The following is a 56,384-nucleotide window of genomic DNA, read 5'->3' as shown; positions in this document are numbered from 1 at the left end:
GCGCCGAGGCCGAGCTGCATCGCATGCCGGTTCATCACGCTGGATGGCTCGACGAACAGCAGCCAGGCCATCATGCGCTGCACGTACTCGAGCTCGATCTCGAAGGGCGCGTCGAGCTTCATCGAGCCCTGGACCCATTCGGTGCCCAGGTGCAGGTAGCGGATGTCGCCCCAGTCAGAGAAATTGACCTCGGGGAGTTCGATGGGTTTGGTTTTCATGAAGATGGTGGCGCTATGCCATGGTGCACGAACACCTCGCGCCAGGCATCGAGCTTGCGCTGGAAGCTCCAGCTCGCATTGGCCGGGCTGGTGGACGGCAGCTTGTAGACGGGCACGCCGAGTTGCGACGTGTGGCGGGAATGACGGAAGCTCTCGCCGCCGTTATGGACGATGGCCGCGAGCCTGGGCAATTCGAGGCTGGCGATGTCGTTGACGACCGCATCGCGGATCGCAGTGTCGAGGCTGCCTTCGCGGCGGCATGCGGCGTAGACGTCCCAGAGGCCGAGGCCGCGATCGAGCAGCCATGCCCCGCGCGCTGCATAGCCATCGGCGCCGTCCGGCAGCGGATGGGCGGGCCACACGGCTTGCAGGATCTTCCAGAAATGGTTCTGCGGGTGCGCATAGTACTGCTGACGCGCTATTGACCGCGCACCGGGAAAGCTGCCTAAGATGAGGACGGCGGTGTCGCTCGAGACGAGCGGCGCCAGCCCCGTGAGCATGGCGCCGGTTTCGTCGTTGCGTCGTGGTGCCAGCTTGTTCATAACGCCTGCCGGTCAGTCGGCTTTGGCGCCCTCAAGGAAACGGACATGAAGGACATGATGAATTCGGAAGCGATCTGGGTGTTCCTGACGACGCAAGGGGTGGATTTTGGCCTGAAAGTCATCGGTGCCATCGTTGCCTGGGGCATCGGGCGCTGGCTGATCCAGCTGGCCCAACGGCTGCTCGGCAAGGCGCTGGAGCGGGGCAAGCGCATGGATGCCACGCTGAGCAACTACATCGTCTCGATTGTCGGCGTGATGCTGAACATCCTGCTGATCCTCTCGATCCTGGACATGTTCGGCATCAAGACCACGTCCTTCGCCGTGCTTCTTGCAGGCGCGGGCCTGGCCATCGGCACGGCGTGGGGCGGCTTGCTCACGCACTTCGCGGCCGGCGTGTTCCTGCAGGTTTTGCGGCCCTACGGCGTGGGCGACTTCGTGACCATCGGCGGGGTCACCGGCACGGTCAGCGAACTGGGCCTGTTCGGCACCACCGTGATCACGCCCGACAACACCATTTGCGTGATCGGCAACAACAAGGTGCTGTCCGATACCGTGCAGAACTTCAGCCGCCTCAAGTTCCGCCGCGTGGACGTGACGGCCAAGATCGCCAACGGCGTGGACGTGAACCAGGCCATCGAATTGCTGAAGGCGGCGGTCGGCAAGATTCCCAACATCTCTCCGGACCAGGTGCCGGATGTCGAGATCCTGCAGTTCACGCCCGAAGGGCCACTGCTGGCAGTGCGGCCCTACACGCACACCGACCACTACTGGCAGGTCTACTTCGACACGCACCGCGCCATCGTGCAGACCTTCGGCGCGGCGGGCTATCCGACACCGGAAACGCCCATCGTGCGGCGCAGCATCGTGCCGCCGGTGCCGCCCGCGGAGCTCAAAGCCCAGTAACGACAAGACCCGCCGGCGGCGGGTCTTGTCCGTTCGCTGCGCCGAGGCGGAAGCTCAGGGCTTTTGCGCCGGAAGCTCCGAACCGATCTTGTCGCCGACCTTGCGGGTGGCGTCCGCGGCCGAGGTACCGGCGTTGCTCACAGCCTTCCCGGTGGCGCTCGCTGCGTTGCCGGTCGCGTCCACGGCCTTGCTGGTGCCAGACTTCGTCGCATCCCAGCCCTTTTCGGTCGTCTTCTTGGTGGCGTCCCAGCCCGAGGCCGTGGTCTTCTTGGTCTTGTTCCAGGCCTTCTTGCTGCCCGTCTTCGTGGAGTCGTAGGCTTTGACCGTGCCTTCCTTGGTGGCGTCGTATGCCTTCACGGTGCCTTCCTTGGTCGCGTCATAGGCCTTGACCGTGCCCTTCTTCGTCGCGTCGTATGCCTTGACGGTGCCTTCCTTGGTCGCGTCGTAGGCCTTGACCGTGCCTTCCTTGGTCGAGTCGTAGGCCTTCTTGCTGGCGTCTTCGACCTTCTCAGTGGTGCTCGGGGCAGCCGTCTGCGCAACGGCCGGCACGCACACCGATGCCACGGCGATGACCAGTGCAGCAGGCAGCAGGCGGATGGAGGTGGTGTTCATTTCAAAAGCTCCTTCGATGTTGGATCGTGCATTCACGTGACGGTTGCCACACGGCAGCAACGGTCTCCGAGAACCCGAGGATGACACCAAAAACATGCCTTGTAACCCGCCTGTGGCAAATCGGGTACTCGGCCTACCCGGCCGTCAGCGCAAGCCTACGAACTGGGGGCTGTTCACACTACCAACGGAGTCACTGGTCGTTTGATCAGCCTCTGGTCAGCGTTTGCAGACGAGGTAGCGCGTCGAGCGCATTGCGGGTCGTCGCCAGCGCCAGCGCCTCGGGCTCGATGTCACGCAGCGCGGCCATGACGCCGGCGATGCGAGGCAATTCGGCCGGCTCGTTGCGGCCCTGGGCCCGGCCGGAGTCACGCTCGGACTGGGTCCGGTAGAGCCAGTGCGGCGGAATGTCGGGTGCATCCGTCTCCAGCACTATTGACTCCAGGGGCAAGGTGCCCGCCAGCCGCCGCAACCGCAGCGCCCGCTCGAAGGTCACCGCCCCGCCGAAGCCGAGTTTCAGGCCCAGCGCGATGCAGGCGCGTGCCTGCTGTTCGCTGCCGTTGAAGGCATGCGCGATGCCGCGCCAGCGCCCATCGGGGCCGCCCACCTGCCGCAGATGCTTCAGCACCTGGTCGACAGAGCGCCGGACATGGATGACCACCGGCAGTTCATGCTGGCGCGCCAACTGCAACTGGGTGTGAAAGAAGTGCGCCTGCTTTTCAGGGTCGAGGCCGGCGACGAAGAAGTCGAGGCCGATCTCGCCGACGGCCACCAGCCGCGGATCATCATGGCGTGCCTGCAACGCATCGGCCAGCGTCTGCAGGTCGGCCTCGGACGCCTGGCCGGTGCACAGCGGATGGATGCCCAGCGCGTAGGCGTCGCCCTGCCGGTGTGCCAGATCGCGCACTGTGTCGAAATTGAATGGGGCCACGGCCGGGATGACACACATTCCCACCCCCGCACGCGCAGCCCGGGCGCGCACGGCCGGCATCTCCGTGCCGAACTCAGCCGCGTCGAGGTGGCAGTGGGTGTCGATGTAGGCGGGCATCGCGGCACGATACCCGAAGGGATGCACGACGGCACAAAGCGTGCTACCGTGAAACCTTCCACGCGTCATCTTTGCCGGAGGTGTACCGATGCGCAGGCCCGCTCTCTACAGCAGTTCGCCCCGTGCGCCCCAATCTGCAGGCGAGCCCCCCGCTGCCGATGCACCCGGCGCCGACGCGCAGCCGACCGCGACGGCCGTCGCAGCGCCACCCAAGCCCCGCTGGCAACCCGGCGCGCGCAGTTTCGCAGTGCTGGTGTTGTTGAGCGCTGGCCTGGTCAGCGGGTCCTACCTGTACGGCGTGCGCCACACCCCGCAGAAGCTGACGCAGAAGGACATCGATTCGGCGGTACTGCGCACCTTGCAGACCAACACCCTGCCCTCCGCCTCCGCCAAGGCGGCCGAGATCATCCGGCCGTCGGTGGTGCGCGTGGTCGGCTACGGCCCCGAGAAGGCGACGCCAGAGGCCAAGACCGAGAAGCGCGGCCGCAACCTGGCCAAGGGCAAGCCACCGGAAGCGCCGGACCCGCCGGGCGAGGTGGAGCGCGGCGTGGGAACCGGCGTGGTGATCGTCGACAAGGGCCTGATCCTGACCAACCTGCACGTGGTCGCCGGCTCGGAGAAGATCAAGGTCACCTTCTACGACGGGCTCGAGGCCGAGGCCACCGTCGTCAGCGTGCAGCCCGAGAACGACCTCGCGGTGTTGCAGGCCAAGAAGATCCCGGACGACCTGATTCCCGCCACGATGCGTTCCACCGACGACCTGCAGTCCGGCGACCAGGTGGTGGCGGTCGGCTTTCCCTTCGGCATCGGGCCCTCGGTGTCCGCGGGCGTGGTGTCCGGCCTGAAACGCGCATTCCGCTCGCCGGAGGGCAAGCAGGAACTAAGCAACCTGATCCAGTTCGACGCCGCGGCCAACCCCGGCAATTCGGGCGGGCCGCTGGTCAACATGGACGGCGAGGTCCTCGGCATCGTCACCGCCATCCTGAACCCGACCCAGGCGCGCACCTTCATCGGCATCGGCTTCGCGGTGCCCATCGAGAACGCGGCCTCGGCCGTGGGCACTTCACCCTTCTGAAAGGCGAGCAACAGCATGAGCACAGAGAGCAATACCGCCGAGTTGATGGAACAGATCCTCTACCAGGTCAAGCGCGTGGTGGTCGGGCAGGACCGCTTCCTGGAACGCGTGATGGTCGGGATGCTCGCGGGCGGGCACTTGCTGGTGGAGGGCGTGCCGGGCCTGGCCAAGACGCTCACCGTGAAGACGCTGGCCGACACGGTGCAGGGCCAGTTCAAGCGCATCCAGTTCACGCCCGACCTGGTGCCGGCGGACCTGGTGGGCACGCGCATCTACAACCAGAAGACCGGCGACTTCAGCACCTCCCTGGGGCCGGTGTTCACCAATCTGCTGCTGGCCGACGAAATCAACCGCGCGCCGGCCAAGGTGCAGAGCGCGCTGCTCGAGGTGATGCAGGAGCGGCAGGTGACCATCGCCGGCGAGACGCACAAGGTGCCCAGCCCCTTCCTTGTGATGGCGACGCAGAACCCGATCGAGACCGAAGGAACCTATCCGCTGCCCGAGGCGCAGGTCGACCGCTTCATGATGAAGGTGCTGGTCGACTACCCGAGCGATGAAGAGGAATTCGTGATCGTGGAGCGTGTGATCGGCCCGCCGGTAACGGCCCAGCCGGTGGCCACCACCGAGCAGTTGGCGATGCTCCAGGCCGAGGCGCGCCGCGTGTACGTGGATCCTTCACTGATTTCCTATGCGGTGAAGCTCGTGTCGGCCACGCGCAACCCGGAAAAGCACGGCCTGAAGGACATCCGCCGCTTCATCACCTTCGGCGCCAGCCCGCGCGCAAGCATCAACCTCACCGAGGGCGCGCGCGCATTGGCGCTGCTGCGCGGCCGCAGCTACGCCCTGCCCGAGGACATGACCGCGCTGGTGCCCGACGTGCTGCGCCATCGCGTCACGCTGTCTTACGAAGGCTTGTCGGAAGGCATGACGCCGGACAGCCTGGTCGACAAGATCATGCGGGCCGTGCCCGCGCCGCCCAAGCCGCTCGAACATGAAAAGCTGGTGGCGTGAATGAAGCCCAGGCCCGAACGCGCCTGCGGCGCCTCCCCCTCGCCGTGCTCGGCGGGATTTCATGCGTCGCCGGCGGCGGGCAACGCCATGGAACACTGAAATGAAGAGTTGGTGGCGCAAGCAGGAACCCACCACGCAGGCGGCCAACGACGGGCCGCCCGCGATGGGGGTCGAGCGTGCGCTCCGGCGGCTGGAATGGACGGTCATCCGCAGGCTCGACGGCCTGCTGCAAGGCGACTACCGCACGCTGATGCGCGGCACCGGACTCGACCTGGCCGACCTGCGCGAGTACCAGCACCATGACGACGTGCGCCACATCGACTGGAACGTCACGGCACGGCTGCAGGTGCCGCATGTGCGGGTGTTCACGGAAGACCGCGAGATGGCCGCGTGGTTCATCCTGGACCTGAGCCGCTCGGTCGACTTCGGCTCGGGCGAGAAGGCCAAGCGCGAGATTTCCGCCGGCTTCGTCGGCGTGCTCGCGCGCTTGCTGACGCGGCATGGCAACCGCGTCGGCGCGCTGCTCTATGGCAACGACCTGGAAGCCGTGATCCCGCCGCGCAGCGGGCGCCGCCATGTGCTGCACCTGCTGCATTCGATGGAACGGCGCGCGGCCGAACTGCGCAAGGACAAGGGCATGACGCGGCTGGCCGAGATGCTGAAGTCGGCGGCGACGCTGATGCCGCGCCGCTCCACGGTGTTCGTGGTGTCGGACTTCCTCAGCGAGCCCGGCTGGGAGAAACCGCTCGGCCATCTCGCGCAGCGGCACGAGGTGCTGGCGGTGCGCCTGTACGACCCGCTGGAACTCAACCTGCCCGACCTCGGCCTGGTGCCCCTCACCGATGCCGAGACCGGCGAGCAGTTGTGGGTGGACACGCATGACGCGGGTTTTCGCAAGCGCTTTGCGCGCATCGCGGCCGAGCGCGAGGCCACGCTGCGCGCCTCGCTGGCCAAGGCTGGCGTCGATGCGCTGGAGTTGTCGACGGCGGATGACCTGGTCGAATCGATCGTGCGCTTTGCCGATATGCGCAAGCGCCGTGTGCGCAGTGGTGGCGCAGGTAACGTGAAGGTGGTGGCGGCATGACTTTCCTATGGCCACAGTTCCTCTGGTTGCTGGCCGCTGTGCCGGTGCTGGTGCTGCTCTATGTCTGGCTGATGCGGCGCAAGAAGAAGCTCGCGATCCGCTATGCGAGCCTGTCGATCGTGCGCGAGGCGATGGGCGCGGGGCAGAGCATCAAGCGCCACGTGCCGCCTTTCCTTTTCCTGCTGGCGATGGTGGCGCTGCTGGTCGCGGCGGCGCGGCCGCTGGCGGTGGTGATGCTGCCGACCAACCAGCAGACCATCATCCTGGCGATGGACGTCTCGGGCAGCATGCGCGCCACCGACGTGCTGCCCAACCGGCTGGTAGCCGCGCAGGAAGCGGCCAAGGGCTTCATCAAGGACCTGCCGCGCAACGTGAAGGTCGGCATCGTGGCCTTCGCCGGCAGCGCGCAGGTGGCGCAGTTGCCGACCGTCAATCGCGAAGACCTGGTGACCGCCATCGACGCCTTCCAGTTGCAGCGGGCCACGGCCACGGGCAATGCGATCGTGGTCTCGCTGGCCACGCTGTTCCCGGATGCGGGCATCGACGTTTCGCAATTCGGCCCGCAGAGCAAGGCGCGCGGCAATTCCCTCGACCAGGCCGGCAAGGAAGGCGGCCCCAAGCCCTTTACGCCGGTGGCGCCGGGCTCCTACACCTCGGCCGCCATCATCATGCTGACCGACGGCCAGCGCACCACCGGCGTCGACCCGCTCGACGCGGCCAAGGCCGCGGCCGATCGCGGCGTGCGTGTGTACACGGTGGGCGTGGGCACGGTGGACGGCGAGACGATCGGCTTCGAAGGCTGGTCGATGCGCGTGCGGCTGGACGAGGAAACGCTCAAGGCCGTGGCCAACAAGACCTCCGCCGACTACTTCTATGCCGGCACGGCGGCGGACCTGAAGAAGGTCTACGACACGCTGAGCACGCGGCTGACGGTGGAGAAGCGAGAGACGGAAATCTCCGCCCTGTTCGCGATGGCGGCCGCGGCGCTGGCGCTGCTGTCGGCGGGGTTGTCGCTGTTCTGGTTCAACCGGATCCTGTAGTGCTTCAGAGGCCGCTGAATTCGGACTTCCGGACGCAGAGGACGCGAAGGTTCCGCGAAGGACGCGAAGGAAGACAGAACGAGCCAACACGAGCGGCCACCGGGACGGCGGGCAGTGCTGGGCACTGACCCTCTCAAGATTGTTCCTGGTATTCCTTTCGCGTCCTTCGCGTAACCTTCGCGTCCTCTGCGTACGGCTGTCCGCTCCCGCATTTCTTTTCATTGACTCGGAGACCATCGGATGTTTGATCTGGCAGGCAAGGTCGCGCTCGTGACGGGCGGCAACGGGGGCATCGGCCTCGGCATGGCGAAGGGGCTGGCGCAGGCCGGTGCGCGCGTGGTGATCGCGGCGCGCAACACGCAGAAGTCGGCCGCGGCCGTCGAAGCGCTGAAGGCGCTGGGCAGCGATGCGTTGGCGCTCGCTGCGGACGTGAAGGACGAGGCTTCGGTGGCTGCGCTGTTCGCGCAAGTCGCCGAGCGCTGCGGCCGGCTCGACATCCTGGTCAACAACGCGGGCACCAACATCCGCAAGCCCGTCGAGCAGATGGCGCTGGCCGAATGGAACCAGGTGATGGACACCAACCTCACCAGCGCCTTCCTCTGCAGCCGCGCGGCGTATCCGCATTTCAAGGCTGCGGGTGGCGGCAAGATCATCAACATCGGTTCGATGATGTCGATCTTCGGCGCGTCCTTCGCACCGGCCTATGCGGCAAGCAAGGGCGGCATCGTGCAGCTCACCAAGTCCCTGGCCGCCTCCTGGGCGCTCGACGGGATCCAGGTGAATGCGGTGCTGCCGGGATGGATCGAGACCGAGTTGACCGAGGGCGCGCGAGCGCAGGTGGCAGGGCTGCACGAACGCGTGGTGGCGCGCACGCCGGTCGGTCGATGGGGCCAGCCGCAGCACCTCGCGGGCGTCGCGGTGTTCCTGGCGAGTGCGGCCTCGGACTTCGTCACCGGCACCGCGATACCGGTGGATGGCGGGTATTCGATCGCCGGTTGAGCGGGGCGCTATTCGATCGTCGCGCCGGAGGCCTTCACGATGTCGCGCCATTCCAGGTAGTCGGTCTTCAGCAGCTTGTCGAACTGCTCCGTCGTCATGGCCTGCGGCTCCGCGCCCTGGGCGATGATCGCGTCCTTCATGTCGGGCAAGGCCAGCAGCTTGTTGACTTCCGCGTTGACGGTGGCAACGATTTCCTTCGGCGTGCCGGCCGGCATGAAGAGGCCGTACCAGGTGCTGACGTCGAAGCCCTTGTAGCCCAGCTCGGCAACGGTCGGCACATCGGGCAGCGAGCTGCTGCGCCGGGCCGAGGTCACGGCCAGTGCACGCAGCTTGCCGGACTTGATCTGGCTCATGGCCGAGGGAATCGACGACACCATCAGGTCCACGTTGCCGGCCAGCACGTCCATCATGGCCGGGTTCGAGCCCTTGTACGGCACGTGGCGCAGCTTGACCTCGGCGGCGCGGCCGAAGATCTCGCCCGCGAGGTGGATGGTGGTGCCGTTGCCGGGCGAACCGTAGGTGATGCTGTCGGGCGTGGCGCGCGCGGCGGCGACCACGTCCTTGAGTGTCTTGAACTTCGATTCGTTGCGGGTCACGATGACCACGGGCGTGTAGGCCACGTGGGCCACGGCGACGAGATCCTTGGTGGGGTCGTAGCCGAGGTTCTTGTAGAGCCAGGGCGCGACGACCATGTTGTCCTTTTGCCCCATCACCATCTCGTAGCCGGTGTGCGGTGCACGCGCGGCCTCCGTGATGCCGATGGTGCCGCCCGCGCCGGCGCGGTTGTCGGGCACCACGGTCCACTTGCTCACCTCGGTGAGCTTGGTGGCGACCAGGCGCGACAGGATGTCGGTGCCGCCACCCGGCGGGAAAGGGACGATCAGGTGGATGGGCTTGGCCGGAAAGGGCTGGGCCTGCGCGGCGGTGAAGGCGAGCGCGAGGGCGACGGCGCCGAATAGCTTGCGGATCATGGGGTGTCTCTCTTGTCGTGAGTGAGGCTGGGTCGCGGCATGAAGCGGCACCCGTCGCGAAGGGCGAAGCTCGGGGCCGACCTTGAGAAGGGGCGGATTATCGGGCGTCGCGGGCGGGCCGCGCCGCCTTGAATGGCGAGGAGGCTCATCGGGAATGGAGAACGGGGCGAACGCCTGCGCAGGAAAACGCGATGCCGGCCCACGTGCGCGCAATGGCCGGTGCGGAGTGGGCCACCGCCTGCTGGCGGCCGCTGGCTTGAGGGGCGCCGGCTTGAGGGGCGCCGGGACGCCTTCTGCCCCGAGTTTGCGGCCTTGGCATTCAAGGAATAAAATCGTTTCAAGAATCGTTTCATGAATAGCTCGTAGATCATGAAGTTTCACCCTTCAACCTGGTAAATTCATCGCCGAAAGATCGTTTCACCATGCCCGCTGACTTGATCGCCGTTCTGCGTGCGAACGGCCCGCTGGCCGCCAGCGCGCTCGTGGAACGCATGGGGGCGAGCCGACCCACGCTGAGCCGGGCCGTGCGGGCGGCCGAAGGTGCGCTCATCGTGCGCGGACGGGCTCGCCGCACCCGGTACGCTGCCCGGCGGGCACTGCGCGGTTCGCTGGAGCCCCTGCCCCTTTTTCGCATCGACAGGGAAGGAGCGCCGCACCAGATTGCCGAAATGGAACTGGTCTACCCCGACGGCACCGCGCTCGCGTACGAGGGTGAATTCGGATGGCCGCTCGAAGACCAGATGCTGGACGGCTGGTTCGAAGGCTTGCCCTATCCGATGCAGGACATGCGGCCGCAAGGCTTCCTGGGGCGCAACTTCGCGCGCCAGCACGCCGCGGTCCTCCAGGTGCAGGAAGACCCAGCGAGTTGGTCGGATGACGATGCGCTGTACGCGCTGTCGATCCTTGGCGACGACGTCCCGGGCGACCTGCTGGTCGGCGCGCCGGCTTGCCGCCGGTGGCTGGAGCATGTGCAGCGGGTGGCATCCGGAGAAGCGTCTGCAGGATTGGCGGACTCGCAATTGGCCAGCGAGTACCCGAAGCTGGCGTCCCAAGCATTGGCCGCGGGAGTCGCTGGCTCCTCGGCGGGCGGCGAGTTCCCGAAGTTCACGACCTTGCGTCAGCTAGCCGACGGCTCGCAGCAGCATGTGCTGGTCAAGTTCTCTGGTTCGGACGATTCGCCGGGCACGCAGCGCTGGGCGGACCTGCTCGTGTGCGAGCACCTGGCGGGACGAGCGCTCGAGGCGCATGCCGGCATCGCCACGGCGCGCTCCCGCGTCCGCGCGCATGCGGGACGCACCTTCCTCGAGGTCGACCGGTTCGACCGCCACGGCGCGCTGGGCCGCTCTCCGATGGTGTCGTGGGCTGCCTTGAACAACGCTTTCATCGGCAGCGCCGGGCGCCCTTGGGCGGAGGCCGTGCAGCCGCTGGTGCAGAAGGGTTGGCTGGAGGACGAGGACCTTGCCCGTACCCTGCGCGTCTGGCTGTTCGGCCAACTCATCGCCAACACGGACATGCATGACGGCAACCTGTCGTTCCTGCCAGCCCGGCAGGGCGATGTGAACATGCTGCGGTTGGCGCCCATCTACGACATGCTGCCGATGGCCTACGCGCCGGTGCGCGGGGTCGAACTGCCGCCTCGCAACTTCACGCCGCGCTTGCCGCTTCCGGCCGAAGCAGCCGCGTGGCAGGACGCTGCACGCGCTGCGCTTGGCTTCTGGGAGATGGCTGCAGCCGACGAGCGGATCAGCGCCGGATTTCGCCAGGTCTGCGCAGACAACGCAGGGCTGCTCGGCAAGTTGTGTTCGCGCTGAGGGCGCAAGTCCTTGTCCGTATCGCCTGGCGACCGTCGGCACTGCCCATCAGGCAGCCCGCGTCAACATCCGCCCCGCCCGCGCCAGCACCCGCGCCTCATCCCCGCGATACGCACACACGCCGTTCACGAACACCTGCGCGATGCCTTCGCTCACGCCATGCGGCTTGTCGTAGGTGGCGGTGTCGCGGATGGTCTGCGGATCGAACACCACCACGTCGGCCATCCGTCCCACGCGCAGCAAGCCGCGTTCGGCGATGCGCATGTTGCGCGCCGTCAGCCCGGTCATCTTGTGCACCGCCTGCTCCAGCGAGAACAGGCGCCGCTCGCGCCAGTAGCGGGCGAACACGCGGGGAAAGGCGCCCCACAGGCGCGGGTGCGGATGGCGGTCGTGCGGCAGGCCATCGCTGCCGATCATGGTGCGCGGGTGCGCGATCACGCGTTCGACGTCTTCCTCCTTCATCTGGAAGTAGCAGGCGCCGCCGGGCTTCAGGCGCAGGCAGGCCTCCTGCTGCGTCACGCCCCACTCCTTCGCGACGTCGGACAGCATGCGGCCGGTGACTTCCGGGTGCGGATCGGACCAGGTCAGCATGACGTCGATGACGCCGTCGACCAGGTCTTCGCGCAACACGGTCGAGCCGGCGACGTAGGGGTACACGTCCATCGAAATCTCCTGGCGCCGGGCCAGTGCATCGACCAGCGGCAGCGTCTCCAGCGTGCGGTCCCAGTTGGCCGGGCCGGCGCACTTGTGGTGCGAGATCACGAGCGGCACGCCGGCGCTGAAGGCCGTGTCCCCGGCCTCGTGCATGGCCTCCAGGATGGCGGCCATTTCGCTGCGCAGGTGCGTGGCATACACGCCGCCGTGCCGCGCGACGATGCGTGCCAGCGCTGTGACTTCCTCGGCCGGCGCCGGGAAGGCTTCCTCGTAGAACAGGCCGGAAGACATGCCATGCGCGCCCTCGGCCATCGAGGCATCGAGCAGTCGGGCCATGTGTGCGGCCTCGTCGGCATTGGCCGGGCGATCGAGCGCTTGCATCGCCGCGAAGCGCAGCGTGGTGTGGCCGACGAGGGCGGCGACGTTCAAGGCCGGGCGGGCTTCGGTCACTGCGTCGCGATACGACGCCATCGACGCATGGCGGAACGACTCCGCGCCCAGCAGCGTCAGCGGCGGTTTCGCCTGCGGCACCTTGTACGGCGCCAGCGAGATACCGCAGTTGCCGGTCACCACCGTGGTGATGCCCTGCGATATCTTGGGCAGGCACTCGGGGTCGTGCAGCACGATCGCGTCGTCGTGCGTGTGCACGTCGATGAAGCCGGGCGCGATGACCTTGCCGCGGCAGTCGACCACCTCGATGTCTTCGAGCGCCATGCCTTGCGGCAACCGCGTGCGCAGGCCCTCGCCCAGGGCGACGATGCGGTCGCCCGACAGCAGCACGTCGCCCGGCCAGGACGGGCCGCCCGAGCCGTCGATGACCAGTCCCGATTCCAGCAATACCGGCTTGCTCATGGTGCGGCTCCCGTGTCGTTGGCTGCGTTCTTGTTGACGCCGATGCCGCCGCCGTCCCAGCTTTGCAGCGGGTGTGTGGCGGCGTCAATGCCATGGCGCTGGAAGGCCTCGCGCGCGCGTTGCAGGCGTTGCATGGCCGGGTCGCCGAGGCGCTGCGCGACCAGCACCGTGATGATCTCGATCACGGTGAGGTGCGTGAGGTAGGCGTCGATGCCGACATGCATAACCGCATCGTCGGGCACGGTCAGGCCGAGCAGGAAGTCGGCCTTGGCCGCGAGCGCGGTGCCGGGCCGCGTCAGCGCGACGACCCTGGCGCCCTGGGCGCGCGCGATGTCGACCGCGTCGAGCAGCGAGGGCATGCCTCCGACGTGCGACATCGCGATGACCACGCCGCCCGGTCGCTGCGCCGCGCCGGCTACTTGCTGCAGGTGATAGTCGGACCAGGCGTTGGCCGAGAGGCCCAGCCGGAACAGCCGCGCCTGCAGGTCGCTGGCCATGAACCACGAGGTGGCGCCCGCCCCATAGAGGTCGATGTGCGGCGCGGCGGCAATGGCTTGCACTGCGCCGTCGAGCACGTCCATGTCGAGCTGGTTGCGCACGCCCGACACGGTCGCCGCGGCGCTGCGCGAGATCTTGGCCACGACGTCAGTGGCCGCGTCCTCGATGCTCACGCGCCGGTGCAGGGGCGAGCCGCCGACGGCCAGTTCCTGCGCCAACGCAAGCTTGAATTCGCGCAGGCCCGCGAAGCCCAGGTCGCGCACGGTGCGCATGATGGTGGGCACCGAACTGCGCGAGCGTTCCGCCAGCGACTCGAAGCTTTCTTCGAGCACGCGGTCGGGGTCTTCCAGCATCAGGTCGAGGATGGCGCGGCGGGTGGTCGGGGCGCTGCCCCGGATCTCCGCGACGCGCTGAAGAAGGGTCGAGGTCATGCTGTTCAGAAGTGCATCAACACCGCATCAGTGACGCGGTAATCGTTCTCGACTACCGGCATCCAGTGCCACTTGTCGAAGGTCGTGCAGGGGTGCGAGATGCCGAAGGCGATGCGCTCGCCGACCACCGGGGCCAGCGCCGCGTCCGCATCGCTCCAGCGCAGGTAGCCGTGCTGGTCGTTCAGCGCGGTGATCTCCCAGCTCGCGGGAACGCCAGAGGGCACCATCGCCCCGCGCGCCGCCCGTGCGATGGGCGTGGGCATCGACAGGTCGAAGGAGATGTCGCGCTTGCCCATGGCCACGATGGCCAGGTTGGGCTCGTTGCAGGACTGCACCGTGGCCCAGATCTCCATCGCCGGCCGCAGGCTCTCGCCAGGCGCGCAACCCAGGCGCGCATCGAGCGGCCTCTGGAAGCGCTGGTACGTCCCATGATCGTGTGTGAGGTAGCAGCCCGAGCGCAGCAGCCCACGCACCGGCATGCCGAGCGAGGGCTTCAGGCGCAGCGCCACCAGGTCGTAGATGGCCGAGCCGCCGGCCGACACCAGCACCTCATCGGTCTCGAACAGGCCGCGCGTGACGCAATGGCGCGCGACAGCGTCGACGCGGTCCATCAGGATGTTGGTGTAGTCGGCATCGGGGCCGCTCTCCCCGGTCGCGCCCTGCCCTTCGTAGGTCTCGATGCCGACCAGCTTCGCGGCCTTGCCGGCGCGCACGCGTTCGGCCAGGGCGATCGCCTGTTCATGCGTGCGAACGCCGGTGCGGCCGTTGTCGACGCCGATCTCGATCATCACTTGGAAGGGCAGGCTGTCGGGATGCCGCGCCGACCAGGCTTCGATCAGGTCGAGCTGCGCCAGCGAATCGACGAGGAACACCACGCGCAGGTCGACGTGCTCGTGCAGCAGTTGCTGGATGCCCGCCAGGTCCTGGTCGCTCACGACCTGGTTCGCGATCAAGCCGCGACGCGCACCGGCAGACACTGCCACGGCCAGTTGCGTGACGGTCGCCACGGTCATGCCCCAGGCGCCCGCGTCGAGCTGGCGGGCGAAGAGCTGCGGCGACATCGTGGTCTTGCCGTGCGGCGCGAGGTCGATGCCCCAGCGGCGCACCTGCCCCTGCATCCATGCGAGGTTGTGCTCGATCGCCTCGCGCTTGAGCACCGCGAGCGGCAGTGGCAGGTCGCCGGCGAGCACGTTCCATCCCGCCTTGGCCACCTCACTGCGACGCATCGGCGCCTGCGTACGGGGAAAGCCCTTGAAGCCGTTGTCCAGCAACGGGTCGGTCAGCGTGTCCAGGAGTTTCGTCATGACTTTTGCGGGGTAAGCAGATCCTTGCGGATGCAGGCGGAAAAATGGCCGGGCGACAGTTCCTCGAGCGGCGGCACGGTCTTCGAGCAAGCGTCGATCGCATGCGGGCAACGGGTGCGGAACACGCAACCCGAAGGCGGCGCGATCGGGCTGGGGATGTCGCCCTTCAATGCGATGGCCTCGGTGGCTTGCAGCGGGTCCGGCTTCGGGCTGGCTGCCAGCAGCGCCTGAGTGTACGGATGCAGCGGGCGCTCGAACAACTCGGCCGTGGTCGCCACCTCCATCACCTTGCCCAGGTACAGCACCACGACGCGGTCGCAGAGGTACTCGACGACATCGAGGTCGTGCGAGATGAAGAGCATCGTCAGCGACAGGCGCTCGCGCAGGTCGGCCAGCAGGTTGATGACCTGCGCCTGGATAGACACGTCGAGCGCCGACAGCGGCTCATCCGCGACGATGAATTCGGGCTCCACCGCGAGTGCACGCGCCACGCCGATGCGCTGACGTTGCCCGCCCGAGAACTCGTGCGGGAAGCGGCTCGCGTGCTCCGCGCGCAGGCCCACGGTTTCGAGCAGTTCGGCGATGCGCTTCTCGCGCTCGCCCGGGCCCTTGCACAGGCCGTGGGTGGAGAGCGCCTCGTGCAGGATGGCGCTGATGCGCATCTTCGGATTCAGGCTCGCGTACGGATCCTGGAAGATGATCTGCAGCTTGCTGCGCAGCTTGCGCATGTGCTCGCCGGAGGCCTTGCCGAGGTCTTCGCCGCGGTACATCACGGCGCCGTCGGTGCGTTCGAGCAGGCGCAGCACGGTGCGGCCGATGGTGCTCTTGCCCGAGCCCGATTCGCCGACCAGGCCCAGCGTCTCGCCCTTGCGGATGGAGAAGGACACATCGTCCACCGCGCGCACCGGACGCGCGCCGGAGCCGAAGTACTTCTTGAGGTTGCGCACCTCGATGAGGGGGGTGTCGGTGGTGGTCATCGTGAGGTTCTTGTATTGGCTCCTTCTCCCGCTTGCGGGAGAAGGCGGGGGATGAGGGCGGGGGTTTGGCGCAGCGCCCTCACCCCGGCCCTCTCCCGCGCGCGGGAGAGGGAGAGGGACGGGGAGAGGGAGTAGTCGGTCATGCGGCTTGCTCCAGGGCGAGGTTTTCTGCGACCCGGATGCAGCGCGCCTGGCGGCCGGGAAGGTTGGTGAGCAAGGGCGGCATCGCGACGCTGCACCCGGCGATGGCCCGGTCGCAACGCGGCTCGAACGCGCAGCCCGGCGGCGGCGCCAGCGGACTCGACACCTGCCCGCGAATCGCGAACAGGCGCTTCGGCTTGGGCTGGCCGGGCGTATGCGATGCCTTGCCCGGCAGGCAGGCCAGCAGGCCCTGCGTGTAGGGATGCTCCGGCTGCGCGAACATCGGCCGCACGGGAGCGCTCTCGACCACGCGCCCCGCATACATCACCACCACGTCGTCGGCATGGTGCGCGACCACGCCGAGGTTGTGCGTGATGAACAGGATGCTCATGCCAGTCTCCGCCTGCAGGCGGCGCATCAGCATCAGGATCTGCGCCTGGATGGTCACGTCGAGCGCGGTGGTCGGCTCGTCGGCGATCAGCAAGGTCGGGTCGCAGGCCATGGCCAGCGCGATCATCACCCGCTGCCGCATGCCGCCCGAGAGCTGGTGCGGATACTCGTGGATGCGTTGTGCGGCGGCCGGGATCTCGACCAGTTCCAGCATGCGCAGCGCCTGCGCCATCGCGGCCTTTTTGTCGACGCCCTTGTGCAGGCGCACGCTCTCGGCGATCTGCTCGCCGATGCGGAAGACAGGGTTGAGGCTGGTCATCGGCTCCTGGAAGATCATCGACAGCTCGTTGCCGCGCAGGCGCCGCATGTCCTGCGTGCCGAGCGACAGCAGGTCGACCGTGCTGCCGTTGCGCGTGACGAAGGCGGTCTTGCCGCTGACCTGGGCATTGGCGGTCTTCGGCAGCAGGCCCATCAGCGTGAGGCTGGTGACCGACTTGCCGGAGCCCGATTCGCCCACCAGCGCGGTGGTCTTGCCCGGCATGATCGAGAAGCTCACGTCGGCGACCGAGCGCACCAGGCCGTCTTCGGTGGGGAAGGCGGTGCTGAGGTTGTTGACGGTGAGTCGAGGTGCGGTTGTCATTTCAGTGGCTCCAATGCGCGTTGGTTGCGAGGTGCGTGTTGGTTCCGAGGGGCGTGGGAGGCGCGATGGTCCGGGGTGCGTGCCGAGGCCACTGGGTATCCCCTTCCGCGAATGTCCCCCGGCTTCGCCTCCTCCTTTATTTCGCTGCAGGGGACACCCAGCGCCCTCTGCACGGGTGACGCCGCGCCGTGCCACCGCCCGAATTCGCGCCTGAACAACGACCGCGCGTCTGGATCACGTCGATGGTGTGCTCCACGCAGCGAAATAAAGGAGGAGCCGGCGGCCGCAGGCTGACGGCGGGGGACATTCGCGGAGTGGAGTACGCCGTCGGCGTGATCTCGCCACGAACGCCTCACCAACCTCAGTCCGGACACGCCGCTTGAACAGGCAAACAAGTGCTTCATCACGCTGCCTTCTTGAGTTTGGGATCGAGCAGGTCGCGCACGCCGTCGCCCAGCAGTTGCAGCGACAACGCCGTGAAGATGATCGCCAGCCCCGGGAACAACACGACCCAGAAGGCCTTGTCCGCATACTGCTGGCTGCCCGCGACCATCGTGCCCCAGGTCGGAATCTCGGGCGGCACGCCGACGCCGAGGAAGGACAGCCCCGCCTCGGCCAGGATGGCGTACGCGAAGATGAAAGACACCTGCACCAGGATCGGCGACATCAGGTTCGGCAGGATGTGGCGCCACAGGATGCGCGAGGTGCGCACGCCCAGCGCGCGCACCGCCTCGACGAACAGCAGCTCGCGCACCACCAGCGTCGATGCGCGCACCACCCGTGCCACGCGCGGCGTGTAGACCAGCACCAGCGCCAGCACCACGTTGCCCAGCGAGGCGCCGAGGATGGCCACCAGCGCGATCGCCAGCAGGATGTCGGGGAAGGACATCATCGCGTCGACCACGCGCATCAGCGGCGCATCGAGCTTGCGGAAGAAGCCCGCGACCAGGCCGAGGATCGTGCCGAAGACCACCGCGCCGAGCGCGGTGAGCGCCGCGATGCTCAGCGAGTAGCGCGCGCCGTGGACGATGCGCGCATACATGTCGCGGCCGAGTTCGTCGGTGCCGAGCAGGTGCTCGGCGCTCGGCGCCTTCAGCCGTTCGAGCACAGCGGTGTCGTTCGGGTCGGCCGATGCAAAGATCGGCGCGCCGATGGCGAGCACCGCGATGATGAGCAGCACCACGGCCGACACCATCACGATGCGACGGTGCATCAACTGGCGCACCATGCGGGGAAGCTTGATGGACATGGTCAGACTTTCACGCGCGGATCGACCACGGCATACAGCAGGTCGATCGAGAAGTTGATGAGCACGTAGATGGCCGCGATGACAAGCAGCGCGCCCTGGATGACGGGATAGTCGCGGCGCAGCACCGCATTCACCACCAGGCTGCCGACGCCCGGCAGGCCGAACACCGTCTCCGTGACGACGGCGCCGCCGATCATCAGCGCCACCGTGAGACCCAGCACCGTGACGATCGGCACCAGCGCATTGCGCAACGCATGCTTGAGCACGACGGTGCTTTCCGACAGGCCCTTGGAACGCGCCGTTCGCACATAGTCTTCACCCAGCACGTCGAGCATCGAGGCCCGCGTGAAGCGGATGATCAGCGCCGAGTTGAGGATGCCCAGCACCGTGGCCGGCAGGATCAGCGCATGGATGCGCTCGGCGAAGGGCGCATCCGGCGCGCCGTAGCCCGACACCGGGAACCACCCCAGCGACACCGCGAAGATCTGGATCAGCACGATGCCGAACCAGAAGCTCGGGATGCTCGCGCCCAGCATCGCGATGCCGGTGAAGAACTGGTCGATCGCCTTGCCGCGGAACACCGCGGAGATGATCCCGCACGGCAGCCCGATCAGCGCCGCGATGGCCACCGCCATCAGCGACAGCAGCGTGGTCGGTTCGGCCCGCTCGGCCAGCGCCTGCGTCACCGGCCGCTGCAGGAAGATCGACTGGCCGAGGTTGCCCTGGAGCACCTCGCGGATCCAGTAGCCGAACTGCACGGGCAAGGGCTTGTCCAGGCCGTATTCCTTCTGCACGCGGGCGATGTCGGCGGCGGTGGCCTGGTCGCCCAGCAGCACCGACACCGGATCGCCCGAGGCGGCGCGCGTGAGCACGAAGACGAGCACCGCGACGATGGCCAGCACGATGGCCATGCCGGCCGCGCGCGAGGCGATGAAACGAAGGGCGTTCATTGCTTACTTGATCTTTGCGTTCCAGAAGAACGGCCAGGTCGCGGGCTGGTAGTTGTCCAACGCCGGGCTCTTGGCTGACAGGCCGTTGAACTTGCCGACGTTGATGTAGGGCACCTCGGCATAGACCACTTCCTGCACCTTGCCCCAGAGCGCGCCGCGCTTGGCCGGATCGCTTTGCGTGTTGAAGGCGTTGAGCGCCGCCTTCTTGGCCGGCGTGTCCCACCAGCCCGGCGCGCCGTCGCCGAGTTGCGGCGGCGACAGCATCGGCTCCGGGAACTGGCCCGAATGGGTCACGTAGATGTCCCACAGCTTCGGGTCATTGCGGCGTTGCACCAGCGTGGCCCAGTCGACCACGTTCATCTCCACCTTGAAGCCGGCGCGCTTGAGTTGCTCCTGCATCAGCAGCGCCATGTTGTAGTGGAAGTCGTACTGGCGGCTGGTGAGGATGCGGATCGGCTCGCCCTTGTAGCCGGCCTTGGCCGCGGCTTCCTTGGCCTTGGGTGCGTTGCGCTGGTTGTACTGGTCGGCGCCGGTCGTCGAGAAGAAGGGCGAGCCCTTGGGAAAGTGGTTCGGCTCGACGGCGAAGAAGCGCTGGTCGCCAAAGCCCGCGGCCAGCATCTCGCCCTCGCCGAGCGCAGTCTGGATCGCCTGGCGCACGCCGAGGTTGGCGGCCACGCCCTCCTTGGTGTTGAGAACCAGGTACGGGAAGCCGAAGGCCGGCGTCATGATCGGCACGGTCTTGCCGGCGGCCTTCTCCAGGCGCGGCAGCGCTTCCACCGGCAGCAGGTCGGCGAAGTCGTACTGGCCGGCCAGCGAGCCTTCGACGCGCGTGCTCGCATTGGGCACCGGCACGAAGCGCAGTTCCTCGATCAGCGCCTCGCGCTTGCCGCCGTAGCCATTGGCCGGCTCCTTGCGCGGGCTGTACTTGTCGAAGCGCGACAGCAGCACGAACTGGTCGGGCTTGCGTTCCTTGAACTTGTAGGGGCCGGTGCCGACGAAGTCCTTCAGCGGCGTGGCGATCGAGTCCTTGGCCATGATCGCGGCCATGCCGCTGGGCAGCGCGAGTTGCGACACCAGCGGCGCATAGGGCTCCTTCAGCACGATCTCGACGCCCTGCGGGCCCTTGGCCTTGATGCTGTCGATCTCCTTGCTCACCGCCTTGCCGCGCGGCGACTGCTCCATCCAGCGCTGCAGGCTGGCCACCACGTCGTCGGCGTTGAGTTCGCGGCCGTTGTGCAGCATGACGCCCTTGCGCAGCGTGATCGAGTAGCTCTTGCCGTCGGCCGAGACCTTGGGCAGCGACTCGGCCAGCATCGGCACCACGTTCCACTTGGCATCGAAGGTGTAGAGCGTTTCGTAGACGTGCTGCATGATGGTGCCCACCAAGTCGGCGGTCGATGCCATGGGGTCGAGCGTCTGCGGCTCCGCGACCATCGCGAGCGTCGCGTAGTTGCGCGGCGCCTGGGCTTTTGCAGGCATCGCGACACAGAGGGCCGCGAGCAGGGACGCACCGACAAAGGCGCGCTTGGTGGGCGCGTGCACTGCACGCAGAAGGCTGGCATCGAACATCGGGAACTCCTTGGTGGGGGCTGTCGTTCTGAAAAAAACTTTCACGACGCAGACTTTGATGCATCATCCGTGCCAAATCATGCGGATTTACCCTATGTTCGCACGATATTTCTGAAATAGAATTTCAAATCATCCACTGGAGACTCCCATGCCCCTCGAATTCCTGGGCGGTTCGCCCACCGCCTCCGACCGCCAGGTCCGCCCGCTCTCCCCCGCCGTGCGCGCGGGCGATTTCATCTATGTGTCGGGCCAGGTGCCTGTCAATGCAGACGGCGAGATCGTGGTCGGCGGCATCGAGGCGCAGACGCGCCAGGTGATGGAGAACCTGAAGGCCGCGCTCGCGCTCGGCGGCGCCACGCTCGACGACGTCTGCAAGACCACCTGCTGGCTGCACGACGCACGCGACTTCGGCGCCTTCAACCGCGTCTACATGAGCTATTTCAAGGGCGAAGGCCGCCCTGCCCGCTCGACCACCGAGGCGCGCCTGATGGTGGATGCAAAGGTCGAGATCGATTGCATTGCGTACAAGCCGAAGGGCTGAGCCTTTCGCCCCCTTGGTTGCGCGCAGCCATTCAATGTCATAACATACAGACATTGTTGATTTCAGGGGGCCTCATGTCAACTCCTCATACCTTTTCGAGCCGCGATTTCACACGCGATGTGGGCGCGGCAAAGCGCGCGGCTTCCGAGGGCCCCGTCTTCATCACTGATCGCGGCCGACCGGCGTTTGCGCTGTTGCGGATCGAGGAGTACTACAGACTCGCCGGCAAGCGCGAAATGTCCCTTCTTGAATTGATGGACAGCCTGCCCGGCACCGAAGGCATCGAGTTCGAAGCCCCGCGCGCCGACATCCAACTGAAGGCGGCAGAGTTCGACTGATGTTCGTGCTCGATACGAACGTTCTCTCCGAACTGCGACCCGGCCAGCCCAATGCTTCACCCAGCGTACGGGCCTGGGCGGCAAGCATTCCGGAAAGTCAGTTCTTTCTCTCGGCTGTGACCGTCCTGGAACACGAGAAAGGCATCTTGCAGTTGGAGCGCAAGACACCGCCAGCGGGTGCCGCGCTGCGGGCGTGGTTCGATGCCATGCGCCGCGCTTTCGAAGGACGCATCCTGCCGTTTACAGAGGACGCTGCGATCAGATGCGCGCGCATGCACGTGCCAGATCCGAAGAGCTATCGGGATTCGATGATCGCGGCCACCGCGCTTGCGCACGGCTTCACTGTTGTCACTCGCAATGTCGGCGACTTCGCCGGCACCGGCGTAAGCTTGTTGAATCCTTGGGAATAGCGAGGCGGCTACGCCAGCCGGCCCTGCACCAGTCGAAGCACCCTGTCGCAGCGCTTCGCCAGCGACTCATCGTGCGTGACCATCACGAACGCAGTGCCGTGCCGGCGCGCCAGGTCGAGCATCAACGCGAACACGCCATCGGCCGTGCCCCGGTCCAGGTTGCCGGTCGGCTCATCGGCCAGCACGCAATCGGGTTGCGTGACGAGGGCACGTGCAATCGCAACGCGTTGGCGCTCGCCGCCGGACAGCTCCGCCGGCCGATGCTGCACACGCTCCGCCAACCCCACCGCCGCCAGCATCTTCGACGCGGATTCATACGCCGCCGATGGCGCCATGCGCCGGATGCGCAGCGGCATCGCAACGTTGTCGAGCGCACTGAACTCCGGAAGCAGGTGATGGAACTGGTAGACGAAGCCCAGGTGCTGGTTGCGCAATCGCCCCTGCTCGGCGGGATCGACCTTCGCGATGTCCTTGCCATGCAGTTCCACGCTGCCATCGGTGGGCGCATCGAGCCCGCCCATCAGGTGTAGCAGCGTGCTCTTGCCGGAACCGGAGGCGCCGACGATGGCCAGCGTCTCGCCCGCGCGCACGTCCAGGTTGACCCCATGCAGCACGGTCAGGTCGATGCGGCCTTCATGGAAGCGCTTGGTCAGCCCGCGCACCTGCAGCACCGGGCGGATGTAGGGATGGCTCGTGCCGGACAGCACGACCTTCGGTGTCTCACTCATAGCGCAGCGCCTCGGCAGGGTTGACGCGGCTCGCGCGCCAGCTCGGGTACAGCGTCGCCGCGAACGCGAGGATCAGCGAGATGATGGTGATCGGCAGGATGTCGCTGCGCTGCGGGTCGCTCGGCATCTTGCTGATGAGGTAGATGTCCTTCGGCAGGAAGCTCGCGTGGAACAGATGCTCCAGCCACGGCACGATCACGTCGATGTTGTAGGCAATGCCCAGGCCCAGCAGCAGCCCGCCGAGCGTGCCCATCACGCCCACCATCGCACCCTGCACCACGAAGATGCCCATGATGCTGCGCGGGCTCGAACCCAAGGTGCGCAGGATGGCGATGTCGGCGCGCTTGTCGGTCACGGTCATGACCAGCGTCGACACCAGGTTGAACGCGGCCACCGCGACGATCAGCGTGAGGATGATGAACATCATGCGTTTCTCGACCTGCACCGCCGCGAACCACGTCTTGTTCTGCCGCGTCCAGTCGCGCACCAGGAAGCTGCCCGGCAAGGTGGCCGCAAGCTCGTCGGCCACGTCGCGCGCCTTGTTCAGGTCCTTCAGCTTGATGCGGATGCCGGTTGGGCCTTCGAGCCGGAACACGCGTTGCGCATCCTGCTCGTGGATCATGGCCAGCGCCGAGTCGTATTCGTAGTGGCCCGAATCGAAGGTGCCGACCACCGTGAACTGCTTGAGCCGCGGCACCACGCCCGCGGGCGTGACCTGGCCACCGGGCGCCACCAGCGTGACCTGGTCGCCTTCGCGCACGAACAAGGAACGCGCCAGTTCACCGCCGAGCACGATGCCGAATTCGCCGGGCACCAGCTTGTCGAGCACGCCCTGTTGGGCGGTGGTCGCGAAGTCGGTGACCTGCGGCTCCAGCTTCGGCTCGATGCCGCGCACCAGCGTGCCCTTCATGTCCTCGCCACGTGCGACGAGCGCCTGCGTCGCGATGAAGGGTGCAACGCCGATCACCTCGGGGTTCTTGCGCGCGGCCTCCATGATCTGGTCGATGCCCTGCAGGCCCTGGCCGTCGCGCGACAGGATCTCGATGTGCGACACCACGCCGAGCATGCGATCGCGCACCTCCTTCTGGAAGCCGTTCATCACCGACAGCACGATGATCAGCGCGGCCACGCCCAGCCCGATGCCGAGCATCGACACGCCGGAGATGAAGGAAATGAAACCGTTGCGCCGCGTCGCCCGGCCAGCGCGCGTGTAGCGCCAGCCGAGTTGCAGTTCGTAGGGAAGACTCATATCGGTTGTGTTGCGCCGGGCGTTACACGCAATGCCCGGCGTGGGGATGGATGATCGTGGAATTGTGGCATCCCGGATGAGGCGCCCCTGTCATCCATGGCCCTGCAGGCGCATCGGGATGGGTGTCGATTCAGCGGGACAATGCAGGCATGGTCGAAACCACTCCAGTGCGTCACTTGTTGATCCCCTTTGCCGGCCGCGGTTCCCCCGCCTGCCGTGCAGCATTGCCCGGCCTTCGGCTGCCCAGGCTCGAAGCCTTGCTCGCGCGGCTCGCGTCCGCCGGCACCGACACGCAGGACGACACCGCTTTTTCACCGCCGCACGAACGCGCACTCGCCGCCGCACTGGGCCTCCAGGCCGCGGACGGCTGCATCCCATGGGCGGCCCGCGATGCACGTCGGCTCGGCCTGCCGGGCAGCGACGGCGATACCGCCTGGGGCTGGATCGACCTGTGCAACTGGCAGGTCGATGTCAGCGACGTGGTGCTGGGCGACCCGGCCCAGACGCATCTCGAAGCGGCCGAATCGCAGGCCCTGCTCGACGCGGCCCGTCCACTGTTCGAGGAGGACGGCATCGGCCTGCATGTCACGCCGGAGCCGGGCCGATGGCTCGCCAGCGGCGAATTGTTCCGCGCTTTGCCGACCGCCTCGCTCGACCGCGCCATCGGCCATTCGATCGCACAGTGGTCGCACATCACCGATGCCGGCCGGCCGCTGCGCCGCTTGCAGAACGAGGTGCAGATGCTGCTCTACACCGAGCGCGTCAACGACCAGCGCACGGCGCGCGGACTGCCGCCCATCAATTCTTTCTGGCTGAGCGGTACGGGCGCGTTGCCGGCGTCGGTGCAGCCGGACGGCGCCGGGCCGGCCATCGTCGATGCCTTGCGCGACGCCGCCCTGCATGACGACGGCGACGCCTGGGCCGCGGCCTGGCAGGCCATCGATGCCGGGCCGGTTGCCGAACTGCTCGCAACTTGCGAAGGCGGCGCCGACGTGGCCCTCACGCTGTGCGGCGACTCGGCGGCGCAGCGCTTCTCGGTGCAGCAGCGCGGCTTCTCCGGCTGGGTCAAGCGCACCTTCGGCAGTCGCCCGCGCGCGGCGGCAGTGCTCGAGGCGCTATGAAGATCATTGCCCGCGACATCCCGCCGCGCAGCGTCTGGGCGCTGGAGCAGGCCGGCGTGCATCCCTTGCTGGCGCGCCTGTATGCAGCGCGCGGCGTGCTCGGCAAGGATGAACTGGACGACGGCCTCGCGCGCCTGCTGCCGCCCGCCACGCTACGCGGCACGCAGGAGGCGGCCGTGCTGCTGGCTGACGCCATCCGCGACAGCAAGCGCCTGTGCATCGTGGCCGATTACGACTGCGACGGCGCGACCGCCTGCGCCGTGGCCGTGCGCGGCCTGCGGCTGCTGGGCGCGGCCCATGTGAGCTACCTCGTGCCCGATCGCGTGATCGATGGCTACGGCCTCACGCCGCCGATCGCCGAGCGCGTCGCGACTACCGGCGCCGACATGCTGATCACAGTCGACAACGGCATCGCCAGCGTGGAAGGCGTGGCGGCGGCCAAGGCGCGCGGCCTGGCCGTGCTTGTCACCGACCATCACCTGCCCGGCCCCGAACTGCCCGCCGCCGACGTGCTGGTGAATCCCAACCAGCCCGGCTGCGGCTTCGAGAGCAAGAGCATCGCGGGCGTCGGCGTGATGTTCTATGTGCTGCTGGCCCTGCGCGCCGAGTTGCGCGCGCGCGGCGTGTTCGACGCGGCGCCCAGCGCCGGACTGGCCCAGGGTGCAGCCGCGGCATCCGCCCTGCCCCAGCCCAAGCTCGACGTGCTGCTGCCGCTGGTGGCCCTGGGCACTGTGGCCGACGTCGTCAAGCTCGATGCCAACAACCGCCGCCTCGTCGCCCAGGGCCTGCGCCGCATCCGGGGCGGCCAGATGCCGGTGGGGCTGGCCGCGCTGTTCAAGGCCGCCGGCCGGGCTTCCGCCGTGGCCACGACCTTTGACTTCGGCTTTGCGCTGGGCCCGCGCATCAACGCGGCCGGCCGGCTGGCCGACATGACGCTCGGCATCGAATGCCTGCTCACCGACGACGCCGGCCGCGCCGACGCGCTGGCCCGCACGCTCGACGGCATCAACCGCCAGCGGCGCGACATCGAAGGCGACATGCGCGACCAGGCGCTGCGCCTGGCCGAGTCGCTGATCGACGAGGGCGCCCTGCCGCCGCCGGCCATCAGCGTCTTCGATGCCGGGTTCCACGAAGGCGTGGTCGGCATCGTGGCCTCGCGCATCAAGGACCGCTTCCATCGGCCGACCTTCGTCTTCGCGGCCAGCGCGGCCGACGGCAAGTCGCATGAGCTCAAGGGCTCCGGCCGCTCGATCCCGGGCTTTCATCTGCGCGACGCGCTCGACCTCGTGGCCAAGCGGCATCCGGGCGTGCTGCTGCGCTTCGGCGGCCATGCGATGGCGGCCGGTTGCACCATCGCGCGGGAACACTTCGACGCCTTCGAGCAAGGCATGGCGCAGGTCGCCCGCGAGTGGCTCGCCGCCGCCGCGCTCACCCGCCAGATCGAGACCGACGGTCCGCTGGCGCGCGAGTACATGCGCGTGGACCTCGTCGACACCCTGCACCGCGAGGTCTGGGGACAAGGCTTCGCGCCGCCGACTTTCAGCGAAGAGGTCGAAGTGATCTCGCAGCGTCTGGTGGGCGAGAAGCACCTGGCGTTGAAGCTGCGGCACCAGGGCCAGCCGGTGGACGGCATGTGGTTCAGCCATACCGAGCCGCTGCCCTCGCGAGTGAAGCTGGCCTTTCGCCTGGATGCCGACGAATGGCAGGGCGTGCGGCGCGTGCGCTTCCTGGTCGAGGGCGCCGAGGTCGATTGATACGACCTCGGCCGCGGGGGATGAAGCCGGGCTGGCCGACCTGGCAAGCCCTTGGCGCAAGGGCTTTACCGCGCCTTTACCGCCGCGCAACCGGCGCGATCATTTCGCGCTCTCCAATCGCCGGACGATGAAGAACTTCCAGAAATCGATCGGCATTGCACTCTTGCTGGCCGCATTGGGTGGCCAGGCGCTGGCGCAGTATGGCGGCATGGGCGGCGGTGGCATGGGTGGTGGTGGCGGCGGCCGCCGCGGCCACGGCGCCGACACCACCGGCACTTCGCGCACCGGCGAGGCGCCGCCGGGCCCGCAAGCGCGGGCGAGCCAGGTCAACGACAAGCTCTATGACCTGCGCACGCGCATGCAACTGACGCCGGAGCAGGGCAAGCTCTGGGACAGCATGTCGGACCAGATCTGGGACATGACCGTGCACGCCGGCCCGGCACGCGCACCGGCAGAAGACGACGCGCAGTCCGCGCTGCTGGCCGTGCAACGACGCGCCGCCGACGCACAGGACCGCGCCACACGCCTGCAGAAGCTGGGCGACACGATCGGCAAGCTGTATTCGGCCCTGACGCCCGAGCAGCAACGCATATCGGACCAGTCCCTGCCGGCCCTGATCCCCTGAAGCTCAGGGCCGCGTGAATTCGTAGTTGAGCCCGACGAAGAAGGAATGCACACGGTCCGATCCGGTGCCGATGCGTGCCGCCGTGACATCGAGGCTGATCAGGGGCGTGAAGCTGTAGCGCACGCCGCCGCGCGTGGTCCACAGGTTGAAAGCCCGGTTGTGCTCGGCAATCACGGACCAGGCGGGGTTGAGCGCGTATTCGATCTGCGCACCACCGCGCGCGGTTGGCTTGCCCGTGATGGGCGCCCAGTCCATGCCAAGGTTGAAGTGAAACTGCAAGGGCTCCGTGACACGCCAGGTCACGGGCAACAGGACTTGGCCGCCGGTGCGCGCACCATCCGTCACGTCGAAGACCAGGTTGCCCTCCAAGGCGGCGCTCAGCGGCGCATCGGCCGCCTGGCCGTAGTACGTCCATTTCACCTGCGGCCCGGCGAACACCTGGCTGCGATCGCCGGAGCGTGCAAAGCGGTCCAGGTTCAGCCCCACCTCGACCGGGCCGACCCGGCAGGCCGGCCCCAGGTGCTGGCCGTTGAGCGCCGGGCTGGTGTCGGTGTGGCTGGCCCAGACCTCGACCAGGCATTGGCCAGGGTCCAAGGTGCCGGCGTCGTCCACGTCGAAGTGGCCGCCGGCCTGTACATGGCTCGCCAGCAATACACCCCCGCCAACCAGGAGAGCCCCGCCTCGGATCATCGTGCGCTTGTAGTTAATCTTCGCCTCCGTTTTTTTTCATTCTAGGGAGGAAGGATTGCAGAGCGATGAAAGGCGGCGCGTCCTGCGGAGCCGATTCCGCGTGCGCTCGAACGGGCCGCGCGGCAAGCTTGCGCGAGGTCATGCGCATCAAACCGGGCGCTGCCGACGGGGATCGGCCGGAGCAACGGCCTGCCCCGCGTCAGTCCGACAGAGTTCCCCTTAATCCGCCTTGATCTTCGCCCGTTCGATGACGGGCTTCCAGCGCTTCTTCTCGCTCTCGATGAAGCGGGCGAACTCGGCGGCCGTGCTGCCCACCGGAATGGCCGCTTCGGACTCCAGAAGCTTCTGCGCAGCCGGCTCCTTCATGGCTTGCGCGGCGGCGGTGGAGAGCTTGTGCGCGTGAGCCTGGGGCAGCGAAGCCGGCGCCAGCAGGCCGTACCACTGCGTCATCTCGAAACCGGGAAAGCCCTGCTCGGCGACCGTCGGCACGTCCGGCAGTTGCGCCAGCCGCTGGCTGGTGCCGGTGGCGATGCAACGCAGCTTGCCGGCCTTGATGAAGGCCATCACGGCCGGTGCGCCGACCGAAGCGGCGTCGACGCGGCCGCCCATCAGGTCGGCGAGTTGCGGACCGGTGCCGCGGTAAGGCACGTGCAGGAGGAAGGTGTTGCTCACCATCTTCAGGTATTCGAAGGCGAGGTGTCCCGCGCTGCCGTTGCCGGCGGAGCCATAGTTGAGCGTGCCCGGTTTGGCCTTGGCGAGCGCGATGAACTCGGTGAGGTTCCTGGCGGGGAGGTCGTTGCGCACGACGTAGAGGCTGGGCACTTTGGACAGCAGCGAGATCGGACGGAAGGCCTTGTCCGGGTCGTAGGGCAGCTTGGCGAAGATGAACGGGTTCACGGCGATGGTGCCGATGTGCCCCAGCACCATCGTGTGCTGGTCTTCGGCCCGCGCCACCTCGCTCATCGCGACGTTGCCCGCGCCGCCGGGCTTGTTGTCGACGTAGACGCTCTGGCCGAGCAGCTTGCTCATCTCGCTCGCCGCGGCGCGGGCCACGATCTCCGAACTGCCGCCCGGCGCGAAGGGCACCACGAGGCGGATCGACTTGGCGGGCCAGGCGGCCTGCGCCCTGGCCGCCAGCGGCAGCATCGACGCGGCGGGCAGTGCAACACCCACGCGCACGGCGCTGCGGCGGGTCATGGTGAAAGTGTTCAATGCATTTCTCCCTGGGTTGGTTTTCTTCAAGCGACGCTGGACGACGTCGCGGCGGGCAAGGGCATGGCAGGTGCCGATGCGGCGTCTCGGGACTGGCTGCGTCCCATCCACAGGACGATAACCGCGCCCAGCCCCGTCAGGAGCGCCAGCGGCAACAGGGCGAGCGGATAACTGCCGGTCGCGTCCTTGATGGCGCCCAGCATCCATGTCGCGCCGGAGGTGCCGATGTGGGCCAGCATGTTGATGGCTGCGATGCCTGCGGCGGCGGTGCTGGCCGACAGCCATTCGGTCGACAGGGCCCAGAACGGCCCCTTGATCGAATAGGTACCGACGAGGATGAAGGTCAGCAGCACCATGGTGAATGCGAGCGAGCCGCCGACCAGTTGGGTCGCGAGCAGGCCGCCGGAAGTCAGCGCCAGCGGCAATGCCGTGTTCCAGATGCGCTCGCCCGACTTGTCGGCGCGGCGGCCCCACAGCACCATGACGATGGACGCGATGGCAAAGGGAATGCCGTTCATGAGGCCGGTCTCCATGGTGGTGAGCCCCAGCGACTTCAGGATCTGCGGCTGCCACAGCGACAGCGCATTGCTGGTCGCAGAACTGCCGGCATACACGACGGCGAGCGCCAGCACGTACTTGTTCTTCAGGATCTGCAGGACCGACATGTGGGCCACCGGGCCGGCCTGCCGCGCTTCGGCTTCGAGGCGCTGCTTGAGCCAGTCTCGTTGCTCGGGGGTCAGCCACCTGGCGTTGTCCGGGCGGTTCGGCAGGATGAAGAACACCGCCACACCGAGCACCACCGCGGGAATCGCCTCCAGGATGAAGAGCCATTGCCAGCCGCGCAGGCCGAGCCAGCCATCCGTGCCGAGCAGCGCAGCGGAGATCGGCGAACCGAGCAGGCTGGAGATCGGGATCGCGACCATGAACGTGGCCACGATGCGGCCGCGGTACGCCTTGGGAAACCAGTAGGTCAGGTACAGGATGACGCCCGGGAAGAAGCCCGCCTCGGCGGCGCCGAGCAGGAAGCGTCCCAGGTAGTAGCTGTACGGTCCGACCGCAAAGGCCGCCAATCCGCCCACCACGCCCCAGGTGACCATGATGCGGGCGATCCACAGCCGTGCGCCGAACTTCTGCATCGCCAGGTTGCTGGGTATCTCGAACAGGATGTAGGCGATGAAGAACAGGCTGCCGCCCAGTCCGAACATGGCTTGCGACAAGCCGAGGTCATGGTTCATCTGCAGGGCCGCGAAGCCGGCGTTCACGCGGTCCACGTACGCGATGAAGTAGCACAGCATCAGGAAGGGCAAGGTGCGCCAGGCGACCTGCCGCATCGTGGCTTTTTCGAGCGCCGACTTTTCAGCAGGCTGCGCGGAGGGAGTGGAAGGGGTGTTCATCGAAGTCTCCAGCAACAGGTCACATCACGAAGGAACACGACGCCTCGGGCGTGCGCGTGTCCATGTTCCGGCCACGGTTGAAGTGGTCGTCGATCTCGGCGGCGGCGCCGATCATTCGGCCGTAGAGGAAGACCGTGAAGGCAGCAGCCTCCAGGTCGCGCTCGGTCAGCGCGCCGGCCTTGTAGTCCTTCCACAGCAGCGCCAGCAACAGCGCCGCGATGACCGCGTCGACGTTGACGCAGAAGACGTAGGGCGTGGCGCCGCAGGCATGCAGCGCCTGCACCAGTTCGAGGTAGTAGGCGTGGAAGATGTTGTAGTCGCCGCGCTTCGCCATGTAGCTGGCGATGAAGCGTTCGCGCGGGTCGTGGTTGACCGGCTTGCCCTTGAACACCGGGTGGTGCACGCCCGGCAAGGCGGGTGTCTCGCTGCCCAGTTCCTTCGCGGCGCGCTTGTCGGCCTTGTACAACCTGGCGAAGGCCGCCGCCATGGCCTTCAGGTCGATGCCGTGCGAGGCATCGGTCGGGTCGGTCAGCCCGCTGTCCTTGAACTGCTTCAACAGGAAGGCCATGCCTTCGAAGCCGTTGCCACCGTGGCTGTAGCCGGTGTGCGTGAGGAAGCCGGCCATGGCCTTGTTGATCTGCACGCGGCCCGGTGTCTGCGGACCGTCCGCGGCCACTGCACCCTTGGCGCCCTGCGCGGAGATGGAGCCCGGGCCATTGGAGATCAGCAAGCCGATCAGCATCTGCAAGGGCCGCGATTCGTCCTCGGTCGGCTTCTTGCCGGTGATGGCCAGGAAGCACAGGTCGGCCATGGTCCAGCGGCGGAAGCGTTCCTCGCGCGAGATGCCGCAGAGCGACCCGGCCTGGTGCTGTTCGCCTGGGATAGACGCACCGACCATCACGCCATAGAGGCGCAAGTACCACGGCAAGGTTTCCGCCGTGAGACGGCTGATGCGCTTGCGCACCAGCGGGCCCCAGGCGATGGTCGTGGCGATGGCGGCCAGCAGCGCATCGCGCGAGGGACGTCCGCCCAGCGACTGCACGAAGCGCAGGAAGACCGACTTGGCGCCGCGCTGTCGAACGGCTTGCAGCATTGCCTCGGGACGCGGGTCGTCGGCCTCCTCTGGTCCGGCCATGAACAACTCGCGCACGGCCGCATCGACTTTCAGCTGGCCGATGTCGAAGCCCTCGTCGTTGCCATCCTTCAGGCCCGAGCCGGCGAACAGGTCGATCAGCGCGCGACTGCATGCGAGCGTGCGCTGCACGCGGCGCGGTCCGACGATGGCCACCGCCGCCGCCATGACCGTGTTGGGCGAATTGCCGCCGTCGCGCGCCGCATCGGCAGCCACCAGGATCGGGTCGCCCACCAGGTTCACTTCGGCCGCGACGGCAATGTCGAGCAGGGCGCGCTCGTTCGGCCCCGCGACCTCGTGCACCAGCGGCAGCGCGAAGTTGGCCTGCAGCGGCTCCAGCGCGAGTTCGAGCACCGACCGGCCATGCACCGAGGTCACCTGCGTCTTCGCATCCATCACCGACGCGCCGGACCGGTCCTTCATGTACTGCCGTGCGATCACCGCGCCCACCTGCGCGCCGATGTCGGCGATCTGCGCGGCATAGGGCGCGGGCGCGGTGACGGGCTTGAGGGCCAGCGCCTCGGGCAGCGTGATGCCCTGGTCATTGGCCATCCACGGCTTCAGGGCCAGGCTGCCGCGCCGCGCGAAATCGGGTTGCGCGCCGTTGAGCTTCATCACCGCCGTCAACGCGGCGGGGATGTGCGCGATGTTGGTCACCACCGCGCCCTTGCGCGAGACGACCGGGTTCTCCGGCGTGTAGAGGCCATCGACACCGAAGGCGTCCATGAACCAGCGCTCCTTGTCCTCCGCGCGGTCGCCCGAGCCAGCCATGGCGCCGGCGTGGCCGACGGCACGGCTCAGCCTGGACTTCCAGCGTCCGACCACGCAGGCCACCACGGGCTTGCCGAAGTCGATGTCGTGCTCGTAGTAGCCACCCGGCTCGGCGTACAGCACGGCGGCGCGCGAGCGCCCGTCGTTGCGGAAGGCATGGGCGAAATCGCGCGCGGCATAGTGGATGTAGACATCCTTGCCGGAGGAGACCAGCGTGGTCGTGCCCCACCCTTCGGTGCTGAGGTACTGCGCGATGGTGCTGGTGAAGCCGCCCGAGTTCGAGAAGATGGCGACCGTGCCCTGCACCAGCGATTCGTCGGGATGGTCGCCGCCGAGCGCGCCGCCGATGCGGGTGCGGCTCCAGGAGTCGGCTACGCCAAGGCAGTTGCCGCCGATGATGTCCACGCCGCGCTGCTGCGCCATCGCGCGGATCTCGCGCGCATCGTGCACGGAGATCTTCTCGGTGATGATCACGACCTTCTTCAATTCCGGATTCACCCGGATCAGCTCGGCCACGCCATCGCGCACACCCGAAGGCGGCAGGTAGACCACGCCGGTGTTGAAGCTGTGCCCGGCGTCCAGCCCTTCGCGCACGTTGTTGAACACGGGGATGTTGCCGACCGGCGTCTTGAGCGACTGGCCGCTGCGCCCGGGCGAAGTGCCGAACACGACGTTGCCGCCAGAGAAGGCATGGCTGGTGGGCGTGACCTGGCGCGACTCGCCGCCGAGGATGTTGAGCACGCAGACGCGATCACCGCGCGTGGCGAGGTCGGCGAGGGAGTGGATGCCGAGGTAGTACGGGGATGCGGTGGTGGTTTGGGTTTGCATGGTGTCGTGTCTCTCAGACTGGGGCGTAGGTGGCGGGCTGGGTGATGGCACGGGCAGCGTGGTGTCCGGTGGCCTCGTCGGCGGCTTGGGTGGCGTGGTGGGCGACGGTCTGGCCCGTGGCTTGGACAGTGGCGTGCGCGGTGGCAGGCGCCGGCGCGGCGATGCCGAGGTGCGCGGCGATCTGCGCGCGTCCTTCCGCACGCATCCATTCATCGACCTTCTTCGCATAGTTCACGACCTCGGAGATCGCGCTGTCGAAGCCGAAGAAGCGATAGGGCACGCCGAGCGCGTCACAGGCCTCGGCCAGCGCGCCGAAGCCGCGCACCAGGTTCGGCCCGCCACGGCCCACGACAACGTAGAGGGGCGTCGGCCCGTGCTGCGAGAAGTGCTCGCGCAAGGCATCGCCCATGGCGCGCAGAGTCTCGTGGATGTCGGTGTTGTTCGACTTGCCGCCGATGATGAACAGCACGTTCGACTGCCGGAGGAAGTGCCGATAGCAGATGCGCGCAACCTCCTTCATCTTTTCGTAGGGCGGGTTGCCGCCGAAGTCGGAGGAGATGCTGGCCGCTTCGCCCAGCACTTCGGTCACCAGGCTGTTCGCACCGCCGCCGAAGGTCGGGGCGAGGATGGTGCCCTTCTCGTTGATGACGAACACGTCCGACTGGCCCTGGTGCGTGCGCAGTTCGTTCACTTCCTGTTCGAAGGCGGAGACGTCGGCCGCGAACAGGTGGTCGGGCAGGTTCAGGCGCGCGACGCGCGGGTCGTCGCGGTCGAAGCCGCACTTGAAGTCACAGGCCACCGGCGTGAGGCGGCCGTTCCTGTCGGCGCGCATGCGGATCGGGTTGAGCTCCAGCGTGGTCATGCCGTAGTGGTGCATGAGCTCCCACAGCTTGGGCAGGTGCTGCACCAGCGGAGAGATGATTTCGCGGGGCGCGCCGATGTCGGTGAGCGCGTTGGCGATGACGAAGGCCTTCAGGCCAGTGAGCGCATCGAAGGGCACGGTGCGGATGTCATCCTTTCCAAGCTCCTCGATGTCGACGCCGCCCTTGTGCGTGATGGTGATCGTCGGTGCGCGAAAGCGCGTGTCGTCGGTGATCGAGAAATAGATCTCGTGCTCGGCCGGCACACCGCCTTCGAAGGTCACGCCGTTGGCCTTGGCCGTCACGTTGCCATGCCGGTGTTCCGCGAAGTAGAGGCGCTCCTTCTCGGCCAGCGCGGTCTTCAGGTCGCCGGCCTTGCCGATGAGGCCCGACTTGCCCTTCTTGCCCACGCCGCCGCGAAACAGCGGCTTGATGAAGACCTGGCCATGGCGCTTGATGAGGTCCTGGATCTGGCCTTCGGAGGCATCGGGGCCGAGCACTTCGGACGTCGGGAACTCCACGTGTTCGAGCAGTTTGGCGCCGTGCAGCATGCCGGTGAGTTGCATGAAAAATCTCCTTTGAAGTTGAAAAGACAAGGCTTCGCCCGGGCGGGTGCAAGGCGCACCTGCCAGTGGCAATCAGGGGTGGGTCGAGTGGCGGCCGCCGTCTATCGCGGGGCGACCTTGAGGCCGAATTCCTCGGCCACCTTGCGGTAGCCGTCGACGCTGCGCTTCACATACGCCTCGAGCTCGGCGCCGGTCATCGCGAAGGCGTACAGGCCGCGTTCGTTGCGCAATCGCTCGTAGTCCTTGCTGGCCAGCATGCGGGCGAACAAATCGCTCCAGGCCTTGTAGTCCGCGTCGCTGACCTTCGGCCCGACATAGAAGCCGCGGATGATCGGCCACACCAGGTCGAAACCGGCTTCGCGCGCCGTCGGCACCTGCGCCAGCGGACCCGGCAGGCGCTGCTCCGACATCACGGCCAGCACGCGCACCGGTGCGCCGTCCTTCAGCTGCGTCCCCGTCTCCGAGGCATCGCCGGTGTAGACCTGCACATGGTTGCCCTGCAAGGCCCGCAGCGCCTCGCCGCCGCCCTCGAAGGCGACCAGGCGCATGTTGCGGTGATGCACGCCGGCCGCCCGCGCCGTCATCGCGGCCTTGATCCAGTCCTGGCTGCCGACGGTGCCGCCGGCGCCGAACACGATCTTGGAAGGGTCGGCCTTGATGGCAGCCATCAGCTCGTTCAGCGTTTTGAAGGGCGAGTTCGCTGCCACCACGATCACGCCGTAGTCGGCAGCCACACCCGCGACCCAGCGCACATCGGCTTCGTCATGCGGGCCGAACTTGCCTTGCGCGATGTTCAGCAACGAACCGCTGGAGAAAGCCACCAGCGTCTGCGCCTCGGCGGGCCGCTGCGTTGCGAAGGCGTTGTAGGCCAGTGCACCGATGCCGCCGGGCAGGTAGCTGATGTGCATCGGCGCGGGAAGGTACTTGCCTTCCAGCAGGCCGGCCTGCGCCAGCTTGCAGGTCAGGTCGAAGCCGCCACCGGGCTTGGCGCCGGCCACGCACTGGGTCTTGTCGAACTCGACGGCGAGTGCCGGCGCAGGGCCTGCGCACAGCGCGATCAGCAGTAGCAGCAGGTGTCTCATGGGGCCTCGTGTTCCGGCGTTGTCTCGGGGTGTGAGCCCACTGTAGCCAGCGGCGGCTGTCAGGGCGCTTTCAGGGAATCGGCCAAAACCTCAGGGAAAACCCGTGTCAGAACCGCGTCAGGAAACCAGCGGCAGTTCGATCGAGACGACAAGCCCCCGACCGCCCCCGCCCGCCGCGAGGCGCATGCCGCCACCGTGGCGCTGCGCAATCGAGCGCACGATCGCGAGGCCGAGGCCGGAGCCCGGCAGCGTCATGTTGCTGGCCCGGAAGAAGCGCTCGCCGGCGCGCGGCATTTCGTCTGCGGGGATGCCCGGTCCGGCGTCGATGACATCGATACACGCGATGGCATCCATGCGCCGCACGGCCACGGTGACTTGCCCGCCGCGGGGCGTGTAGCGGATCGCGTTGTGCAGCAGGTTCGACATCGCCTCGCGCAGCAGCGCCGCATGCGCGGGCAACTCGAGTTGTTCCAGGCCGCTGTCGAAGCCGAGGTCGATGCCGCTGTCGCGCGCGGCGGGCCACCAGTCCCGTGTGACCTGTCTTGCCAGCGCCACCAGGTCGATGCGCTCCAGTTCCAGTTCGGCCGCGTCCGTGCGCGCCAGGGACAGCATCTGGTTGGTCTGCCGCACGGCCTCGTCCAGTTGCGTCTTGACGGCAGACAAGGCGTCGCGCATGCGCCCGGCGTCGGGCTCGCGCAGCGCATAGCCGACCTGCGTCGCCAGCGTGGCCAGCGGCGTGCGCAGCTGGTGCGAGGCATCGTCGATGAAGCGCCGTCGCGCCTCGGTGAGCGCGCGATTGCGCACCACGTGGTGATTGATGGCGTCGACCAGCGGCCGCACGTCGGCCGGGATGCGCTCGGTGTCCAGCGGCGCGAGATCCTGCGGCGCCCGTGAGCGCACCTCGTCATGCAGGCGTCGCAGCGGCTTCAACGCCCAGCCGATGGCCGCGGCAAGCAGCACGCTCGCCAGCAGGATCAGGAGCAGGTCGCGCTGCACCGACTGCCACACGAGGCTGCGGGTGAAGGCATTGCGCGAGCCCAGCGTCTCGGCCACCTGGATGATCACGCGCTGGTCACGCTGGCTGCCGCCGATGCGTTCGGCGAGAAGCCGGGCATAGGTGCCGACGCGCACCGGCTCGTCGAAGTACAGCGAATCCGAGAAGCGCGGCTGGCCAGTCACCAGCGTGCCGGCCGGCGCGGGCAAGTCCGCGTTGCCGATCTCGACCAGCGCGTCGTCGGTCGCGACGCGGTAGTAGACCTGTCCGCTGGCGGTGAGCTCGAAGAACTCGAGCATGCGGTAGGGCAACTCGACCGACAGGCCGCCGCTCTCGGTGGAGATGTTGGCATCGATGGCCTTGATCGCGCCGAGCAGGGATCGGTCATAGGCCGCATTCGCGGCATCGAGCGAGGTGCGCCAGGTGAGCCACAACTCGGCCACCACCAGCAGCAGCATGCCGGGCAGCAGGACCATCAGCAGCGTGCGCCGCAGGCTGGCCCGGTGCCATGCGTCGAACCTCATGGCGTGGATTCGAGCACGTAGCCCAGGCCGCGCAGCGTGGTGATGCGCACCGGGCTGGCCTCGAGGCGCTTGCGCAGGCGGTACACCAGCACCTCGATCGCGTCCGGGCTCACGTCCTGTTCATCGGAAAAGACCCGTTCGACGATCTCCTGCTTGGACAGCGGCTGGCCGCTGTGCTGGATCAGCGTTCGCAGCACCGCATGCTCGCGTGGCGTCAGCGTCAACGCCTCGTGCGACAGCATGAATTGCTTGGCGCCCGCGTCGTAGGACAGCGGGCCGCAGGCAAAGCGCGGATGCTCGCTGCCGCGCGAACGCCGGATCAACGCGACCAGCCGGGCCTCCAGTTCGGCCAGCTCGAAGGGCTTGGCCAGGAAGTCGTCCGCGCCTTCGGTCAGGCTGCTCACGCGCTCCATCAGCGAGTCGCGCGCCGTGAGGATCAGGATCGGCATGCGCTGGTCGGCGGCGCGCAGGTCGGCGAGCACCTCGTGGCCGCCCAGGCCCGGCAAGCCCAAGTCGAGGATCAAGGCGTCGTAGCGCGTGTCCCTGACGGCCCGGCGCACCATGCGGCCATCCGCGACCCAGTCGACACGGAAATCGCTTTGCTCCAGCGCACGGGTCAGCCAGGTCGCCAGACCGGCTTCGTCTTCGGCCAACAGGATTCGCATCCGGCGATTCTGCATGCCGGTACGTCGAATTCAGACGGTGTGAAGATTTCGTAGCGAGGGCGCCGCAGGCCCGAGATCGGTGGCCGCAGTAGAAAGATCCACACCTTCTTCAGATCTCGAATTGCGGCTGCAGCTCGCGGATGCGCTTCATGGCAACGCCGGCGGCCGCCGTGCGCGTCTCGACGCCGAGCTTGACGTACACCCGCTCCAGATGCTTCTTGGCCGTGGCCGGGCTGCTGCCGAGGATCTCGCCGATGTCGCGATTGGTCTTGCCCTTGACCACCCAATAGAGCACCTCAGCCTCGCGCGCGGTGAGCTTCAGGCTGAGGCTCATGGCTTCGATAACGGCGGTGTCGGACACCTCGCGCATGATGATCATCCACTCGGCGCCGTCGTCGTCATGGCCGGTCTGCTGGTGCAGCCGCAGGTTGAGCCGGGCCGCGCCGAGCTCGATGGACAGCACCGGCGGCTCGATGCGGTCGAGGGTGGCGGGCAGATGCTGGTGCAGCCACGCGAGCACGGCCGCCGGCGTCTCGGGCGCGCTGGTGCCGCAGTAGCGCAACAGCAGGTCGCGCGCCAGCGAGGTCTGCCAGATCAGCCGGCCCTCCGGCATGCGCACGGTGATGCTGGCATAGCCGAAGGCATCGAGCGCATTGCGGGCCTGGCCTGCCTGCCGCGCCGCCTGCCGCGCCAGCCGCGCGCCCTGCAGGTGGACGTTCATGCGGGCCAGCACTTCCTTCGGCTTGATCGGCTTGGTGACGTAGTCGACACCGCCCGCTTCGAGCGCGGCGACGAGATGCTCGGTCTCGGTCAGGCCGGTCATGAACACGATCGGGATGTGCGCGGTGCTGGCGTCGGCCTTGAGCCGGCGCGCCACCTCGAAGCCGTCGATGCCGGGCATCATCGCGTCGAGCAGCACGATGTCGGGCCGCGCCTGCGCCGCGCGCTGCAGGGCCTGCTCGCCATTGGTGGCGATCAGCACGGTGTAGCCGGACTCGTCGAGCGCGTCATGCAGCACGGCAAGGTTGTCGGGCACGTCGTCGACGATGAGCACGAGGTCGCTGTTGGCGGCGTTGTCGCGCAGAGTGCGGGCGAGTGCGCTGGTCACTGGGGCCCCCACGCTCGGCACTGCGTGTCCTCGCTGCCCCCCGAGGGGGCTTTCGCAACTTGGAGCGGTCCGGCGTTGCTCATGCCACGCCCTGCTGCGCAATCACCCGGCCCATGGCCTCGAACTGGAATTGCCGCGCCAGCGCGCGCTGCGCCTCGGTCCAGCTTGCGCATTCGGGTTGCGCCGCATCGATGTCGTCCAACTGGTTCATGATCCCGCGAAAGTAGCCGAGGCCGACGGCTTCCTCGAGCGCCTTGAGGCGCGCGTCGGAGGGCCGCACCCGTGCCGCCGCCACCGCGGGCGCAGCCTTGGGCGCGGCGGCAGTGCTGTCGGTCCATTGAAGCGAAAGCCGGCGCTCGAGCCAGTCGAGCAAATCGCTGTGGCGCACCGGCTTGACGAAAAAATCCTCGGGCGTGATGCCCACGTCGTTCTGCAAGCGCTTGTCGAAGGCGTTGGCCGAGACGATGGCCACCGATGCCTGCGTCAGGCCCAGCCGATGTGCGCGGCGGATGGTTTCCCAGCCATCGATGCCGGGCATGGCCAGGTCGACGAACATCGCATCGGGCCGGTAGCCGGCCGCGATGAGGTCGAGCGCATCGTGGCCGCTGGCGGCGGTGCGCAGCTCGAAGCCCAGCGGCGTGAGCACATGGGCCAGCAGGTCGCGGTCGGTCTCCTCGTTGTCGACCACCAGCAGTCGCCGCCGGGCGCCGAGATAGCCGCGGCGCACGCGCGGCGTTGTCGGGGGCGCCGGCTCGGCAACGGGCAGGGCGTCATGCACCCGCGGCAGGAACAGGCGCAACCGGAACACCGAGCCCTGCCCCGGCGTGCTCTGCACCTTCATCTCGCCGCCCATCAGGTCGGTCAGCATCTTGGCCATGGTGAGGCCGAGGCCAGCGCCCGGCACACCGGTGGCGCCATGCGATTCACCGCGCGAGAAAGGCTCGAAGATCACGTCGAGTTCGGCTTGCGACATGCCGGGGCCGGTGTCCTCGACCTCGACCGCGGCGAACTCGCGCGCATAGCGCAGGCGCAGGCTGACCTGGCCGCTGCGGGTGAACTTGATCGCGTTGCCGAGCAGGTTGATGAGGATCTGGCGCACGCGCTTCTCGTCCGCGCGCACCACGGCGGGCAACTCGCCGCTCGGCTCGAAAAGGAAGGCCAGGCCCTTCTCCGCCGCCTGCAGCTCGAACATGTCGGCCAGCTCCTGCATCGTTTCGGCGAAGGGCATGGGCCGGGGGTTGAGCGTGAGCTTGCCGGCCTCGATGTGCGCGATGTCGAGCGTGCCTTCGATCAGTGTCAGCAAGTGCTCGCCGCCGCGCTTGATGACGGCCACGGCCTGGCGCCGATGCGGCGGCACCGAGCCATCCTCGCCCATCAACTGCGCATAGCCCAGGATGCTGTTCAGCGGCGTGCGCAGCTCGTGGCTGATGGAGGAGATGTAGCGGCTCTTGGCCTGGTTGGCCTGGTCGGCCGCGAGCCTGGCTCGCTCGGCGGCCCCACGGGCCAGCTCGGCGGTCTGCTTGGCGTCCTGCAGCGCGCGGTCGGTCTCGCGGTGCAGCGCGATCTCGCGTTGCAGCAGATGGGTCTGCCGGTTGGATTCTTCCTGCGCCACCTTGCGGCTCTGGTGCGCGAGCACCAGCCACCAGGCCACGATGCCCGCAATGAGCAGCAGCGCCATGTAGGCCTTGAGGAAGCCGCCGCGCAAGGACTGCGCGCTCGCGTCGGCCGCGTCGCTCAGCAGCAATGCGCGAAGCTCCTGCTGGTACAGCACGCCGAACACCGCGGCCAGCAGCGGCACGATGATCATCATGAGCAGCAGGAAGTGGCCGAGGCCCGTGTCGAGGTAGCGCCAGCTGCGGCGCGGCAGCAGCCAGCGCAGCACGGCGGACCATTGCGCGGACAGCGCCGCATGCGGCTTGCAGAGGTCGCCGCAGCGCGCATCGAGCGTGCAGCACAGCGAGCAGATCGCGCCCTGGTACGCCGGGCAGTGGGCCAGGTCGGGGCCTTCGTATTCGCGTTCGCAGATGACGCAGCGTTGCAGCGTCAGCCGTTGATAGCTGCCTGCGTCCGACCCCGGGGGCGTCTCCACACGCGCCCACAGCACCGTGCTGCGCTGCGCATGCACCGGCCCGCGCGCCAGGTAGTACTTGCCCTTCGTCGCCCAGGCCAGCAAGGGCGTCGCGACGAAGGCGGTGCCCAGCGCGATGAGCGCCGAGAAGGCCTGCGCCATCTGGCCGAACATGCCGAGGTGCGCGCTGATCGACAGGCCCGAGGCCAGCGCCATCGCGCCCACGCCGACCGGGTTGATGTCCCACAGGTGCGCCCGCTTGAACTCGATGCCCGGCGGCGACAGGCCCAGCGGCTTGTTGATCACGAGGTCGGCGACCACGGCCATCATCCAGGCGATGGCGATGTTGGCGTACAGGCCGAGCACGTCGCCCAGGGCCTCGAACACGTTCATCTCCATCAGCATGAAGGCGATCAGCGCGTTGAACACCACCCACACCACGCGGCCCGGATGGCTGTGCGTGACGCGCGAGAAGAAATTGCTCCAGGCCAGCGAGCCGGCGTAGGCGTTGGTGACGTTGATCTTGAGCTGCGAGATCACCACGAACACCGCCGTCGCCACCACCGCCCAGACGTAGTTGGGAAACACGTACTCGTAGGCGGCGAGGTACATCTGGTTCGGGTCGACCGCGCGCTCGGGCGGCACCATGTGGGTGATGGCCAGGTAGGCCAGCAGCGCACCGCCAAGCATCTTGACGACGCCGAGCACCACCCAGCCCGGCCCGCCCGCCAGCACGGCGGCCCACCAGCGCCCGCGCGTGGCGGGGGTGCGCACGGGCATGAAGCGCAGGTAGTCGGCCTGCTCGCCCATCTGCGTGATGAGCGCGATGCCCACCGTGAGGCCGGCACCGAACAGGTGCATGTTGAAGCCCGCAATGTCCGATTTGACACCGCTGTAGTGCGCAATGCCGGAGAACGCACCAGGATCGCGCGCCAGCACGTAGCCGAAGGGCACCACCAGCATGATCAACCAGATCGGCTGCGTCCAGAGTTGCAGGCGGCTGATGACAGACACCCCATGCGTCACCAGCGGAATGACCACCAGTGCGCAGACCAGGTAGCCCCAGGCCGGCGGAATGCCCAATGACAGCTCCAGCGCATAGGCCATCACCGCGGCTTCCAGCGCGAAGAAGATGAAGGTGAAGGAGGCGTAGATCAGCGAGGTGATGGTCGAGCCGATGTAGCCGAAGCCGGCGCCGCGCGTGAGCAGGTCCATGTCGACGCCGTAGCGCGCGGCATAGACGCTGATCGGCAGGCCCGCGAGAAAGATGATGAGGCCGGTGGTGAGGATGGCCCAGAAGGCGTTGAGGAAGCCGTACTGCACCAGCAAGGTGGCGCCGACCGCCTCCAGGATCAGGAAGGATGCGGCGCCGAAGGCCGTGTTGGCCACGCGCCATTCCGACCACTTGCGAAAGCGCTGCGGGGTGTAGCGCAGGGCATAGTCTTCCAGCGTCTCGCTCGCGACCCAGCTGTTGTAGTCGCGGCGCACCTTGACGATGCGCTGCGGTGCATCGTCGTCGGTTTCCGCGGTGACGGTTTCAGGAGGGAGGGTGGGCGGGGCGAGACTCACACAGGGTTCGTGCAGCTTTCATGCCTGTACTTGTTGCTCGCCCCCAGGCTGCGCTTCGCTCCGCCCACCCCCTGCCGGGCGCAACACCGGAGGCCCGGCAAAGCCGGTTCCTCGGTGTTCCTGGAAAAGAAGGGCCGGGGAAGGCGGTGACCGGGGCGCGGCACGACTGTTGCAATGCGACCTGCCCGCACATAATGCGCCGCTTCCAAGCCACCAGATCCGACCATGGAATTGACTCCACGCGAAAAAGACAAGCTGCTGATCTTCACGGCGGCGCTGCTGGCGGAGCGCCGGCAGGCGCGCGGACTGAAGCTCAACTATCCCGAGGCGGTGGCGCTGATCTCGGCGGCCGTCATGGAAGGCGCACGCGACGGCAAGAGCGTGGCCGCGCTGATGAGCGAAGGCCGCAGCGTGCTCACCCGCGCCGACGTGATGGACGGCGTGCCGGAGATGATCCCGGACATCCAGGTCGAAGCCACCTTCCCCGACGGCACCAAGTTGGTCACCGTGCACCAGCCGATCGTCTGACCCCCCCTTTACCCAGCCCCAGCGGAGAACTCCATGCGCCTGTTGTCGCGTTCCACTTTCCTTGCCTTGCTCGTCGCCCTGCCGCTCGCGGCCGCGGCCCATGTCGGCGTCGATGGCGCTGCGCACCACGCGGCCGGCTTCGCGCAGGGCTTCCTGCATCCGTTCACCGGCATGGACCACCTGGCCGCGATGGTCGGCGTGGGTCTCTGGAGCGCGCTGGCCGCACGCGGCGCGCGCGACCTGGCCTGGGCGCCGCTGGGCTTTGCGGCGATGCTGCTGGCCGGTGCGCTGCTGGGGCTGGCGGGGGTGCAGGTGCCGGCGGTCGAACCGATGATCGCGGCGTCCTTGCTGGTGGTGGGGCTGCTGGTCGCCACGCGCTTGCGCCTGCCCGGTCCGGTCGCGGCGGCGGTGGTCGGGGTGTTCGCCGTCTTCCATGGCGTGGCGCATGGCCACGAACTGTCGGGGGCGACCGGCGCCGCTGCGGCGGTCGCTGGCATGGTGCTCGCGACGATGTTGCTGCACATCGCCGGCGTCGCGGTCGGCTGGGTCTTGCGCCAACGCGGCACCCTGCTCCCTCGCATCGCCGGCGCCGCTGTCGCGCTGTTCGGCGTGACGCTGCTCGCGCAGGTGGCCTGAACATGATTCCCGGCGAACTCATCACCGACGAGGGCGAACACGTTCTCAACCCCGGCCGCCGCACCGTGACGATGGTCGTGCAGAACACCGCAGACCGCCCGATCCAGGTCGGCTCGCACTATCACTTCGCCGAGACCAACGGCGCACTCGGCTTCGACCGCGAAGCCGCGCGCGGCATGCGGCTGAACATCGCATCGGGCACGGCCGTGCGTTTCGAGCCCGGACAGCAACGCACGGTCGAGCTGTGTGATTTCAGCGGCGACCGCATCGTCTACGGCTTTCGCGGCCTTGTTCAAGGAAAAGTCTGAAGATGAAGCCCACCCCCGAATGCGCCTGCGGCGCCACGGGCGGCCGCCAGAGGCGGCTGCTCTTGCGGGCCGTCCAAGCCTGCGCAGGCAGGCTTGGAGCCGCGGCCCTCAGCCCCTCAAGGGGGCGATACCAGCGGCCCGGCAAAGCCGGTTCCGCGGTATCCCTGGTATCTGGCCGCGCCAGTTTCACGCGTCGCGGGTCGCGCGGTAGCACGGCGGAAAACTGAAATGGCAACTATTGGAAGACGCGCCTACGCCGAGATCTTCGGCCCCACCGTCGGCGACCGCGTCCGCCTCGCCGACACCGACCTCGTCATCGAAGTCGAAGCCGACTACACCCTGCGTGCCGGCGGCTACGGCGAGGAAGTGAAGTTCGGCGGTGGCAAGACCATCCGCGACGGCATGGCCCAGTCACAGCGCACGCGCGCCGACGGCGCGGTCGACACCGTCATGACCAACGCGCTGATCCTCGACCACTGGGGCATCGTCAAGGCCGACATCGGCCTGAAGGGCGGGCGCATCGTGGCCATCGGCAAGGCTGGCAATCCCGACGTGCAGCCGGGTGTCGACATCGTCATCGGCCCGGGTACCGAGGTCATCAGTTGCGAGGGCAACATCGTCACCGCGGGCGGCATCGACAGCCACATCCACTTCATCTGCCCGCAGCAGATCGAGGAGGCGCTGAGCTCCGGCGTGACCACGATGCTCGGCGGCGGCACCGGCCCGGCCACCGGCACCTTCGCCACCACCGCAACGCCAGGACCGTGGCACATCGAACGCATGCTGCAAGCGGCCGATGCGTTCCCGATGAACCTCGGCTTCCTCGGCAAGGGCAATGCAAGCCTGCCGGCCGCGCTGCACGAGCAGATCGACGCCGGCGTCATCGGCCTCAAGCTGCATGAAGACTGGGGCACCACGCCCGCCGCGATCAGCAACTGCCTCGACGTGGCCGACGCCACCGACACGCAAGTCGCCATCCACAGCGACACGCTCAACGAATCGGGCTTCGTCGAGAACACCATCGCGGCAGTGAAGGGCCGCGGCATCTGCGCCTTCCACACCGAAGGCGCGGGCGGCGGCCATGCGCCCGACATCCTGCGCGTGGTCGGCGAGGACAACTTCCTGCCCTCCTCCACCAACCCGACCATGCCCTACACCGTCAACACGCTCGACGAGCACGTCGACATGCTGATGGTGTGCCATCACCTCGACGCCGGCATCGCCGAAGACCTGGCCTTCGCCGAATCGCGCATCCGCAAGGAGACCATCGCGGCCGAGGACATCCTGCACGACCTCGGCGCGATCAGCATGTTCAGCAGCGACTCGCAGGCGATGGGCCGCGTCGGCGAAGTGATCATCCGGACCTGGCAGACGGCGCACAAGATGAAGGGCCAGCGCGGCAAGCTGCCGGAAGACGGCGCACGCAACGACAACTTCCGCGCAAAGCGGTATGTTGCCAAGTACACGATCAACCCGGCGATCTCGCACGGCATCTCACATGAAGTGGGCAGCGTCGAGGTTGGCAAGTGGGCCGACCTGGTGGTGTGGAAGCCGGCCTTCTTCGGCGTCAAGCCCTTCACCATCATCAAGGGCGGCACCATCGCGATGGCCGCGATGGGGGACCCGAGCGCATCGATCCCGACGCCCCAACCGGTGCACTACCGGCCCATGTTCGGTGCGTATGGCGGCTCGCTGGCACGCAGTTCGCTCACTTTCGTGTCGCAGGCCGGTTTGGCGGCGGGCATCGGCCAGCGCTATGGCCTGTCCAAGACATTGAGCGCGGTGAAAAACATCCGCGGCGTGCGCAAGCAGAACATGGTGCACAACGGCTACGTGCCCCGGATGGAGATCGATGCGCAGACCTATGCGGTGCGCGCCGACGGCAACCTGCTGACCTGCGAGCCGGCGGTCTCATTGCCGATGACGCAGCGTTACTTTTTGTTCTGAAAGACCGTGCCGCGACAGTGTCTTGTCGAAGCCCCACAATCGCGCCCCCTCCTTTCGACAAGACACCGTCATGCGACAACTCTCCCCCGCCGGCCAGCAGGTCATCAACGACATCGCGCAGCGCAATGGCTTCAGCGTGGACGCGACGCTCAGCATGCTGGACTCGGTGATCAACGGCAACGGCAGCCAGGCCCAGTTCAACCATCCCGAGTTCTCCGGTTCCGGCCAGTGGATGCGCGGCGGCATGATCATGCTGTCGGACATGTTCAACAATTACCTCAAGGGCCGCGTCGACGGCCTTTGCAACGACCTGTCGAACCTGGTCGCCAACCAGCCCGACCTGGTGCGCAGCGGCAGCTTCCAGTCGCAGAGCCAGGGCGGCGGCTACAACAACGGGCAGGCGCAAACGAGCTACGGCGGCTACAACCAGAACAGCCAGCAACAGGGCAACGGCGGCTTCGGCCAGAACAGCCTGTTCGTGCCCGGCACCAGCAACGACTGGTGGCCTTCCGACCTGCGCTTTCCGAACAGCACCGGCGCACAGAACGGCGTGCGCTATGCGTACTTCGCACAGGCGCGTCGCCTGGCCATCGAGGTCAATGGACGCGTGACGGTGTACGACACGCTGGACCACCAGATCGGCGGCTTCGGGCAGCAGCAGTCCTATGGCGGGAGCCTGAGCTTCAACAGCCAGTACGGGCTGATCGACGTGGCGAGCCTGCCGGTGATCTCGGTCGATGGCGTGGCGCCTTATGTGGCACCTTATGCGGCGCCGCCCGCGCCTGCGTACGTCGAGCCGGTCAATTCGGGCGCTGGCTTCGGCAACGGCAACGGCTTCAACAACAGTGCCCCCTTGGGCAACCAGCAGGACATCTTCGCCACCATCGAGCGCCTCGCCGACCTGCGCGCCAAAGGCATCCTCAGCGACGATGAATTCGCCAGCAAGAAGGCGGAGTTGCTCAGCCGGGTATGAGGCCCGGCGATGCGTCAGCCGGCGTGCGGCGCGATGTGCTCGCGGATCCAGTTGGAAAGCGCAGCCTCTTCGAGCCGACCCGCTGCCAGATCGAGGATCGTCAAGACGCATTCCGCATCAGTCGCGATGAGTTCATGGCCATTCAGCCAAAGGAACAATTCGATGGCCACGAATGCGGTGCGCTTGTTTCCATCGATGAACGGATGATTGCGTGCGATACCGAATCCGTATGCGGCAGCAAGATCGGCGACATCCGGCGCGCCGTAGTTCGCCAACTGCTGCGGTCGGCCAAGCGCAGAGGCCAGAAGATTCGGATCGCGTATGCCGGAAGGGCCACCATGCTCGGTGAGTTGCTCGTCGTGCGCCGCTCGTACCACAGCGGGATCCAGCCAGACCCACCCCTGGTTGGCCGCGCTCACTTGGCGAGTTCGCGCAACACATTGCGCCGCTTCTTCATGATGCGACGAGCGGCCCCCATCTGCGCCTCGAATTCCGGACTGTACGGCGTCAGCGTGTACCCGCCGTTGGGCGCTTCGCTCACGAACAGCGTGTCGCCCTTCTCGACCTTCAGGTACGCGAGCATTTCCTTCGGCAGGATGACACCGACGGAGTTTCCGATTTGCGTGAGTTTGAGAGCGGACACCAGCATCCCCTGAAGTTATAACGGTTGTTATATTATCCAGCCTCCGCCCATCGATCAAGTCCCATGCTCACCGCCAACAAACTGATGCCGCAAGGCAAGGGCCTCGCCCCCGTCCTGCTCAGGCGCGCCGCCACCATCGAACTCGACTGGGACGTGCGCCAGAAGAGCCGTTTCGACGCGACCGACTCGCAGGGCCGCCAGATCGGCGTGTTCCTGCCGCGCGGCACGGCCGTGCGCGGCGGCGATGTGCTGGTCGCGGAAGACGGCTCGCTGGTGCGCGTCATCGCGGCGCCGCAGCCGGTGCTGGTCATCACGTACTGCACGGCGCACGGCGCGCCCTTCGACCTGACGCGCGCGGCCTATCATCTGGGCAACCGGCATGTGCCGATCGAGCTCAAGCCCGATCACCTGAAGATCGAGCCTGACCACGTGCTGGCCGCGATGCTGCGCTCGATGCACCTGATCGTCCACGAGGCCAATGAGGCCTTCGAGCCGGAAGGCGGCGCATACGGTGCGCAAGGCGCCGGGCATGGCCACGATCACGGCCACGCGCACGACCATGACCATTCGCACGGCCATGACCATTCGCATGGCGGGGCAACGCCGGTCGGGCCGGTGCTGCATCCGGATGCCTACGGCGGCACGCCTGCCCACGATGACCCCGCACACGAGCACGAGCACGAGCACGAGCACGACCACGGCCACCGCCATGACCACGATCACTCCCACGGTCATTCGCACTGATGCCTGACGCTCTTGCCGCTGCCCCTGCGGCACTCCCCGCAGCCAGCCTGCTGCAATTGATCTGGCTCGCCTCGCCCGCGTTGCCGATCGGCGGTTTCTCGTATTCCGAAGGCCTGGAAGCCGGCGTGGAATGGGCGGGATTGGCGACCGAAGCACGAGCCTCCGACTGGATCGTCGACCAGCTTCACCTGAGCCTCGCACGCGGCGATCTGCCCGTCGTCGCGCAGGCGATCGCGGCCTGGCGCGCTCATGATGCCGACCGCATCCGCATGCTCAATGCCTGGGTGCTGCAGACTCGCGAGTCCGCCGAATTCCTGCTGCAGTCCGAGCAGATGGGCCGCTCCTTTGTCGAGTGGCTCAAGCTGCATCACGACGACATTGCAAGCAACTTCGGTGGCTTGCCCGTCACCTACCCCGTGGCCTTCGCCTTCGCGGCCAGCCGTACCGATGCCACCGTGCGCGATGGCTGCCTGGCCTTCACCTTTGGCTGGGCCGAGAACATGACCGGCGCGGCCGTCAAGTGCGTGCCCCTGGGCCAGAGCGCAGGCCAGCGCATCCTCGGCCGCCTCGCACGGGAAATCCCCCAAGCGGTCGATCAGGCGATCACACTCACGGACGACGACCGCCAGGCTTTTTCACCGATGCTCGCGGTCTATTCGGCCCGGCACGAAGCCCAGTATTCCCGCCTCTTTCGAAGCTGACTTTCCTGCGAGCAAACACCATGGCCTCCGCACTGCACCACATCGCCAACCGCACCAAGAAACTGCCGCCGCTGCGCGTGGGCATCGGCGGGCCGGTGGGTTCCGGCAAGACCACGCTGCTCGAAATGCTCTGCAAGTCGATGCGCGACAAGTACGACCTCATCGCCATCACCAACGACATCTACACCAAGGAAGACCAGCGCCTGCTCACCGTCGCTGGCGCCTTGCCGGCCGAGCGCATCATGGGCGTGGAAACCGGCGGCTGCCCGCACACCGCGATCCGCGAGGACGCCTCCATCAACCTCGAGGCCATCGACCGCATGCTGGGCGAGTTTCCGGATGCCGACGTGGTGTTCGTGGAGTCGGGCGGCGACAACCTGGCCGCCACCTTCAGCCCCGAGCTGAGCGACCTCACCATCTACGTGATCGACGTCGCCGCCGGCGAGAAGATCCCGCGCAAGGGCGGCCCCGGCATCACGAAGAGCGATCTCTTCGTCATCAACAAGACCGATCTCGCACCCTACGTCGGCGCCGACCTCGGCGTGATGGAGGCCGACACCAGGCGCATGCGCAAGCAGCGGCCCTACGTCATGACCAACCTCAAGACCAACACTGGCCTGGCCGAGGTGGTGGCCTTCATCGAACAGCGCGGGATGCTGCTGGAAGACTAGAGTTCAGCGCCATCCTTCAGCACCCGCGCCTTGTAGACCAGCCGCACGCTGGCCCGGTGCGCATCGCCGACGCGCTGGACATAGACGTCCATGCCGCCATCGACCCACGACGCGATCTCGCTGCCGCTGTCGCGCGACGCCAGTTCCGGGCCGAACGCGCCGCGACCCCATGCGACGATTTCATTGAAAGCGTCCGCCCCAAGGTCCGCCCGGTCCTGGGCGTTGGCAGTGAACTCCACGCGCTTGAGCTGCGCGCCGCCGAAGTACCAGGTCGTCTCCAGGGGGAGTCCGCTGACCAGGCCCGGCGCACCGTGCCAGGCGCCGGCCAGGCCGCCCGCCAGCCGCTGGGGCCGGGGCACGCGTTCCAGCGTCGGCAGCACGGCCTGCAACTCAGCCGCCGTCATCCCAAGGCGCACGCCGGCGGGCAAGGCTTGCGCGTGCGCCGCACCCGTGGCGGCCAGGAAGATGACGGGAATCAGGCAGGCAACGGGACCAGGAAAGAAAGGGCGGAAAGGCATTCGCAAGACGGCGCAGCGGCAGGGACAAGGACTCCCTCTGAACACCCCATGCCACGAAAGTTCCACCTCACGCCGTCGCGCCCGCCTTGCGGCTGCGCAGCCCCGCCAGCAGCAGGATCAATCCGAACGCCACGCCATAGGCGCACGCCACGAGACGCCGCTCACCGCTCCCGACCGGCCCCAGCAACAGGCCCATGCCGAAGAGCGCCGTGCACACGCTGGACGCCACCACCGGCCATAGCAGGGACTTGTCGACTTCGGCCTCGCCGCGCTGCCGCAACGCCCGCATCAAGGCATAGATCACGCCGGTGATGCCCAGCGCGATGAAGACGGTGACGACCGCGGTCGTGAAGAAGGCGCCGGTGAACAGGTTCGACGTGATGTTGGGGTTCAGAAGGATCGTGCCGCCGAACACCAGGCGCACCACGGCATCGAGCAGCGTCACGAAGAACAGCCATTGCCCGCGCACGCTGCGAAACAACGCAATGGCAAGGCCCAGGCCGAGCAAGCCGTCGCCCACGCCGTAGTAGCCGCCGAGCGGCATGTCGTTCGGCGCCAGCAGAAGGCCAACGCCGAAGAGCAGGTTGAAGGCGCCACGAAGCAGAAGCAGTTGTCGCATGAGCATGTGCCCTGGCAGGCGAAGCGAACCACCTTACTAGCTTGCATACCCGCATGCAAACGCACGTTGGGGAATGGCTCTGTGCACTTTGGTGCAACGAGGCGTTACCGGGTGCTTCGCGCTCAGGTCTTTCAGCTACATTGGCCCGCGGCAGCTTGCCGGGTTGGCCCGGCCAGCGCCGGGACTGCCAACCTACAATCAACAGGGAACACCTCATGCGTTACTTCGCAATCGCGCTGGTCTGCGCGCTTTCACTGTCTCAGGCAGCGCTTGCCAAGGATCCCCCGAAACCGGCCAGCACGGGCATCGGCGTCGCGGGCGGAGAACTCGAGGTGCGCGCCACCGTGGTCGAACTCGACAAGGCCCATCGCACCCTCGTGCTGAAAGGCCCCAAGGGCAAGATCGTGACGCTCTCGGTCCCTGCCGAAGTCAAGAACTTCGATGAGATCCGCGTCGGCGACCAACTCGTGTTGCGCTACGCAGCCGCGGTCGCGGCCCAGCTGGAACCCGTGGCCCACAGCGATGGCATCCGCGAGCGCGTGGAGACTGCCAGCAGCGGCACCGCCCCCGCCGGCTCGCTGCCAGCGGCCGGCGCAACAAACACGGTCGAGGTCCTGGCCGTCGTTCAGGCCATCGACCGCAAAGCCGGCACCGTCACGCTGCGCGGCGTCTCGCGCACTGTGACCGTCAGGATTCCAGAGGGAATGGACACCAGCAAACTCAAGGTCGGCAGCGAGGTGCGTGCAGTGATCACGGAAGCCGCCGTCCTGAGCGTCGAGCGTTCGGCGAAGAAGTAGCCGGGCGTCCTGCTCGCGCAGGTCTCTGCGCACCGGTTTTTTTCAAAGGGAGGAAGCATGACATCCAGAAGCAAGCTCACGCTGCTTGCGCCCGCGGCGTTCGTCGCGATGATCGGGCTGGCCGCAGTGCCAGCCATGGCGCAGCAACAGCAATCCAGACCGAACATCATCCTGATCGTCTCGGATGACACCGGCTACGGCGACCTCGGCCCCTACGGCGGCGGCGCCGGGCGCGGCATGCCGACGCCGAATATCGACCGGCTCGCGAACGAAGGCATGACGCTGTTCAGCTTCTATGCGCAGCCGAGTTGCACGCCCGGTCGCGCGGCGATCCAGACCGGCCGCATCCCCAACCGCAGCGGCATGACCACCGTGGCCTTCCAGGGCCAGGGCGGCGGGCTTCCCGCGGAAGAATGGACACTCGCCTCCGTGCTGAAGAAGGGCGGCTACAAGACCTTCTTCACCGGCAAGTGGCACCTCGGCGAAGCCGACTATGCCCTGCCCAATGCGCAGGGCTACGACGAGATGAAGTACGCCGGGCTCTATCACCTCAACGCCTACACCTACGCCGACACGACCTGGTTCCCCGACATGGATCCGGAACTGCGCAGCATGTTCCAGAAGGTCACCAAGGGCGCGATGTCCGGCAATGCCGGCGAGAAGCCGTACGAGGAATTCAAGATCAACGGCCAGTACGTCGACAAGCCCTCCATCGACGGCAAGCCGGGCGTCGTGGGCATCCCCTTCTTCGACGGCTACGTCGAGAAGGCATCGCTCGACTACCTCGACCGCAATGCCAAGGCCAACACGCCCTTCTTCATGAACATCAACTTCATGAAGGTGCACCAACCGAACATGCCGCACCCCGACTACGTCGGCAAGTCGATGTCGAAGAGCAAGTACGCCGACTCGGTGGTCGAGCTCGATTCGCGCATCGGCCGCATCATGGACAAGGTGCGCGCGCTCGGCCTCGACAAGAACACGCTTGTGTTCTACACGACCGACAACGGCGCCTGGCAGGATGTGTATCCCGACGCCGGCTACACGCCTTTCCGCGGCACCAAGGGCACCATCCGTGAAGGCGGGAACCGCGTGCCGGCCATTGCGTGGATGCCAGGCAAGATTCCGGCTGGCAGCAAGAGCCACGAGTTGACGGGCGGCCTCGACCTGATGTCGACCTTTGCCAATGTCGCCGGCGTCAAGCTGCCGGAGAACGACCGCGCCAACAAGCCGATCATCCTCGACAGCATCGACATGTCGCCGGTGCTGTTCAGCGAGAACGGCAAGTCGGCACGCAAGTCCTGGTTCTACTTCACCGAGAACGAACTCTCGCCAGGCGCCGCGCGGGTGGGCAACTACAAGGCGGTGTTCAACCTGCGCGGCGACAACGGCGCGCAGACCGGCGGCCTGGCCGTCGACACCAACCTGGGCTGGAAAGGACCCGAGTCCTATGTGGCGACCGTGCCGCAGGTGTTCGACCTGTGGGCCGACCCGCAGGAGCGCTACGACATTTTCATGAGCAACGTCACCGAGCGCACCTGGACGCTGGTGACCATCAATGCCGCCGTCAAGGACCTGATGAAGACCTACGTGAAGTATCCGCCGCGCAAGCTGCAGAGCGAGACCTACAGCGGCCCGATCACCTTGTCGCAATACGAGCGATTCCAGCACCTGCGCGAAAGCCTGGCGAAGGACGGGTTCAACTTGACCATGCCCGGCGGGAACTGACGCGAGCTTCGACATCCATGGCCCCGGCTTGTCCGGGGCTTTTTTTTCTGCGACAAAGACTTTTTCGCGATCGATCATGAGCAAGCAGCAACGCACCAAGCGCAAGCCCACGCGCCCCCCGGAAGTTGCCACACCGACGGTGCCGGTCGCCGGGCCCGCGAAGGCCGCGGCCCCGCCCTCCTCGCGCAGGACCTTCCTGGCGGCACTGGCGGGCGCCGCCGCCGTGGGTGGCGCAGCCTACGGTGGCATGGCCTGGTGGCAGGCCCGCGAGGCAGCGTCGAACCAGGTTGCCGCGCCCGGCAAGGCATCGCAAAGGGCGCATCCCACGGTCGTCCAGGGCGACGGCGTGCACGGCCCCAAGGGCATGGTCTGGGTGCCCGGCGGCGAATTCGCCATGGGCAGCGACAGCAAGCTGGCTCAGGCCAATGAAAAGCCGGCCCATCCCGTCCGGGTGCACGGCTTCTGGATGGACCGCAGCCACGTGACCAACGCGCAGTTCCGCGAGTTCATCAAGGCCACCGGCTACGTGACCACGGCAGAGCGCAAGCCGGACTGGGAGACCCTCCGCGTGCAAAGCCCGCCCGGCACGCCGCGCCCGCCGGACAGCGTGCTCGTGCCCGCCGCCATGGTCTTCGTCGGCACGGATCGCCCGGTGAACCTCAGCGATTGGTCCCAGTGGTGGCAACTGGTGCCCGGCGCATCCTGGAAAGCGCCGCAAGGCCCCGGCAGCAGCATCGAAGGCAAGGACGATCACCCGGTGGTGCAGGTCAGCTACGAAGACGCCGAGGCCTTTGCCAAATGGGCCGGCAAGCGCCTGCCGACCGAAGCCGAATGGGAGTTCGCCGCGCGCGGCGGCCTCGAGCAGGCCACCTATGCCTGGGGCGACGACTACCAGCCCGATGGCCAACCCATGGCCAACATCTGGGACAAGACGGCCAAGGGCCGCTTTCCGGTGCTTCCGAAGGTGAGCGCCAAGGCCGGCGGCGCGATCGGCACGCAGCCGGTCGGCACCTTCCTGCCCAACGGCTATGGCCTGGTCGACATGACCGGCAATGCCTGGCAATGGGTCGCGGACTGGTATCGCTCCGACTACTTCCAGCTGGAGGCCAAGGCGCAAGGCAACAAGCCCATCGACAACCCCGCGGGTCCGCAGGACAGCTGGGACCCGGACGACACCGGCGCCCTTCCCGCCGCGCCCCGGCGCGTGACGCGCGGCGGCTCCTTTCTCTGCAACGAGGACTATTGCCTGAGCTATCGCCCGAGCGCGCGACGCGGCAACGACCCGTTCAATCCCATGAGCCACATCGGCTTCCGGCTGGTGAGCGATGCGCCCGGCCCGGCCGGCACCTGACCGACGACCGGCGCCCTGCCAAAGGAGTCACGACATGAAGTCTCTTCCTCCTGCCTGCAGTGTCCGCTGGTTCGCGATGCTGCTGCTCCTACTCGTCGGGCTGCATGGCATGGCCCGCGCCGCGGACGGCGACTTCAGGGACGAGGAACTCGACCAGGTGCTCGCGCCCATCGCGCTCTACCCCGACGCGCTGCTGTCGCAAGTGCTCATGGCCAGCACCTACCCCGCCGACGTGACCGCGGCCGCCGCCTGGTCCAGGGCCCATCCCGACGTGAAGGGCGACGCGGCCATCTCCCAGGTGGCCGACCAGCCCTGGGAGCCCGCGGTGCAATCGCTCACCGCATTTCCGCAAGTGCTCGCGATGATGGACGCGCGGCCTGGCGACGTGCAGAAGCTCGGCGATGCATTCCTGGCCGACCCCGGCCGCGTGATGGACCGCATCCAGTTCCTGCGCAACCGCGCCCAGCAGGCGGGCAACCTGCAGTCGAACAGCCAGCAATTGGTGTCGACATCGAACGAAGGCGGCAAAGAGGTCATCGTGATCGCGCCGGCCCAGCCGCAGCAGGTGTACATCCCGGTCTACCAGCCCTCGGTCGTGTACGGCGCCTGGCCCTATCCGGCCTACCCGCCCTACTACAGGGCGCCGCCGCCGTACTACTACCCGGGCGCGGCCTTCGCGGCAGGCTTCGTCTGGGGCGCGGCGGTGGTCGGCATCAACAACGCGCTGTGGGGCGGTTTCGGCTGGGGCGGCAACAACGTCAACATCAACGTCAGCCGATTCAACAGCATCAACACCAGCCGCACGATCAACAACGGCAGCTTCAACTTCAACCCCAACCGCCGCGGCAACGTGCCGTACCGCGACGCGGGCAGCCGCGCCAGGTACGGCGGCGACCGGCAATTCGCGGGCGCGCAGGACCGCCAGGGCTTCCGCGGCAAGGATGGCCGCGAGGCACAGCGCAACAACGCGGCGCAGGAGTTGAGGGCACGGGGCGCCGATCCGGCCGCGGGGCGCCAGCGGCTGC

54 protein-coding genes (1 of these 54 running past the window's edge) are annotated in these 56,384 nt (G+C 67.4%); 25 read left to right on the top strand and 29 right to left on the bottom strand.

The window, feature by feature from the left end:
* A protein-coding gene (locus HCU76_RS00270) for a spermidine synthase (RefSeq protein WP_213955030.1) crosses the window boundary here: on the bottom strand, positions 1-218 show its 5' end (the start). The gene continues 538 nt to the left of window position 1, outside the view; the window shows 218 of its 756 coding nt (coding positions 1-218); the start codon lies at positions 216-218; its stop codon lies off the left edge, out of view.
* On the bottom strand, positions 215-760 hold the full coding sequence (locus HCU76_RS00265; protein ID WP_256353885.1) for a DNA-deoxyinosine glycosylase: 546 nt from the start codon (positions 758-760) through the stop codon (positions 215-217). Before HCU76_RS00265 ends, HCU76_RS00270 begins: the two co-directional genes overlap by 4 nt.
* A gap of 57 nt (positions 761-817) precedes the next feature.
* On the opposite strand from HCU76_RS00265, the gene HCU76_RS00260 reads away from it, so the two are divergent.
* Positions 818-1,663 carry a mechanosensitive ion channel family protein gene (locus HCU76_RS00260; RefSeq protein ID WP_213955209.1) on the top strand — a complete coding sequence of 282 codons (846 nt, stop codon included), beginning with the start codon at positions 818-820 and terminating at the stop codon, positions 1,661-1,663.
* Between the two features lie 54 nt (positions 1,664-1,717).
* Here HCU76_RS00260 and HCU76_RS00255 read toward each other — a convergent pair whose 3' ends face one another.
* Entirely contained in the window at positions 1,718-2,275 is a 558-nt protein-coding gene (locus HCU76_RS00255; RefSeq protein WP_213955031.1) for a hypothetical protein, read from the bottom strand.
* A gap of 205 nt (positions 2,276-2,480) precedes the next feature.
* The gene (locus tag HCU76_RS00250; RefSeq protein WP_218508134.1) at positions 2,481-3,320 is read right to left on the bottom strand and encodes a TatD family hydrolase; all 840 of its coding nucleotides are present in this window, start codon (positions 3,318-3,320) and stop codon (positions 2,481-2,483) included.
* Between the two features lie 88 nt (positions 3,321-3,408).
* Between HCU76_RS00250 and HCU76_RS00245 the strand changes: the two genes are divergently transcribed.
* The 5 genes from HCU76_RS00245 to HCU76_RS00225 all read left to right on the top strand — a co-directional run bounded on the left by HCU76_RS00245 (position 3,409) and on the right by HCU76_RS00225 (position 8,529).
* Positions 3,409-4,395 carry a S1C family serine protease gene (locus HCU76_RS00245; protein WP_213955033.1) on the top strand — a complete coding sequence of 329 codons (987 nt, stop codon included), beginning with the start codon at positions 3,409-3,411 and terminating at the stop codon, positions 4,393-4,395.
* Between the two features lie 15 nt (positions 4,396-4,410).
* Positions 4,411-5,406 carry a MoxR family ATPase gene (locus tag HCU76_RS00240; protein ID WP_213955034.1) on the top strand — a complete coding sequence of 332 codons (996 nt, stop codon included), beginning with the start codon at positions 4,411-4,413 and terminating at the stop codon, positions 5,404-5,406.
* Between the two features lie 100 nt (positions 5,407-5,506).
* On the top strand, positions 5,507-6,490 hold the full coding sequence (locus HCU76_RS00235) for a DUF58 domain-containing protein (RefSeq protein WP_213955035.1): 984 nt from the start codon (positions 5,507-5,509) through the stop codon (positions 6,488-6,490).
* Positions 6,487-7,530 carry a VWA domain-containing protein gene (locus tag HCU76_RS00230; protein ID WP_213955036.1) on the top strand — a complete coding sequence of 348 codons (1,044 nt, stop codon included), beginning with the start codon at positions 6,487-6,489 and terminating at the stop codon, positions 7,528-7,530. The genes HCU76_RS00235 and HCU76_RS00230 overlap by 4 nt, the downstream gene beginning before the upstream one ends.
* Positions 7,531-7,770: 240 nt before the next feature.
* Entirely contained in the window at positions 7,771-8,529 is a 759-nt protein-coding gene (locus HCU76_RS00225; RefSeq protein WP_213955037.1) for an SDR family NAD(P)-dependent oxidoreductase, read from the top strand.
* Positions 8,530-8,537: 8 nt separating this feature from the next.
* Here HCU76_RS00225 and HCU76_RS00220 read toward each other — a convergent pair whose 3' ends face one another.
* Positions 8,538-9,500, bottom strand: a complete 963-nt coding sequence (locus tag HCU76_RS00220; RefSeq protein WP_213955038.1) for a tripartite tricarboxylate transporter substrate binding protein — start codon at positions 9,498-9,500, stop codon at positions 8,538-8,540.
* A 422-nt stretch (positions 9,501-9,922) separates the two neighbouring features.
* Between HCU76_RS00220 and yjjJ the strand changes: the two genes are divergently transcribed.
* Entirely contained in the window at positions 9,923-11,311 is a 1,389-nt protein-coding gene (gene yjjJ / locus HCU76_RS00215; RefSeq protein WP_213955039.1) for a type II toxin-antitoxin system HipA family toxin YjjJ, read from the top strand.
* Between the two features lie 48 nt (positions 11,312-11,359).
* Here yjjJ and HCU76_RS00210 read toward each other — a convergent pair whose 3' ends face one another.
* The 8 genes from HCU76_RS00210 to HCU76_RS00175 all read right to left on the bottom strand — a co-directional run bounded on the left by HCU76_RS00210 (position 11,360) and on the right by HCU76_RS00175 (position 20,966).
* A complete protein-coding gene (locus tag HCU76_RS00210; protein ID WP_213955040.1) occupies positions 11,360-12,817 on the bottom strand; it encodes an amidohydrolase family protein in 1,458 nt (485 codons plus the stop codon).
* Positions 12,814-13,746: a MurR/RpiR family transcriptional regulator gene (locus tag HCU76_RS00205; protein WP_213955041.1), complete on the bottom strand. Its 933-nt coding sequence runs from the start codon at positions 13,744-13,746 to the stop codon at positions 12,814-12,816. Before HCU76_RS00205 ends, HCU76_RS00210 begins: the two co-directional genes overlap by 4 nt.
* Positions 13,747-13,751: 5 nt before the next feature.
* Complete coding sequence (locus tag HCU76_RS00200; protein ID WP_218508133.1) at positions 13,752-15,050, bottom strand: amino acid deaminase; 1,299 nt, start codon at positions 15,048-15,050, stop codon at positions 13,752-13,754.
* Positions 15,047-16,027 (bottom strand): ABC transporter ATP-binding protein, encoded by a 981-nt coding sequence (locus HCU76_RS00195; protein WP_213955043.1) that lies wholly within the window; start codon positions 16,025-16,027, stop codon positions 15,047-15,049. Before HCU76_RS00195 ends, HCU76_RS00200 begins: the two co-directional genes overlap by 4 nt.
* A 139-nt stretch (positions 16,028-16,166) precedes the next feature.
* On the bottom strand, positions 16,167-17,198 hold the full coding sequence (locus tag HCU76_RS00190) for an ABC transporter ATP-binding protein (RefSeq protein ID WP_218508132.1): 1,032 nt from the start codon (positions 17,196-17,198) through the stop codon (positions 16,167-16,169).
* 403 nt (positions 17,199-17,601) lie between these two features.
* Positions 17,602-18,441: an ABC transporter permease gene (locus tag HCU76_RS00185; protein WP_213955210.1), complete on the bottom strand. Its 840-nt coding sequence runs from the start codon at positions 18,439-18,441 to the stop codon at positions 17,602-17,604.
* Between the two features lie 8 nt (positions 18,442-18,449).
* Positions 18,450-19,397 carry an ABC transporter permease gene (locus HCU76_RS00180; protein WP_213955045.1) on the bottom strand — a complete coding sequence of 316 codons (948 nt, stop codon included), beginning with the start codon at positions 19,395-19,397 and terminating at the stop codon, positions 18,450-18,452.
* A gap of 3 nt (positions 19,398-19,400) precedes the next feature.
* Positions 19,401-20,966 (bottom strand): ABC transporter substrate-binding protein, encoded by a 1,566-nt coding sequence (locus HCU76_RS00175; protein ID WP_213955046.1) that lies wholly within the window; start codon positions 20,964-20,966, stop codon positions 19,401-19,403.
* Between the two features lie 148 nt (positions 20,967-21,114).
* On the opposite strand from HCU76_RS00175, the gene HCU76_RS00170 reads away from it, so the two are divergent.
* From HCU76_RS00170 to HCU76_RS00160, 3 genes are all read left to right on the top strand, one after another.
* Positions 21,115-21,507 carry a RidA family protein gene (locus HCU76_RS00170; RefSeq protein ID WP_213955047.1) on the top strand — a complete coding sequence of 131 codons (393 nt, stop codon included), beginning with the start codon at positions 21,115-21,117 and terminating at the stop codon, positions 21,505-21,507.
* Between the two features lie 119 nt (positions 21,508-21,626).
* A complete protein-coding gene (locus HCU76_RS00165) occupies positions 21,627-21,845 on the top strand; it encodes a type II toxin-antitoxin system prevent-host-death family antitoxin (protein ID WP_371319731.1) in 219 nt (72 codons plus the stop codon).
* Entirely contained in the window at positions 21,842-22,255 is a 414-nt protein-coding gene (locus HCU76_RS00160) for a type II toxin-antitoxin system VapC family toxin (RefSeq protein ID WP_256353935.1), read from the top strand. The genes HCU76_RS00165 and HCU76_RS00160 overlap by 4 nt, the downstream gene beginning before the upstream one ends.
* Positions 22,256-22,263: 8 nt before the next feature.
* On the opposite strand, the gene lolD is transcribed toward HCU76_RS00160, so the two are convergent.
* Positions 22,264-22,983, bottom strand: coding sequence for a lipoprotein-releasing ABC transporter ATP-binding protein LolD (gene lolD / locus HCU76_RS00155; protein ID WP_213955049.1), 720 nt, complete (start codon positions 22,981-22,983; stop codon positions 22,264-22,266).
* A complete protein-coding gene (locus HCU76_RS00150; RefSeq protein ID WP_213955050.1) occupies positions 22,976-24,232 on the bottom strand; it encodes a lipoprotein-releasing ABC transporter permease subunit in 1,257 nt (418 codons plus the stop codon). The genes lolD and HCU76_RS00150 overlap by 8 nt, the downstream gene beginning before the upstream one ends.
* A gap of 149 nt (positions 24,233-24,381) precedes the next feature.
* Here HCU76_RS00150 and HCU76_RS00145 point away from each other — a divergent pair, with 149 nt between their 5' ends.
* From HCU76_RS00145 to HCU76_RS00135, 3 genes are all read left to right on the top strand, one after another.
* Positions 24,382-25,353, top strand: coding sequence for a hypothetical protein (locus HCU76_RS00145; RefSeq protein ID WP_218508131.1), 972 nt, complete (start codon positions 24,382-24,384; stop codon positions 25,351-25,353).
* The gene (recJ, locus tag HCU76_RS00140; RefSeq protein ID WP_218508130.1) at positions 25,350-27,107 is read left to right on the top strand and encodes a single-stranded-DNA-specific exonuclease RecJ; all 1,758 of its coding nucleotides are present in this window, start codon (positions 25,350-25,352) and stop codon (positions 27,105-27,107) included. Before HCU76_RS00145 ends, recJ begins: the two co-directional genes overlap by 4 nt.
* A gap of 127 nt (positions 27,108-27,234) precedes the next feature.
* Entirely contained in the window at positions 27,235-27,732 is a 498-nt protein-coding gene (locus HCU76_RS00135; protein ID WP_213955053.1) for a Spy/CpxP family protein refolding chaperone, read from the top strand.
* A gap of 3 nt (positions 27,733-27,735) precedes the next feature.
* Here HCU76_RS00135 and HCU76_RS00130 read toward each other — a convergent pair whose 3' ends face one another.
* The 10 genes from HCU76_RS00130 to HCU76_RS00085 all read right to left on the bottom strand — a co-directional run bounded on the left by HCU76_RS00130 (position 27,736) and on the right by HCU76_RS00085 (position 43,195).
* Complete coding sequence (locus HCU76_RS00130) at positions 27,736-28,422, bottom strand: hypothetical protein (protein WP_256353884.1); 687 nt, start codon at positions 28,420-28,422, stop codon at positions 27,736-27,738.
* Positions 28,423-28,641: 219 nt separating this feature from the next.
* On the bottom strand, positions 28,642-29,619 hold the full coding sequence (locus HCU76_RS00125) for a tripartite tricarboxylate transporter substrate binding protein (RefSeq protein WP_213955213.1): 978 nt from the start codon (positions 29,617-29,619) through the stop codon (positions 28,642-28,644).
* A gap of 41 nt (positions 29,620-29,660) precedes the next feature.
* Entirely contained in the window at positions 29,661-31,028 is a 1,368-nt protein-coding gene (locus HCU76_RS00120; RefSeq protein ID WP_218508129.1) for an MFS transporter, read from the bottom strand.
* A gap of 19 nt (positions 31,029-31,047) precedes the next feature.
* On the bottom strand, positions 31,048-33,759 hold the full coding sequence (locus HCU76_RS00115) for a CoA-binding protein (RefSeq protein ID WP_218508128.1): 2,712 nt from the start codon (positions 33,757-33,759) through the stop codon (positions 31,048-31,050).
* A gap of 13 nt (positions 33,760-33,772) precedes the next feature.
* Positions 33,773-35,185, bottom strand: a complete 1,413-nt coding sequence (locus tag HCU76_RS00110; protein ID WP_218508127.1) for an ATP citrate lyase citrate-binding domain-containing protein — start codon at positions 35,183-35,185, stop codon at positions 33,773-33,775.
* A gap of 101 nt (positions 35,186-35,286) precedes the next feature.
* On the bottom strand, positions 35,287-36,267 hold the full coding sequence (locus HCU76_RS00105; protein WP_218508126.1) for a tripartite tricarboxylate transporter substrate binding protein: 981 nt from the start codon (positions 36,265-36,267) through the stop codon (positions 35,287-35,289).
* A 117-nt stretch (positions 36,268-36,384) separates the two neighbouring features.
* Positions 36,385-37,785 carry a sensor histidine kinase gene (locus HCU76_RS00100; RefSeq protein WP_256353883.1) on the bottom strand — a complete coding sequence of 467 codons (1,401 nt, stop codon included), beginning with the start codon at positions 37,783-37,785 and terminating at the stop codon, positions 36,385-36,387.
* Positions 37,782-38,450 (bottom strand): response regulator, encoded by a 669-nt coding sequence (locus HCU76_RS00095; RefSeq protein ID WP_213955058.1) that lies wholly within the window; start codon positions 38,448-38,450, stop codon positions 37,782-37,784. The genes HCU76_RS00100 and HCU76_RS00095 overlap by 4 nt, the downstream gene beginning before the upstream one ends.
* 109 nt (positions 38,451-38,559) lie before the next feature.
* Positions 38,560-39,558 carry a response regulator transcription factor gene (locus HCU76_RS00090; RefSeq protein ID WP_371319730.1) on the bottom strand — a complete coding sequence of 333 codons (999 nt, stop codon included), beginning with the start codon at positions 39,556-39,558 and terminating at the stop codon, positions 38,560-38,562.
* A gap of 79 nt (positions 39,559-39,637) precedes the next feature.
* Positions 39,638-43,195, bottom strand: a complete 3,558-nt coding sequence (locus HCU76_RS00085) for an ATP-binding protein (RefSeq protein ID WP_371319729.1) — start codon at positions 43,193-43,195, stop codon at positions 39,638-39,640.
* A gap of 225 nt (positions 43,196-43,420) precedes the next feature.
* Here HCU76_RS00085 and HCU76_RS00080 point away from each other — a divergent pair, with 225 nt between their 5' ends.
* From HCU76_RS00080 to HCU76_RS00060, 5 genes are all read left to right on the top strand, one after another.
* Positions 43,421-43,723 carry an urease subunit gamma gene (locus HCU76_RS00080; protein WP_213955060.1) on the top strand — a complete coding sequence of 101 codons (303 nt, stop codon included), beginning with the start codon at positions 43,421-43,423 and terminating at the stop codon, positions 43,721-43,723.
* A gap of 33 nt (positions 43,724-43,756) precedes the next feature.
* On the top strand, positions 43,757-44,359 hold the full coding sequence (locus HCU76_RS00075; protein WP_218508125.1) for a HupE/UreJ family protein: 603 nt from the start codon (positions 43,757-43,759) through the stop codon (positions 44,357-44,359).
* Between the two features lie 2 nt (positions 44,360-44,361).
* The gene (locus HCU76_RS00070; RefSeq protein ID WP_218508124.1) at positions 44,362-44,667 is read left to right on the top strand and encodes an urease subunit beta; all 306 of its coding nucleotides are present in this window, start codon (positions 44,362-44,364) and stop codon (positions 44,665-44,667) included.
* Between the two features lie 228 nt (positions 44,668-44,895).
* On the top strand, positions 44,896-46,614 hold the full coding sequence (gene ureC, locus HCU76_RS00065) for an urease subunit alpha (RefSeq protein WP_218508123.1): 1,719 nt from the start codon (positions 44,896-44,898) through the stop codon (positions 46,612-46,614).
* Between the two features lie 70 nt (positions 46,615-46,684).
* A complete protein-coding gene (locus HCU76_RS00060; protein WP_218508122.1) occupies positions 46,685-47,587 on the top strand; it encodes an SHOCT domain-containing protein in 903 nt (300 codons plus the stop codon).
* Positions 47,588-47,601: 14 nt separating this feature from the next.
* Here the strand turns inward: HCU76_RS00060 and HCU76_RS00055 are convergent, their stop codons facing one another.
* Both HCU76_RS00055 and HCU76_RS00050 read right to left on the bottom strand, forming a co-directional pair.
* On the bottom strand, positions 47,602-48,006 hold the full coding sequence (locus HCU76_RS00055) for a type II toxin-antitoxin system death-on-curing family toxin (protein ID WP_213955065.1): 405 nt from the start codon (positions 48,004-48,006) through the stop codon (positions 47,602-47,604).
* Positions 48,003-48,230, bottom strand: a complete 228-nt coding sequence (locus HCU76_RS00050) for an AbrB/MazE/SpoVT family DNA-binding domain-containing protein (RefSeq protein ID WP_213955066.1) — start codon at positions 48,228-48,230, stop codon at positions 48,003-48,005. Before HCU76_RS00050 ends, HCU76_RS00055 begins: the two co-directional genes overlap by 4 nt.
* 63 nt (positions 48,231-48,293) lie before the next feature.
* Between HCU76_RS00050 and ureE the strand changes: the two genes are divergently transcribed.
* From ureE to ureG, 3 genes are read left to right on the top strand one after another with little or no spacing between them, the layout of a single operon-like run.
* On the top strand, positions 48,294-48,974 hold the full coding sequence (ureE, locus tag HCU76_RS00045) for an urease accessory protein UreE (protein WP_218508121.1): 681 nt from the start codon (positions 48,294-48,296) through the stop codon (positions 48,972-48,974).
* A complete protein-coding gene (locus tag HCU76_RS00040) occupies positions 48,974-49,675 on the top strand; it encodes an urease accessory protein UreF (RefSeq protein WP_218508120.1) in 702 nt (233 codons plus the stop codon). Before ureE ends, HCU76_RS00040 begins: the two co-directional genes overlap by 1 nt.
* 20 nt (positions 49,676-49,695) lie before the next feature.
* Positions 49,696-50,346 carry an urease accessory protein UreG gene (gene ureG / locus HCU76_RS00035; protein ID WP_213955069.1) on the top strand — a complete coding sequence of 217 codons (651 nt, stop codon included), beginning with the start codon at positions 49,696-49,698 and terminating at the stop codon, positions 50,344-50,346.
* On the opposite strand, the gene HCU76_RS00030 is transcribed toward ureG, so the two are convergent.
* Positions 50,343-50,864 carry a hypothetical protein gene (locus HCU76_RS00030; RefSeq protein WP_256353882.1) on the bottom strand — a complete coding sequence of 174 codons (522 nt, stop codon included), beginning with the start codon at positions 50,862-50,864 and terminating at the stop codon, positions 50,343-50,345. The two genes, ureG and HCU76_RS00030, sit on opposite strands and share 4 nt — an antisense overlap.
* Positions 50,865-50,931: 67 nt before the next feature.
* Positions 50,932-51,483 carry a hypothetical protein gene (locus tag HCU76_RS00025; RefSeq protein ID WP_218508119.1) on the bottom strand — a complete coding sequence of 184 codons (552 nt, stop codon included), beginning with the start codon at positions 51,481-51,483 and terminating at the stop codon, positions 50,932-50,934.
* Between the two features lie 215 nt (positions 51,484-51,698).
* On the opposite strand from HCU76_RS00025, the gene HCU76_RS00020 reads away from it, so the two are divergent.
* From HCU76_RS00020 to HCU76_RS00005, 4 genes are all read left to right on the top strand, one after another.
* A complete protein-coding gene (locus HCU76_RS00020) occupies positions 51,699-52,280 on the top strand; it encodes a hypothetical protein (protein ID WP_213955071.1) in 582 nt (193 codons plus the stop codon).
* A gap of 57 nt (positions 52,281-52,337) precedes the next feature.
* The gene (locus HCU76_RS00015) at positions 52,338-54,008 is read left to right on the top strand and encodes an arylsulfatase (protein ID WP_218508118.1); all 1,671 of its coding nucleotides are present in this window, start codon (positions 52,338-52,340) and stop codon (positions 54,006-54,008) included.
* A 76-nt stretch (positions 54,009-54,084) separates the two neighbouring features.
* Positions 54,085-55,359, top strand: a complete 1,275-nt coding sequence (locus HCU76_RS00010; protein ID WP_256353880.1) for a formylglycine-generating enzyme family protein — start codon at positions 54,085-54,087, stop codon at positions 55,357-55,359.
* A gap of 34 nt (positions 55,360-55,393) precedes the next feature.
* On the top strand, positions 55,394-56,384 hold a 991-nt coding region (locus HCU76_RS00005), incomplete at its 3' end, for a DUF3300 domain-containing protein (protein WP_218508117.1).

The sequence above is a fragment of the Variovorax sp. dw_308 genome (assembly GCF_019207085.1).
Lineage (GTDB): Bacteria > Pseudomonadota > Gammaproteobacteria > Burkholderiales > Burkholderiaceae_C > Variovorax.
Note: the sequence above shows the minus strand (reverse complement) of the source record. Positions and strands in the feature narration are given on the sequence as shown.

Coding starts and splice junctions, on each gene's coding strand:
- HCU76_RS00265 (WP_256353885.1), bottom strand. CDS start 760: ATGAACAAGCTGGCACCACGACGCAACGACGAAACCGGCGCCATGCTC.
- HCU76_RS00260 (WP_213955209.1), top strand. CDS start 818: ATGAATTCGGAAGCGATCTGGGTGTTCCTGACGACGCAAGGGGTGGAT.
- HCU76_RS00255 (WP_213955031.1), bottom strand. CDS start 2,275: ATGAACACCACCTCCATCCGCCTGCTGCCTGCTGCACTGGTCATCGCC.
- HCU76_RS00250 (WP_218508134.1), bottom strand. CDS start 3,320: ATGCCCGCCTACATCGACACCCACTGCCACCTCGACGCGGCTGAGTTC.
- HCU76_RS00245 (WP_213955033.1), top strand. CDS start 3,409: ATGCGCAGGCCCGCTCTCTACAGCAGTTCGCCCCGTGCGCCCCAATCT.
- HCU76_RS00240 (WP_213955034.1), top strand. CDS start 4,411: ATGAGCACAGAGAGCAATACCGCCGAGTTGATGGAACAGATCCTCTAC.
- HCU76_RS00235 (WP_213955035.1), top strand. CDS start 5,507: ATGAAGAGTTGGTGGCGCAAGCAGGAACCCACCACGCAGGCGGCCAAC.
- HCU76_RS00230 (WP_213955036.1), top strand. CDS start 6,487: ATGACTTTCCTATGGCCACAGTTCCTCTGGTTGCTGGCCGCTGTGCCG.
- HCU76_RS00225 (WP_213955037.1), top strand. CDS start 7,771: ATGTTTGATCTGGCAGGCAAGGTCGCGCTCGTGACGGGCGGCAACGGG.
- HCU76_RS00220 (WP_213955038.1), bottom strand. CDS start 9,500: ATGATCCGCAAGCTATTCGGCGCCGTCGCCCTCGCGCTCGCCTTCACC.
- yjjJ (WP_213955039.1), top strand. CDS start 9,923: ATGCCCGCTGACTTGATCGCCGTTCTGCGTGCGAACGGCCCGCTGGCC.
- HCU76_RS00210 (WP_213955040.1), bottom strand. CDS start 12,817: ATGAGCAAGCCGGTATTGCTGGAATCGGGACTGGTCATCGACGGCTCG.
- HCU76_RS00205 (WP_213955041.1), bottom strand. CDS start 13,746: ATGACCTCGACCCTTCTTCAGCGCGTCGCGGAGATCCGGGGCAGCGCC.
- HCU76_RS00200 (WP_218508133.1), bottom strand. CDS start 15,050: ATGACGAAACTCCTGGACACGCTGACCGACCCGTTGCTGGACAACGGC.
- HCU76_RS00195 (WP_213955043.1), bottom strand. CDS start 16,027: ATGACCACCACCGACACCCCCCTCATCGAGGTGCGCAACCTCAAGAAG.
- HCU76_RS00190 (WP_218508132.1), bottom strand. CDS start 17,198: ATGACAACCGCACCTCGACTCACCGTCAACAACCTCAGCACCGCCTTC.
- HCU76_RS00180 (WP_213955045.1), bottom strand. CDS start 19,397: ATGAACGCCCTTCGTTTCATCGCCTCGCGCGCGGCCGGCATGGCCATC.
- HCU76_RS00175 (WP_213955046.1), bottom strand. CDS start 20,966: ATGTTCGATGCCAGCCTTCTGCGTGCAGTGCACGCGCCCACCAAGCGC.
- HCU76_RS00170 (WP_213955047.1), top strand. CDS start 21,115: ATGCCCCTCGAATTCCTGGGCGGTTCGCCCACCGCCTCCGACCGCCAG.
- lolD (WP_213955049.1), bottom strand. CDS start 22,983: ATGAGTGAGACACCGAAGGTCGTGCTGTCCGGCACGAGCCATCCCTAC.
- HCU76_RS00150 (WP_213955050.1), bottom strand. CDS start 24,232: ATGAGTCTTCCCTACGAACTGCAACTCGGCTGGCGCTACACGCGCGCT.
- HCU76_RS00145 (WP_218508131.1), top strand. CDS start 24,382: ATGGTCGAAACCACTCCAGTGCGTCACTTGTTGATCCCCTTTGCCGGC.
- recJ (WP_218508130.1), top strand. CDS start 25,350: ATGAAGATCATTGCCCGCGACATCCCGCCGCGCAGCGTCTGGGCGCTG.
- HCU76_RS00135 (WP_213955053.1), top strand. CDS start 27,235: ATGAAGAACTTCCAGAAATCGATCGGCATTGCACTCTTGCTGGCCGCA.
- HCU76_RS00130 (WP_256353884.1), bottom strand. CDS start 28,422: ATGATCCGAGGCGGGGCTCTCCTGGTTGGCGGGGGTGTATTGCTGGCG.
- HCU76_RS00125 (WP_213955213.1), bottom strand. CDS start 29,619: ATGACCCGCCGCAGCGCCGTGCGCGTGGGTGTTGCACTGCCCGCCGCG.
- HCU76_RS00120 (WP_218508129.1), bottom strand. CDS start 31,028: ATGAACACCCCTTCCACTCCCTCCGCGCAGCCTGCTGAAAAGTCGGCG.
- HCU76_RS00115 (WP_218508128.1), bottom strand. CDS start 33,759: ATGCAAACCCAAACCACCACCGCATCCCCGTACTACCTCGGCATCCAC.
- HCU76_RS00110 (WP_218508127.1), bottom strand. CDS start 35,185: ATGCAACTCACCGGCATGCTGCACGGCGCCAAACTGCTCGAACACGTG.
- HCU76_RS00105 (WP_218508126.1), bottom strand. CDS start 36,267: ATGAGACACCTGCTGCTACTGCTGATCGCGCTGTGCGCAGGCCCTGCG.
- HCU76_RS00100 (WP_256353883.1), bottom strand. CDS start 37,785: ATGAGGTTCGACGCATGGCACCGGGCCAGCCTGCGGCGCACGCTGCTG.
- HCU76_RS00095 (WP_213955058.1), bottom strand. CDS start 38,450: ATGCGAATCCTGTTGGCCGAAGACGAAGCCGGTCTGGCGACCTGGCTG.
- HCU76_RS00080 (WP_213955060.1), top strand. CDS start 43,421: ATGGAATTGACTCCACGCGAAAAAGACAAGCTGCTGATCTTCACGGCG.
- HCU76_RS00075 (WP_218508125.1), top strand. CDS start 43,757: ATGCGCCTGTTGTCGCGTTCCACTTTCCTTGCCTTGCTCGTCGCCCTG.
- HCU76_RS00070 (WP_218508124.1), top strand. CDS start 44,362: ATGATTCCCGGCGAACTCATCACCGACGAGGGCGAACACGTTCTCAAC.
- ureC (WP_218508123.1), top strand. CDS start 44,896: ATGGCAACTATTGGAAGACGCGCCTACGCCGAGATCTTCGGCCCCACC.
- HCU76_RS00060 (WP_218508122.1), top strand. CDS start 46,685: ATGCGACAACTCTCCCCCGCCGGCCAGCAGGTCATCAACGACATCGCG.
- ureE (WP_218508121.1), top strand. CDS start 48,294: ATGCTCACCGCCAACAAACTGATGCCGCAAGGCAAGGGCCTCGCCCCC.
- HCU76_RS00040 (WP_218508120.1), top strand. CDS start 48,974: ATGCCTGACGCTCTTGCCGCTGCCCCTGCGGCACTCCCCGCAGCCAGC.
- ureG (WP_213955069.1), top strand. CDS start 49,696: ATGGCCTCCGCACTGCACCACATCGCCAACCGCACCAAGAAACTGCCG.
- HCU76_RS00030 (WP_256353882.1), bottom strand. CDS start 50,864: ATGCCTTTCCGCCCTTTCTTTCCTGGTCCCGTTGCCTGCCTGATTCCC.
- HCU76_RS00025 (WP_218508119.1), bottom strand. CDS start 51,483: ATGCGACAACTGCTTCTGCTTCGTGGCGCCTTCAACCTGCTCTTCGGC.
- HCU76_RS00020 (WP_213955071.1), top strand. CDS start 51,699: ATGCGTTACTTCGCAATCGCGCTGGTCTGCGCGCTTTCACTGTCTCAG.
- HCU76_RS00015 (WP_218508118.1), top strand. CDS start 52,338: ATGACATCCAGAAGCAAGCTCACGCTGCTTGCGCCCGCGGCGTTCGTC.
- HCU76_RS00010 (WP_256353880.1), top strand. CDS start 54,085: ATGAGCAAGCAGCAACGCACCAAGCGCAAGCCCACGCGCCCCCCGGAA.